Below are 57,671 nucleotides of genomic sequence, written 5' to 3'. Positions count from 1 at the left end.
TTGCCTGACATTGAAAGCCATTGACCTGGCTAAGATAATATTTATTGAGTTCCGCAACCATCGGATCATCATCGACAATTAAAACGTTAATCATAGCGTCAGCTCTTAGCCTGATAGGGAATATGCACATAAAACTGAGTCAGTTCGCCCGGTGTGGAGTCAAAATCAATACCGCCGCCCAGTTTTTCCAAATGATTGCGTATTAGCGCCAAGCCAACTCCCCGTCCTGCTCCCTTAGTGGAAAAGCCGTGTTCAAAAATACGGGCGCTGAGGGCTGAAGCAATTCCGGGGCCGTCGTCACTCACGATACAATGTAATTGATCGCGGTGATGATGGAGGCGTAGCGTAATTTCGTGGCCTTCGTCGCCGTCGATAGCATCAAGGGCATTTTCAATTAAGTTACCCAGCACGCTGATTAACACATGGGTAATGTCTGCATCATCAATTTCTGGCAGTAAGCTGCCTTCTTCTAGGGTCAGTTCAACGCCTGCTTCGCGCGCCCGGTTGATTTTTGCGATGAGGAATCCTGCCACCTCTGGCGATTTAATCATACCTAATAACGTGCCAATCTCTTCCTGATAATTGCTGGCGGTACTAATAACGTAATGCTCCAGGCGCTGATAAGCTTTCATGTGTAACAGCCCGAGGATAACATGCAACTTATTCATAAATTCGTGTGATTGCACCCGTAGCGCATCTGCGTATTGCGCCATACCGTTCAGGCGTTGTAACAAACGGCTGATTTCCGTTTTATCGCGGAACGTGGCAATCGCACCAATCACTTGGCCTTTAACAATGACCGGCACCGTGTTTGTCAGCAGCTCGCTGCCATTAAAGGTAATTTGTCGGTCGCGCTGCGGTTTTCCACTCTCCAATACATCAGCTAGGTGGAGTTGTGCTGGCCAGTGTTTGCTGGCGGAAGATAACAGCAGATTCTCAAATGGTCCGCTTTGCCGCAACAAGCGTTTTGCTTCGTCGTTGATAATGGTAATGCGGGATTGGTCATCAACGGCAATCACGCCTTCTTTGATCGATTGCAGCATCGCGTTGCGTTGTTCGAATAAGTTGGAAATCTCATAAGGTTCGAAGCCGAGCATAATGCGCTTCAATGCTTTCACCAAAAAAAAGGCACCCAGCGTACCGACCAGCGCGGCGAAGGCCAGCGTCCAGTAGATGATCCAACGGCTTTCCGCGACCACGCGCTGCACGGTATCCAGCGCGATACCGAGCGCAACAACGCCAATTTGCTGGTGGTGCGCATTATAAACCGGCACAAACACTCTCAACGCCGGGGCCAGCGTACCCCGATTAATCGCACTGTTAGGCTTACCCAGTAGTGCGGGAGCGAGATCGTCGCCAATAAAATGCTGGCCGATTAACGCCGGTTTGGGGTGCGAATAACGGATGCCAGCCATATCCAGCACCACCACAAACAGTAATTCATTTTTCTGGCGCACGTGTTCGGCAAACTGCTGAATGTGTGCGCTGTGCTGTTGCTGGAGGCCATGGATAACGGTATCCGCTAGCGCCACGGTTTCGGCGATCGCCAGCGCTTTTTGACGCAATTGATCCTGCCCTTGATGATTCATCTGCACGAAAAACAGAGCATAAACCACCAACAGTACCGACGCGATAATGGCCGAAACCATCAGTGTGAGCGTAGTGCTGAGTTTCATCGGCAGCCGTTGTTTAGGCATGACGTTCTCCGAATGGGGATGGCGAAGGATTATTCTAACGAGGAATGCAGATAAGTGCCGCTAGCGGTAACAGAGTATCACAGGCTATTGCCGGGTTTGTGGCTTACTTTAGTTACAAAATGGGCGGCAACTGCGATGGGCAGGTTTTCAGTATGCGTTCGCGATTGAATGATATGTCTTTCTCGTCATGGCAAGCTAGGGCGACGGGGCTAATGGTGGGGCGCCTTTACGTCGCCGTGCGGGCTATCGATCCGCGTCGTGATAATGATAAACAGCGCGTTCAAGATGAATGATAACCGCCGTACATCCTTGTCGGCGGTTTTTACTCTGGTACGTTGATATTGCTCTGTTTTTATTTATTCCCTTCGGAAAGGTTGTTGTGTAGTGCGGTATGCTGTTTATAGCGCACTACATGCATCAGACCTGCGAGGGTAATCAACGCGGCGCCTGCCATGTCGGTCCACAAGCCAGGTTTAATCAGCAAAATAGCGGCAATGATAAACAGAATGCGCTCTAACCAATGGGTTTGATGTAGCCAGAAGTTGGCACTGGCAATTGAGAGCGCATAAATCCCAACCAGAGCGGTCACGATCATGTGAATCATCGAGAGTACGCTCAGGTTGTCACCTTGCATCAGCAGCGCCGGGTTATACACCAAGATAAAGGGGATAATAAAGCCCGGCAGCGCTAAGCGTACTGCATCCCATGAGGTTTGCATCGGATCGGCGCGAGCGATGCTGGCGGCAGTGTAACTGGCTAACGCCACCGGAGGCGTAATGTTGGACAAGGCACCAAACCAGAATACAAAGAAGTGCGCCGCCAGCGGCATGACGCCCGCTTTGATCAAAATAGGTGAGACGGTCACGGCCACCACGATATACAACGCGGTGGAGGGGAGCCCCATACTCAGCACGATGCAGACTGCCATGACGACCAGCAGAATCATCCACAATGTATTATTGGTGAGCGAAACGATGTTGAATGCCAGCGTAGAGCCGATGCCGGTCATGGTGACGACGCAGATGATCACGCCAATCGCCGCGCAGGCGATGGTCACCTGGATCGATCCGCGTGCCGCTTCGTTTAACGCTTCGGCGATTTTTTTTGGGGTCATGCGTACCGAGCTATCTGGTGTGATCCAACTGGCGACAATAATGGCAATAATGCCGAGAAAACCCGCGTAGATTGGTGTTTTCCCTACGAGCAGCGTACCGATGACGATCACCAGCGGCAACAACAATAAACCACGCGCTTTTAGTATCGCTTTGACCTGTGGAATATGCTCTTTGCTGAGCCCTTTCAACCCTTGCTTTTTTGCTTCCAGATCGATGGCGATGATCAAGGCTGCGTAGTACAGCAGTGCGGGCACGATGGCTGCAATCACGATGGTGGTGTACGAAATGCCAAGAAAACCCGCCATGATGAACGCTGCGGCGCCCATGATCGGTGGCATGATCATGCCGCCGGTTGATGCCGTGGCTTCCACCGCGCCAGCAAAGCGTGGTGACAGGCCGATGTTTTTCATCAGCGGAATGGTGAAGGTTCCGGTGGTGGCGACATTGGCAACCGCACTGCCACTGAGCGAGCCGGTCAGTGCTGAGGAAATCACGGCTACCTGCGCAGGGCCACCACGTCGGCGGCCAGCCATGGCTAACGCCAGATCGTTGAATAACTGAGTTGCACCGCTCACGCTGAGGAATGAACCAAACAAAATAAACACAGCAATAGCGGTTGAGGCGGTCGACAGTGTAATGCCAAAGATCCCTTCGCTGGTCATAAACAGGCGATATAGCAAGCGTTCAAGGGAAAAACCGCCGTGACCGAAGATACCCAGGAAATATTGACCGAACAGGGCATAAATAATGGCAAACGTCGCCAAACTGGGAATGAAGTAACCGGTAGTGCGGCGTGCGGCTTCAAACAAAACGGCGATCCCCAAAGCTGCCATCAGATAATCGGTCGTGTTGGGAATACTCTTGCGCACCACATGCAGGTCAAGGTAATTGAAATAGAAATAACCGTAACTTACCAGCGTCAGTACGATGAACAGATAATCCCAGCGGTTAAAGCCCGCGGTGGCATGCTTTTTGGCAAACGGAAACAGAATAAAGCCGAGGATCAAAATGCCGCTGAGAAACGTGGTATTACGGTAGAACTCTTGGGTGTTCGCCAGCGCATTGGCGTAGATGGCATACAGGGAAATGGCAATAGCCAACAGTGTGGCCAATTGTAACGCGATACCCGTTAATGGGCGGTTACCGGCACCCGCCTCTTTATCCAGATCCCCCGCGGATGACGGGGGCAAGTTATTGGTATTCATAATGCCTCCGAGTGGCTAGACACCACGGTATCTGTTGCTTCAGGTGGGATGAGGTAATCGGGGATCTGCACGCCTACTTCGCGAAAATAACGGTAGGCCCCAATATGCAAGGGTACGGATACGCCTTTTAGCGCATTTTCAAGCGAGATATACTTGGCCGCGCTGTGTACCTGATGGACTGCTGGCAGATTTTCGAACAGGGTTTTAGTCAGGTCATAGATAATTTTTTCATCTATCTGACGAATAGAAACCAAGATGTTCGGCTGGGCGATAGTAGCAACCGACTTGGTCTGGCGCGGATAGGTATTCGGCTTAATGTCAAAGCGGAACCAGGCGTTGGCGATGGTGTTGATCTGGGTTAGCTGCTCATCGGTTACGTCTAATATGCGTGATGGAATACCGCTGGCATACATATCGGTCACCGCCGCCGCGGGCACGCCGGCGGGTAGTGCACCTCCGTCAAGGCGGCCATCGCGCATGGCTGAAACAGTGTCGCCGTAACCCAGATATTCTGGTGAGATAGATTTCTTGCTTAGCGCCACGCCTTGCAGAATAACGATCGTCGATTGCTCGGTGCCGCTGGCCTGTGGCCCAACCGAGAAACGTGTTCCCGCGATGTCGTTTAGCGTGCCGTCTTTGACTTTACTCTCCAGCATCACAAAGTGTTCGACGTTGGGCCACAACATCGAGATCGCACGTAAATCTTTATAGGCGCGGTGATCAAAGTTCCGCACGCCTTCAAAGGCTTCGGTTGCAATCAGGCTTTGTAAGATAGCTAGCTGCGCCTCATTTTTTTGCAACAAATCGATATTCTCTATCGAACCGGCAGAAGATTGCCCGGTTACCTGAATACCATCTGGTTTTAATTGGTTGCTCCAGACGTTGGCAAGTCCTACGCCCATGGGGTAAAAGGTGCCCCCCGTGGAGGCCGTGGCGACAGAAAGGAAGGTTTTATGTGCATTTTCGACTTTACCGATGACGGCGAGCGTGACCACGGCGATGGCTGCAGTAACGCCTACGAATAACTTTATTTTTCTATTCTTCATGATGAGCCCAGGTGTTTTGAAACAAACGAGTAACATTACGCTTAACTCGTATACAACATGGTGGATTTGTTGATCTAGTGGGGACGATGTGATTTGCGATCGGGTTACGCAAAAAACGTACTGAATAGGTTCAGGAATGTGATGAAGGTTGAAAGAAATTTGCTGAGCGGTTATCGCCGATAACAGGGCGAGCGGTTAGACAAAAAATCCTCGCGTTGCGGAGTGAATGCATCCAACCGCGTTCCGGCATCAAGGCAAACGCAGCCGTGAACGGTATGGGCGATTTATACAGCGTATAGCCAGTGCTGACATGCTACGTTTCTTCAGCGATGGTAAAGGTAAAGCGACCAGAAAAAACGTAGGCCAATTGCTCAAGCGAGTGATGCTGTCAGGCCCCAACCGCGCCCTGGGTGAAATGCGCTTCAACCGCCATCATCTTCCGCCATGTGCCAGAATACGGCGAGTGACACCGTTGCCTATATCCTCACATAACAGGTAAAAAAACGTTGGTAATAAACGCATAGGGAAGTGAATAACCCTGATTTGTTGGGCGGTATGCATCATCGCCCGTGGGGGAAGCAAAACAGGCTAAGGGTGTTTCAGATCACCGGGCAATGAGTACGATAAAACAGCCTTAGAGTAAAGGGCGGAAAAAATTAAATAATACGGCCGCCGCATACAGCCCACAGCCAAATACCGTATGGGTAAGAACGCTGCGCCAGCGTGCTTGGCGTGGCGAAGGGGTTCGGGCGGCGGCGATTCCGAGGCCGAATGCGGGCTGCATGATCAGCCAAGGGGCGGCTACGCTGATGACACCGGCCATGAGGGCGGGCATGAGAGTCGGTTGCCGTAGCCAAGCGGGGCCGACGATCGCCACCAGTATCATGGTGAATATGATGCCAATGGCATAGTGCGCTAACCACCCGAGCAGACGTTCATAGCGAATAGTGGGGGCAGAAATGATTGATTGATGCTGGAATTGCCCCCGGCGCATCAAACCAAGCCAGCGGCCAACCAATGCATAATCCAGAGTGTGTATACCGACTATCCGGCGTTGAAAAAAGGCCCACAGATCCATCACGCCGGTGGCGATAATGCCAATAAACAGAACTGCGATAATTAATGCGGTTGTCGTCATCGTTTTGTACCCTCATTAAGTGTGGCGGACAGCCGTCGTGAGACAGTGGCGCTATTTTGCAACGTAAAGTTAACTTGAGGTCAAGTATGATTGAGCTGGATATAGCGCAAGTAGTAAAACGTACCGGCCTGAAGCCGTCTACGCTGCGCTTTTATGAGGATAAAGGTTTAATTCGTTCAATCGGGCGCCGAGGTTTAAGAAGACAGTACGGTGAAGAGGTACTGCAAAAATTGGCGTTGATTAATCTGGGGCGTCAGGCGGGGCTGACGCTGGCAGAAATAGGGGCGATGTTTGATGAGCGGGGGGAAATGCACATTGACCGACAACATTTGCTGACCAAAGCCGAAGAGGTGGACAACACCATCAGGCGGTTAAAAGCGGTGCGTGATGGTTTACGCCATGTGGCGCAATGCCCCGCCGACCATCATTTAGCCTGTCCAACATTTCAAAAAATGCTCGATATGTTACTGAAGTAAATGAATATAAGGCTAGTGATGCGGGTATTTATCGTTAAGATATAATTAACTACAGCAACTATATGGATTTGGCCTGCGTCATCTTTTTTCAGTTAGGAATATTCTTCGAAAGAGCTCCGCAACCGCGCCCGGATGTGCTGGGAGAAGGATGAATGGCTATTAATTTGCGTACCTTTTGATACCCAAAATGGCGTATTTCGATGGATTTTATAGTAATGCGCAACATTAAACGAAACACTAATCAGCAATAAGAAAATTAATGCAAACATGCTGAATACCAAACCATTTTTCTTCTCTTTCTGCGCTTTTTTAGTGTGCGCGACACGGGATAAAATGTCGCCATCAGGTGAGATGCTTAGCGCTTCAATCAGAACATCATTAGCAATTTTTAACCCAACTTTTGGAATGGTTTCAATGACATTTTTTTCTACACCCATCGTTTTGATGATGCGGCGTAATATGCTTAGGCATTGGTTGAGGTTATTGTTGCTGGCTTGCAGACCATGATCATCCCAGACTTTTGTCAAAATGGTATCGCGCTCAACGACTTCACCTTTATGTTTAATTAGTAGCGTAAAAAGCCTGGCGGCGGCGGCAGAGATAGCCACGTGCTCGCTGGCAAGACTTTGTTGATAAAAGCCTATGGATTTAGGACAAAAAATGATGCTGTCCTCAATGCGATAAATAACGTGGCTCAAATCAGCGTAGCTCCCGGACGATATAAGATAATTCGTGACAAGAAATATCTTAGCTGAATTTGACTTAAGGTTATTTGATCGAGAACAAGGTAGATTTTATCAATGTGATAATGTTGCGATTGCGTAAGCCGAGTGCTTTGTCATCAAGATTATAAAATGAAACAAATGCAATAATTACACTATTAAACTAAACTTTTATTAGCGGCAGGTAGCGGTAAACGTGGGTAAGAACTGCCGTCTGTTCTTAAGCGCAACGCGGAGGGCAGTGATCATGACATATCAACATATCGTCATTGCAACCGATCTCAGTGAGGACGCTGAAATTCTACTGGATAGAGGCGCCAAATTAGCCGGTGCACTGAACGCCAAACTCTCATTGATTTACATTGATGTCCACCATACCGGTTATTACGCCGAACTGGGGGTGGGATCTTATGATTATACGCATCATACCTTCTCTGAGCGTGCCAAAAAAATCTTGGAAACCATAAAAAATCAGTCTGCTTATCCCGTGGACGAAATCATTATTGGCCGTGGCGAGCTGACCGAAGAGTTGAATATCGCGGTGCAAGAGAAGGGGTTCGATTTGATTATTTTCGGTCATCATCGTGACTTCTGGGGGCGATTGATGTCGTCAACGCGGCAGGCGATTAATAATCTGCATGTTGATTTATTGGTGATACCGATTGAAGAAAAATAACGGGCGATAGCCGAAATGCACAACGAAGGTAACCCTTTAGGGTTATTAAAACGCACGTTTTGACTGGCCGACGGCGTTTAACAGGACTATCCTCGGATAGATTAAATATTTGTATGACATATACAAATTCTATTCACATGGGGGAGGTTCTATGCGTTTTGATAATAAAGTGGTGATCATTACTGGCGCAGGTAACGGAATGGGAGAAGCAGCAGCGCGTCGATTTGCAGCAGAAGGTGCCATTGTGGTGCTAGCAGATTGGGCAAAACAGGCGGTTGATACTGTGGCGGCTTCGTTACCAAAAGATAAAGCCTATGCGGTGGATATCGATGTTTCCGATGCCGTTGCGGTGGAAAAAATGATGAATGACATCGCGCTGAAATATGGTCGTATCGACGTGCTGATCAATAATGCCGGCGTTCATGTCGCAGGCAGCGTGCTGGAAACCAGCATCGAGGATTGGCGTCGTATTGCTGGTGTCGATATTGATGGCGTGGTGTTCTGTTCTAAGTTTGCCTTGCCCCACCTGCTGAAAAGCAAAGGCTGTATTGTAAATACGGCGTCGGTATCGGGGTTAGGCGGTGACTGGGGAGCGGCGTATTACTGCGCGGCAAAAGGCGCGGTCGTCAACCTAACGCGGGCGATGGCGTTGGATCACGGTGGAGATGGCGTGCGCGTCAATTCAGTCTGTCCAAGTTTGGTAAAAACCAACATGACCAACGGCTGGCCGCAGGAGATCCGCGATAAGTTTAACGAACGTATTGCATTAGGCCGCGCCGCCGAGCCAGAAGAAGTGGCTGCGGTGATGGCTTTTCTCGCCAGTGAGGATGCCAGCTTTATTAACGGCGCGAACATTCCGGTCGATGGTGGCGCAACGGCATCAGACGGCCAACCTAAAATAGTTTAAGACCTAAGCTGAGGGCGCAATGGGCTGGTGGCTGCGCCCTCATCATAAGGAGCAAAGAGCCTGTTTATACGCCTATCCGATCGCGGATACTGTAGTACGCCGCTCCGATGGCGGTAAACGGAATGTGCAGATTGCGCCCGCCGCAGAAAGGCAGGTGGGGCAACCTGGCAAAAGCGTCAAACCGTTCCGCATCACCGCGCATCAGTTCACCGATCAATTTCCCCGCCAAATGAGTACAGGTGACGCCATGGCCGCTGTAACCCTGCATATAGTAAATATTATTCTCCAAGCGGCCGAACTGTGGCATACGCGAGAGGGTTAATAAGAAGTTCCCCGTCCAGCGATAGTCAAGACGCACACCTTTTAACTGTGGGAAAGTTTTAAGCAGTTTAGGACGAATTAGATTATCGATATCATCGGGATCGCGTGCGCCGTACACCACGCCACCGCCGTACAGTAAGCGGTTATCGGCGGTCAGGCGATAATAATCCAGTAGATAATTGCAGTCTTCTACGCAATAGTTTTGTGGAATCAGCGAGTGTGCGACCTCGGCCTCCAGCGGTTCGGTAGTGACCACTTGGGTTCCGCAGGGCATACTGATTTTGGCCAACTTGGGTTCCAGTTTGTCACCCAGATACGCGTTACCGGCCACGATCACATAGCGTGCCTTAACTTGGCCGTGGGCGGTGCTGACGAGAGCGGGCTCGCCATGCTCGATATGCGTTACCGCCGATTGTTCGAAGATGCGGCCACCGTGCTGGCGGATAGCTTCAGCTTCGCCCAGCGCTAAATTCAACGGGTGAATGTGCCCGCCGCTGTGATCGAGCAGAGCGCCGACATACCGATCGCTGGCAACCTCTTTACGGACTCTCTCCGCGTCCAGCAACTCCAATTGCGTATTGCCGTAGCGCGCCCAGTTTTCCTTTTGTTCGATCAGAGCGTGGTACTGTTTGTTATTCAACGCGGCAAAAATCCCGCCGGGGCGATAGTCGCACTGGATGGCGTAACGTTCGATACGGCTGCGAATAATATCTGCACCTTCAAACATCATGCTGCCCAGCATGCGCGCGCTATCTGCACCATAACGTTTTTCTATTACATCAATATCGCGGCTGTAGGAGTTCACCAATTGCCCGCCGTTGCGTCCGCTGGCGCCGAAACCTATGCGCGCAGATTCCAGCAACACTACGTCGTAACCGGCCTCGACCAAAAATAGGGCGGAGGATAAACCGGTATAGCCGCCGCCGATGATGCAGACATCACATTCGATCGACTCATTTAACTGCGGATAAGGCTGATGGGGATTGGCGGTTGCCGCATAATAACTTTTCGCGTGTTCAGTCATGTTATCCGTCCTTATTCGAGAGAAATCCAGGTGGTTTTCAGTTCGGTGAATTTATCCAACGCGTGTAATGATTTATCGCGGCCGTTGCCACTTTGCTTATAGCCGCCGAACGGAACGGTCATATCGCCTTCGTTATAATTATTAATGAAGACTGAGCCGGCTTTCAGTTGGCGAGCAAGACGATGGGCACGTGACAAATCTCGTGTCCACAAGGCGGCACCGAGCCCGTATTCGCTATCATTGGCCAGCGCTAAGGCCTGTTGCTCGCCGTTAAACGGCGTCACAACCACTACCGGGCCGAAGATTTCCTCCCGTGCGACGGCCATCTGGTTGTCTACCTGGGTCAAGATGGTGGGGCCGAGATAGCTGTCATGATCGCCCAACGGGTGTTGGCGGCCATCAAGAAATAGCGTTGCCCCTTGCTGTATACCCTGCTCGATAGCCTTGGCGACTTTTTCGCTGTGAGTCGCGTCAATCAGCGTGCCCATCACCGTGGCCGGATCGAGTGGGTTGCCGGGGATGAAGGCGGCCGCGTAGTGGCGCAGTTTCTGTAAGAATGCCTGCTGGATGCTTTCTTCTACCAGCAGGCGGGTACCCGCAATGCAGACCTGGCCTTGATTGTAGAAGATACCAGCGGCCGCATGCTGTGCCGCTTTATCCAGATCCGGGCAGTCTGCGAAAATAATATTGGCGCTTTTACCGCCCGCTTCCAGCCATACGCGTTTCATATTTGACTCGCCAGCATAGACCATGAGCTGCTTGGCGACGGCGGTGGAACCGGTAAAGGCGAGGGCGTCTACGTCGTTATGCAGCGCCAGCGCTTTACCCGCGTCATGGCCGTAACCGGCGACGATATTCAGCACGCCATCGGGCAGACCGGCCTGTTTGGCTAACTGACCAAGATAGAGCGCGCTTAAAGGGGACTTTTCTGAGGGTTTGAGTACCACGCTGTTACCTGCGGCTAGCGCAGGGCCGAGCTTCCAGCAGGCCAGCAACAATGGGAAGTTCCACGGAACAATGGCACCGACCACACCGATGGGTTCACGCGCAATCAGCGCCAGCGCATCACCGCCGGTGGGGGCTATTTCGCCGTATACTTTATCAATGGCTTCGGCATACCAACGAATGCACCGCGCGGCGCCGGGAATATCATCACGCAGGCTGTGGCGAATCGGTTTGCCGGTATCGAGCGTTTCCAGCAGGGCTAACTGTTCTGCATGCTGCTCTATCAGCGCCGCCAATTGCAATAATGTGTTCTTGCGTTGTGTCGGGGTGGCGTGTGACCAGTCGCCGCGCGCAAAAACGTCACGCGCGGCGCTGACTGCCAGATCGATATCAACGCCGGTGCCGCGCGCCGCCTGTGTCAATTCGCATCGTCTGGCGGGATCGTCCACCGCAAAGGTTCCCCCTTCGGCGGCCGACAGATATTGGCCATTAATAAACAGTCGGTTCTCAATAGTCAGGGCTTGCGCCCGTTGCTGCCAGTATTGCAGGTGGTGAAAGTCCATACCTTGCTCCGTTAATCAGAATGTCGTCGGTGTGTGGGCGCTGACAATGCGACAAATACGTGCCGACGTGTTGCTGAAACTGTGGGGAATGCCGGTGTTGATGGCGTAACTTTGGCCTGCTTCCAGGTGGTAAACTTGGCCGTTAACCTGCAATACCACTTCGCCTTCCAATAGGGTGCCGATCTCTTCCCCCTGATGTTTAATGCGTTCGCCGGTGGTGGTGCCCGGCTCATAGGTTTCGATCATCATGGCCAGCGTGCGGTTGGGGTCACCGTTGTGGATCAATTTCATTGAAACGCCTTGGCTGCCAATTTCGATCAAATCTTTATGTTCGATCACAATTTGCGGCTCTGCCGGTTTCTCCGACTCTGCGAAAAATGCCGACAGAGAGAGGCCATACACCGTCAGTAATTTCTGTAACGTACTGATGGCGGGGCTGACTTTGTCCTGCTCAATGGTGCTGATCGCGCTATGGGTTAATCCAGACAGTTCGGCCACGCGGCGCTGCGACAAACCTAATTGCTGACGGATCTGTGACAGACGTTTTCCCGGTGCCAAGCTGACATCGCTCATGGGCGTTTTTCCTTGCGATAGTGTTGACATGCGGTAATGAACCCCTCAAACAGCAGGCGGGAGAGCGCGTATTCATCGCTGTTCCACTCCGGGTGCCATTGCACGCCCAATGCAAATGGCTGATCGCGGAGGCTGATCGCTTCCACCAACCCATCGGCAGCGTGTGCTTCAATCCGAACGTTGGAACCGAGGCTTTTGGCACCTTGTCCGTGCAGTGAGTTGACCCAGAATCGGTTGCAATCAGGAATCAATTGCGAGAGCAGCCCGCCTTCTTCCACGATCACTTCGTGGGCGGGGGCATACTGTTGCTCTAATGGCAGATCGTGATCTTCGCGGTGTTCCAACAAGGTAGGCAATTCATATAAACGGCGATGCAGGGTACCGCCGGTGGCCACCACCATTTCCTGCATGCCGCGGCAAATGGCGAAAAGGGGAATGCGCCTGTCTAGTGCCAGGCGGATCAACGCCAGGCTCAGTTCATCACGCCCTGGATCGGCGTCAGGCTCATCGCCGTTTTCACCATAAAGGTGCGGCTGCACATTGCTGGGGCTACCGGGTAGCATCACGCCGTCAAGATGCGGTAATAAATTTTCTAGCATATCCGGCGTTGCCAGCGCATGCGGCAGCGCGACGGGTAATCCGCCAGCGGCAACGACCCCATGCAGGTACTTTTCTTGCAAGGTCTGTGTTGGGTGTTGGTTTAACCTGTTCCTGCACATTACGATACCGATAATCGGTCTGTTAAATATATTGCCCATGCTATCCCCTTTGTGTGTTCGAAATTATGAACGATATGCCTAATTGTTGTCTCCATTGTTCAATATTTAATAAATCTAGCAGTCAAAAAACCAATATTCAAACCAAATTAACACTTGAAAAACAATTTTGTTGCAACTATGTTTCATTGGTGGGCATTATATCGAGCAGGATAATCGTCAATCACGACGGTGATAACGTGTGAGAACCACTGACCAAACATAACGGCGGGTGAACCATGCAGACCAACATTGTAGAAGTGGAAAACTTTGTTCAAAAAAATGAAGACAGACGAAGTAGTTCCTTCCAGCGTGAAGTGAAGACATTTCTAGAGCGCTATCCGTTAACACAACATATTGATGTTTTGTTGACCGACCTTAACGGCAGCTTCCGGGGTAAACGTATACCAGTCGCTGGGCTGAACAAGTTAGAGAAAGGGTGTTACTTCCCGGCGTCGGTATTCGCGATGGATATTCTGGGTAATGTGGTTGAAGAGGCGGGGCTGGGGCAGGAGTTAGGTGAGCCGGATCATATTTGTGTGCCGGTGCTGGGGACGTTAACGCCATCGGCGGCCGATCCGCAATATATCGGTCAGGTGTTGCTTACTATGTTGGACGAAGATGGCACTCCCTTTGACGTTGAACCACGCAATGTGTTGAACCGCGTATGGCAGCAGTTGCGCCAGCGCGGATTATCGCCTGTGGTAGCGGTAGAGTTGGAGTTCTATCTGATCGATCGTCAGCGTGATGCCGAAGGCGATTTACAGCCGCCATGTGCGCCGGGCACGCAGGAACGTAATACCCAAAGCCAGGTCTATTCGGTGGATAATCTCAACCACTTTGCTGATGTACTCAGTGAGATTGATGAACTAGCGCACTTGCAGGGCATTCCCGCTGATGGTGCGGTGGCGGAAGCCTCGCCCGGTCAGTTCGAAGTCAACCTGCATCATACGCATGATGTGCTACAAGCCTGCGACCACGCGTTAGCGTTAAAGCGCTTGATTCGCATGGTGGCGGAAAAGCATCAAATGCAGGCGACCTTTATGGCTAAGCCGTACGAAGAGCATGCGGGCAGCGGTATGCATGTCCATATCAGTATGCTCGACAATAACGGCAGTAACGTCTTTGCCGATGATGATGGTGAAGACTCTGCGCTGATGCAGCAGGCGTTAGCCGGGATGATCGCGTTGATGCCTGCGTCGATGGCCTTGTTGGCACCGAACGTTAACGCTTATCGCCGCTTTCAGCCGGGCATGTACGTACCGACGCAGGCCTCTTGGGGCCATAACAACCGAACCGTAGCGTTGCGGGTTCCGTGTGGCGATCGCGATAATCACCGAGTGGAGTATCGTGTCGCCGGCGCTGATGCGAACCCTTATTTAGTCATGGCGGCGATATTGGCCGGTATAGTATACGGATTAGAAACGGCGCTGCCGTTGCCGGAACCGGTGACGGGTAACGGTTTAGAGCAAGAAGGCTTGCCGTTTCCGATCCGTCAGAGCGATGCGCTGTATGAATTTGAACATAACCCAGAGCTGACGGCCTTGCTCGGTAAACGATTTAGCCATGTTTATCTCGCCTGCAAAACCGATGAACTGGTACAATTTGAGCGCTTGATCACCGAAACTGAAATTGAATGGATGCTGAAAAACGCCTGATTCATGCAACCAGACTTACCGCTCGCGTAAGGCGTATTTTGTCGGCTATCCTGTGGCCTGGCGAGGCTGCGCGTCGCGGTTGCTTTCTTCCTATTGGGCGTACAGGACGCCGGTGAGGAAACTCCCATGACAATAAGCGCCACCGAAAGTAATGACGCGGACAAACCGCAACTGCGAAAGTCCCTTAAATTGTGGCAAGTGGTCATGATGGGGCTGGCCTATCTGACGCCGATGACGGTATTCGATACTTTTGGTATTGTTTCCGGTGTGACGGATGGTCATGTTCCTGCATCTTATTTATTTGCGTTAGCGGGCGTGCTGTTTACTGCCATCAGTTATGGCAAACTGGTGCGCCAATTTCCTGCCGCAGGCTCCGCCTATACTTACGCACAAAAAGCGATAAATCCCCACGTGGGTTTTTTGGTCGGCTGGTCATCGCTCTTGGACTATTTGTTCTTACCGATGATTAATACCTTACTGGCAAAAATTTATCTCACCGCGTTGTTTCCTGAGGTTCCTCCGTGGGTTTGGGTGGCTAGTTTTGTGTGTATTATGACGGCCATCAACCTGAAAAGCGTTAATGTGGTCGCGAACTTCAATACGCTATTCGTTTTAGTGCAACTGATGATTATCGCGGTATTTATTTTTTTGGTCATCCATGGATTAAATAAGGGGGAAGGGGTTGGCACCGTATGGAGCTTACAACCTTTTGTGAGTGAAAATGCGCACCTGTTACCGATTATCACCGGGGCGACCATTCTGTGCTTTTCATTTCTCGGTTTTGACGCCGTCACCACGTTGAGTGAAGAGACACCCAATGCTGCTAAAGTTATTCCGCGCGCTATCTTCTTGACGGCCTTGTATGGTGGCGTGATTTTCATTAGCGTTTCATTTTTTATTCAGCTGTTTTTTCCTACTATTGAACGCTTTAAACAACCGGATGCCGCGTTGCCGGAAATTGCCCTGTACGTTGGCGGAAAGCTGTTCATGTCTATTTTTCTGTGTACCACGTTCATTAATACGTTGGCCTCCGGTTTGGCGTCGCAGGCCAGCGTTTCTCGCCTGTTGTATGTGATGGGGCGTGATAACGTATTCCCTGAAAAAATATTCGGTTATGTGCACCCGAAATGGCGGACGCCGACGCTTAATGTGGTGATGGTTGGCATCGTGGCACTATCCTCGCTGTGGTTTGATTTGGTCACGGCTACTGCGCTGATCAATTTCGGTGCGCTGGTGGCGTTTACTTTCGTCAATCTGTCGGTAATCAGCCACTTCTTTATTCGTGAAGGGCGCAACAAGACTTGGCGCGATCGCTTTCACTTCCTGATTTTGCCGTTGGTTGGTGCACTCACCGTCGGTGTGCTGTGGCTAAACCTGGAAAAGAGCTCGCTGACGATGGGGCTGACATGGGCTGCGTTGGGCTTTGGCTATCTGGTGTATCTCACCCGGCGTTTTCGTCAACCACCGCCCCAGTTTAAACGTCAAACGCAGCAGTAATGCCGTCGTCGCTTGGGGGGCATATCGACTCCCCAAGCTTGCCGAAGCGACTTACGTGGGGTCTCTACAACACGGCAGCCCCGTGCTGTCTGTCACGCCAAACCCTGAACCTTTTTGTGGCTAAACTTTTATTTTTTCATGCCCCGCGGTACAGTGAAAATCCCGATAAAAATTAAAGTAATGGAACTCTCTTGATGTCCTTATTATCTGCGTCGCAGAAAGCCACATGGATGGGATTATTGGCGATAGTGTTATGGAGTAGCGTCGTGGGTCTGATCCGCAGCGTCAGTGAAGATTTAGGCCCTATCGGCGGTGCGGCGATGATCTACAGCGTGGGGGCGGTTTTCCTATTGGCGGTGATGGGGGTGCCTAAATTGGCGTTGTTCCCGAAAAACTATCTGATCGTCGGTAGCCTGCTGTTTGTAGCGTATGAGATCTGTCTTTCATTATCCTTGGGCTATGCCAGTAATCGGATGCAGGCGATAGAGCTTGGGATGATTAACTATTTGTGGCCGAGCCTGACGGTATTGATGGCGATATTATTTAACGGGCAGAAGGCAAAATGGTGGGTTATGCCGGGATTGGCGTTAGCGCTACTGGGTATTGGTTGGATAATGAGTGGGGAGGGCGGTTGGTCGCTGGCACAAATGCGGGTAAATGTGTACAGCAATCCTCTCAGTTATTCGCTGGCATTTAGCGGAGCGATTATTTGGGCTATTTATTGCAACGTCACCAAACGTATCGCTCAAGGCCATAATGGCGTCGTGCTGTTTATTACGCTGACCGCGTTAGCGCTGTGGTTGAAGTATGCCTTTAGCTCTGAAAGCAGTTTACATTTTACTCTGCCTGTCACGCTGACGGTGCTGTGTGCCGGTATGGCGATGGGGACCGCGTATGCTGCGTGGAACGTCGGTATTCTGCATGGCAATATGACGCTGTTGGCCACGGCGTCTTATTTTACCCCGGTATTGTCATCGGTTTTTGCCGCCGTGGTGCTCAGTACTACGCTGACCATCAATTTTTGGCAGGGTGTGATGATGGTGACTGTTGGCTCTTTGATCTGTTGGCGGGCAACCCGTGCTTGATTGATGGATGATCGTTGATATTTTCCATCTCACAGGGGACTAAATTCTACTAAGCTATGATTACGTCTTCTGTCAAAAGGAACCTGCACTATGAGAAGCGATATTCTGTTTATTCAGCAACCTAGTATTGACGATCAGGTATACTCACGCGGCGATACGGTGCGCTTGACCACCGCTAATCTACGCCATGAATACCAGCTTGATGTCAGTATTCTACGGCGTGAAGGAAAACAAATCGTAGGGGCAGTGATCGCGGCTGCGCCGAAAGTCGACATCCCGCCTAAAGAATGGGAGGTTGCGCGTGGCGATGAGGTGATTTTTCGCGATGAAAACATAGCTAAAGCGTTGCCAGGTGCGCGCTGAACCGCTCCCGACGTGACGCAGCACCTACCGCTTATCGGTGTCTCACTGTCGCTCAGTTAAGCCTGAGCGGCAGGGTAGCCATGTTGTAACGCCAGACATCATAGACAAAGCACTCTACAGCCATGAACGCCTTCGCACCTTGGTGTAGGCAATCGTCACTTCCCCTTGACCGCTCGGTTTGCAACCGCAATAAGTTGCGGCTCGCTGATAGCGACCGAAAACACCGCCCATCACCTACTCTCGTTAGCTAAACGGTACGAGGCCGTGCACCGGTTTTATGCTTAACAAGGCTCGTAACACTAATTTCTAATACTGGTTGAAATGGGCACAAAACCTGCATAAAAAATCTTCGTTCATGACAAAAATCACATCGATTGTGAACTTGCATGAAACATAATTTGACAAATGAGAACGCAATCGATTACTTATTCGCAAAATGGGTAACTGGATCACAGATTATTACACTCAGTGATTTCTATAATGCGCGCGGTGTTCGGTTAATCGTGCGTGACACCCGATGTCGTTCAGACTCATTTGTCATCTTTTCTAACGGGCAGGCAATGGCCCTTTAAGCATGTGGTAATAAAATGAAAAAAATCGCTCTTGCAGCAGGTGTACTTCTGGCAACCTCTTACAGTGCATCATCGATGGCTGATAGCAAAGACGGACAATTTCTTTCGGATTGGTGGCATCAAAGTGTGAACGTAGTCGGGAGTTACCATACCCGCTTCGGACCACAGCTGAATAATGACGTGTACTTGGAGTACGAAGCGTTTGCCAAGCACGAATGGTTCGATTTTTATGGCTATATTGATGTACCGAAATTCTTCGGTGTCGGTAACACGCCAGACCGCGGTATCTGGGACAAAGGTTCGCCGTTGTTTATGGAGATTGAGCCGCGCTTCTCTATCGACAAGTTAACCGGTGCCGATCTGAGCTTTGGCCCGTTCAAAGAATGGTATTTTGCTAACAACATTATCTATGACATGGGCCGCAATGATTTATCGCGCCAGAGCACGTGGTATATGGGGTTGGGTACCGACATTGAAACAGGCCTGCCGATGAGCTTGTCGATGAATATTTACGCCAAATATCAATGGAAGAACTACGACGCAGCGAACCAGAACAGTTGGGATGGTTACCGATTTAAAGTGAAATACTTTGTGCCGCTGACCCAGGTTTGGGGCGGTAACCTGAACTATATCGGTTTCACTAACTTTGATTTCGGTTCCGATCTGGGTAAAGACGATTTTAAAGTCGGTGGTCGCCAGGCGCGTACCAGCAATTCGATCGCTTCCAGCCATGTTTTAGCACTGAATTACGATCACTGGCACTACTCGGTGGTGGCACGTTACTTCCATAATGGTGGGCAATGGCAGGATGGCGTTGATATTGAAGCGCCTCAGGGGCCAATCAAATCTACCGGCTGGGGTTACTATCTGGTGGTCGGCTACAACTTCTGATCATTATCGCCAAAAAAACCCCGCTTTATTCGGCGGGGTTTACAATCTGAACAAGATAATACTCTTGCTGCGGCCGCGCTGTTTGGCTTCACGCCCGGAATTTAATTGGACTGTTGGCGGCTTTCTTCGTTTGTTGTCATGACAACACGTCTTCGCACGGTAAGTGTTTTACCGGCATAAATAATCGTCCTTTGATCACATAGCATTCATTATCGATCCACTTGATAATTTGTTCCCTGCTCACGCCTTCTGATTGCGCATAGCGCTGAAGATCGCCGTTAAAATGCTGCGTGATGTATTCCATTAGGGTCATTTGCATTTCACTTGCTCCTGAACGCCCACCCGTTGCCAGCCTGGCCACCGCGGGAGGTTAAGGTTTGTTTGGCGACAAATTTAAGATATTAGCAACAAAATCTCAACACTAAGCGCCCTTTGGCGTTGTCGCGCTAATTAAATAGGAAAAAGAATCCCGAACGGATTGTCGGGAAACAAGGTTTCTTATCACATTTGGATGACATGAAAAATTTGAGGCGTAAGAAAAAAAAGTAAGCCAACTCTTTCTTTTACCCGACCAAAATACTGAAATCCCTATTAAGCTGCAAGAAAAAACTGACTAAATGAGACGGTAAAACCGAATAATTATGCGTGGTAGGGTGTTTTTGCATCTTTACCGATGAATACAGTAAATCAAGGGCTCTTTGCCGGTTTTTATCCTGTTGTGGGGGGCTAATGGTTATAATCATTCGGCAATATCATTTGATTCAATGGAGTAATAACTTGAAAGCACGGATTTGTATCGCAGCGGCCTTTTTCTTATTAGTGGCCTGCGATCAGCAACCTAAAATTGATGCGTCTACTGACGTCAGCATGAAAGCGTCAATCCAAAAAATTCGCGAGTCGTTGCCGACGGATAAGCAAGACGAATTTGAAAACGCACTGAGAGCGATTGCTTTAAGTCAGGTTAATCTTAAAGACCTGATGGCTGATAATGCCGATCACGTTTTAGGCGAAAAATTGAGAAAAGCACTAGACGGAAAAACGAGCGAGCAAGTGATCGCCGAAGGGCAGAAAACGAGAGAGGCGTTCCAACAGCGGCTATCAGGTAACTAACAATATCGGGTTACGCTTGTGGCCGTCACGCCGGGCAGATATAAGATTTTTCCGCATGCTTTATGGGGTGAATTACACTTATAGTGATTTTCGTTCCCCCATATAGGATGTTGTAACATGAAAAAACGGCATATGCTCCTGTCAACACTGACGCTGGCGCTATCTCTGGGTATCTTCACCGCGCCGGTTTTCGCTGAGCGCGGCGGAAAAGATAACGGGCAGGGGAATGACGCCCATCATGGCAACCACGGTAAAGACAAAGGCCATAGTGATGGCCGTGCAAAGGGGCGGCCTGCGAAAGGGAACCACGGCGAGCTGCTTTCGGTTAGTCTGTCTTACGATCGCGTACGCCCACTGGCGGTAAAACAGGGACTAACCGGCTATCGTCGCCTACCGCCGGGTATCGCTAAGAATCTGGCGCGAGGTAAGCCATTACCCCCCGGCATCGCCAAAAAGGCAGTGCCGTCCTCACTATTAAACCAGTTGCCCCATTATCCAGGATACGAATGGCGTATTGCGGGTAATGATCTGGTATTGGTCGCGCTCAGTACGGCCATTGTTGCTTCCGTGATTAACGGCGTATTCGACTAATCCTGTGGAATCTATTTCAACGTCAATGTGAATCTTGTTTTGATGGTGCTGGTCGGCAGGCACGACGAATAGGTTTCGCTTATCCTTGAACCCCTAAGCGCGATGGTGAGTTTTTATTTCAGGAGAGCGTGAGAATATGCTTAAAATGATGTTGATGACGGGGATATTGTGCAGTTTTTCTGCCTTAGCCAATGATGCTGTGCCCATCGCCGAGGTGGTCAATCAACGACTTTCTTATATGAAAGACGTAGCCGGTTACAAGGCTCAACACCATTTGCCCATTGAAGACCAAAAACAGGAAAGCAAAGTGTTAGCCAGCGCACAAGCCGAGGCCGAACAACTAGGCTTGGACCCGGAGTCGGTAAGGCCGTTTATCGAGGCGCAGATGGATGCCGCGAAAGCGATTCAGTATCGTTATCGAGCCGATTGGTTGTCGCAGCCGGAAACAAACTGGCAGCCCCGGCCATTGGAGCAGGTGCGAACGCAGATTGCCAACCTGAGTAGCGAGATATTACAGCGTCTGGTGCGGCAGGTGACAACCGGCGCGATCGGCGAAAATGAGCGCCAAGCATTCGTGAAGGTCATTCAGCAGGCTAATTTGAGCGAGGCGGATAAGCAGCGGCTCTTTGATACCCTGCTGGCAGTCAAAACCAGCAAGGCGACATAATGGATTGATTAACCATGGATTACGGTGCTGCGCTTGTAGGTCAGTACCCGGCTGCGGTTGGCGATTAGATCGACGTTATAACCCCGGAAATACAGGCAAAAACGTTTAAGCCACGGGCCATCTTGGGATTCAACCAGCATTCTGCCGTGACCCAGCGAGCGCAAGGTTCCCGTTTGCGCTGCAGGACCAACGCCGATATGCACCTTATTGTCGCGAATTTCGAATGCGGTGCGATATTCCGGGTGATACCAGATGCCTTGCACGTTCTTCAGACAGTCATTACTCGGCGTGACGGGCACAAAACAGCGCGGCACGTGGCCAACTTCACCTTCCACCGCCGTACCGGTCCATTTCAGGCGTAGGGGCTGGTGGGCGGATAAGGACACCGCATAACCCTCCTTATCTTGATACAAGGGTTCGTCACGGCCTAAATAGGCCAGATGGCCGTTTTTCACTTCAAGCCAATAGGGGGCGGTGAGCGTCGCGTAAATGCCGTCAGGAATGGCGGTGCTGCGCGGCGGTAGTGTTTCTTCCAGTAATGCGGCCATGACGTGCATTGCGATGCCAAAACTGTCGCAATCTTCGCGGTTAGCGACCACCACCACACCCGCATTGCACGTCGGGGCCAGCAGAAAATGACTTTTATAACCCGCATGCGAGCTGCCGTGGCCGAGTAACCGATGCGCGCCCAGCGGCGTGTGAGCGAGACCCAAACCATAATTGGAATTTATATTGTTGCTCAGTTTACGCGGCGTGCTTAATTGCGCCAGAACCTCCGATGCGGATGGACAATGGGTTAGCAGGCACTGTAACCAGCGGACCAGCGCATTTGCGCTACCGGCTAAACGGCCAGACGCGGAAAGAGGCAAACTGCTGCTGGCCAGTTGCCAGCCCTGCGCTACGCGCCGATATCCGGGTACCAAGCCCGGTACAATATCGCACTCGTTCTCCGGTGCATGCAGTTGAACCCCTAGCGGCTCAGCGATGTGTTGGTGTACCAGTTGATCGAAGCGATATCCTTGCGCTTGCAACGCTATTTCCAACAGCTGATAGCCGGTGTTGGTGTAGCTGATTTCATCGCCCGCCGGGTGATTCAGTTTGCTCAGGCTATGAATGAAGTTCATCACTGGTAACGCATCGCTAACGGTTTGCGCAGAGACTCCCAGCAAGCCAAGCGTTTCCCGTACGTCGGGTAAACCACTGGTCATATCGAGCGCTTGGCCGACGTTGACCTCAGCGAATTCTGCCTGTAACTGTGGCAGTAGGTCACCCAAGCGTTGTTCAAGGTGTAACGCATTATTGGTTGCATTCAGCGCCAACGCGGCGAAGATATGCTTGGTGATGGATGCGTATCGCACCACACTGTCTGCTGTGAACGGCGTGTTATGCGCCAGATCGGCCAAGCCAGCACAGACCACGGCCTGTGTTTGGTGAGCGTCGAACACAATGATAGCCCCACCGGGTTCGCCTTGGCCGTGCCATTCGGCCAGTAACCGTTCAGCGATGGCGTGGGCATCGCGCCAGTTTAGCGGGGTATCGGTCATGATTATCCTCCAGAGTTATGTAAAAAAGACTGATCTGCGCAGTGCGTTAGCGCAATCGCAATAGGGTTAACGGTGCCCTCTGCCGTTCATTTATACCGTCATACTTCACGTTGCATGTGCGTTGGCTGCACTCGTTCACCTGAATCACTTACTAGAGTAAGCGCGTCGGGATTCACTTCCTTGCCGCCTTCCTGCAACGCGAATTATTGAGGGTATATGTCTGCCACGGGCAGCACTTTTTGAGCGATTGTGGCGCAGCCATAGCATCGACAGCCGCCGTTTTGTGCGCTGCTTGGAGAGGAAAAGATCGTTTCATTTAAATTTGCGATGCAGTACGCAAAATATCGACGAGCAGCGTTGCCAAGCGGAAAACTGCTGATAAGCGCGAATGGCGAAGGTGGGGGCAATGAGCGCTCAGGCCGGTGTTAACATGCCTGAACGCGGGAATAAAACGTGGGGATCAGCGCTGCTGCGCGCCCCAATCGATCATGCTTTCGAGCAATTGCTGCAACAGTTGTTGTAATGGTGCAGCGCGCGCGGCATCAAAGGCGAAAGGAGACTGTTCCGACATATAGTTCACCTGCGCCAGCTCTAACTGTACCGCATGCTGGTGCTCAGACGGTTTCCCATAGGCACGAGTAATGTACCCACCTTTGAAACGGCCATTAAGCACATGACTAAAGCGTTGCTGAGTGTCGCAGCACTCCACCAGCCGTTTACTGAGGCTGTCGGCACAACTCGCTCCGGCATTAGTACCCAAATTTAAATCTGGCAGTTGGCCGTCAAACAAACGCGGGATCACCGAGGCGATGGAGTGAGCATCAAACAACAATGCGTAGCCGTGTTGGGCTTTCAGCCGAGCCAGCTCGCTCTGCAATTGCTGATGATAAGGTTGCCAAATATGTTGGAGATAACCGTCGCGCTCTTGATCCGACGGCGCTTTACCCGGCAGGAAGCTCGGCCGGCCGTCGAATAACACATCAGGAAACAGGCCGGTGGTGGCGGTGGTATACAGCGGCTTATTGTCGGATGGGCGGTTAAGATCGATCACAAAACGCGAATAGTTGCCCACCAATATACTGGCGCCGAGAGTACGAGCGAATTCATATAACTGCGGGATATGCCAATCAGTATCAGGCAATGGGCGGGCGTCGTCGGTTAGCCCGGCTTCTACGGCGGGCGTTAACTGGGTACCGGCGTGTGGAATACTGATCAACAGCGGCAGGCTACCGGTGTGGAATAGAAAGGGATCGGGCAGAGTCATTGACGTACTTCTCCTCGGAAAATCACCGTACAGGGCAGTTGCCCACCTAACCAATACGCCAACTCTGCCGGTCGCGACAGCGGCCAGTGAACAAAATCGGCGACTTTACCGTTTTCCAGTGAGCCGTGGCTCGCTTGCAGGCCAAGCGCGGTGGCGGCATTCAGTGTCACCCCTGCCAACGCTTCTTCTGGCGTGAGGCGAAAGAGGGTACAGGCCATATTGATCATCAGGCGCAGCGAGAGCGCGGGCGAAGTGCCGGGGTTCGCATCGCTGGCAATCGCCATGGCAACCTGGTGTTTACGGAACAGGTCGATCGGCGGGCATTGGGTTTCGCGCAGTAGATAGTAAGCCCCCGGCAGCAATACTGCCACGGTGCCGGCAGCGGCCATTGCTTGCGCGTCTTGTTCGGTGGCATATTCAAGATGATCCGCGGAAAGCGCCTGATGCCGGGCTGCCAATGCGCTCCCACCGAGAGCTGAAAGCTGCTCCGCGTGTAATTTGACCGGTAACCCGGCACGTTTGGCTGACTTAAACACCTTCTCCACCTGTTGCGGCGAAAAGGCCAAATGCTCGCAAAACGCATCAACGGCGTCAGCCAACCCGGCGGCGGCCGTCTCAGGAATGATGACGTCGCACACCAGATCGAGGTAATCGTCCGCGCGTCCGGCGTATTCTGGCGGCAGGGCATGGGCGGCCAAACAGGTGGTTTTCACCTCGATCGGCAGTATTTCAGCCAATCGCCGTGCGACGCGTAACATTTTCAATTCACTTTGTGGTGTCAGGCCATAACCGGATTTGATTTCAATACAGGTTATGCCCTCCTCTAGTAGTGGTTTCAGCCGAAATAGCGCCTGTTCCAGCAATTGCTCTTCGTCTGCGTCGCGCGTGGCGTTCACGGTTGAGAGGATACCACCGCCTTGCGCAGCGATTTCAGCATAGCTCACACCGTTAAGACGTTGTTCGAATTCGGCGCTGCGGTTGCCACCAAAAACCAGATGGGTATGACAATCAATCAGGCCGGGCGTCACAATGCCACCGTCGAATTTCACCGTTTTAGCGGCGATGATGGACGGTAGCGCGGCCAGTTCACCAATCCAGACGATCTTGCCGTGACGTACCGCAATCGCGCCGTCATGGAGGATGTGATATTTACCGCCACGCATAGTGACGATGTCTGCCCCATACCACAGACTGTCGCAGTGAATCTCGGAGGTCATCTTTACCGCTCCCACAGAGTTGTATATACAATCAAATACAACCTAGCGCATTCGCTTGAAAGCGGCAAGGGGGGATGAACAATTTGTTATCAAGATGTGATCACGCAAGCCGGACGGCATGGAACCGCCCGGTATCGCATTAAACCTCGTGGGCGAAACGGCCAAAAAGCTGATAGCGGCTGCCGGGATACAGCAGGCGCGCAGACGTGACCACCGTTTTATCCGACCAGGTTCGGCGATGAATCAGCAGGCAGGGTTCACTCTCATCCAACTGTAATAACTCACGTTCTTGGCGAGTAGGCGCTACCGCTTCAACGATGTGTTCGCCGGCGGTGAGCGGGGCGGCTTGGGTCAGATAGGTATGCGGCGTGACGTGCTCGAAATTTTGCGTCAGATAATCGGGGGCGATAGGTGGATTGACGCAGCGGTTTTCTAATTGTACAGGCATCTCGTTTTCGTAATGCACGATTTGCGAGTAAAACAGTTGTTGCCCCGGCGAAATACCTAATGCGCGGGCTTCTTCGGCGTTGGCAGCTCGCGCGTTGAGTGCTAACACTTTGCTGCTGTGGCGATGGCCGCGCGCGGCGATTTCATCAGCAATGTTATGCACTTCCAACAGCGCGGTGTGCGCCTTCGCCTCTGCGACAAAGGTGCCGACGCCTTGCATGCGGATTAGAAAACCCTCGCTGGTTAATTCACGCAGTGCGCGGTTGATCGTCATGCGGCTGACGCCGAGTTCTGCGACCAGTTCGCTTTCTGAGGGCACGCGTTGATGCGGTTGCCAGTGGCCCGCACGGATTTGATTCATGATGGCCTGCTTTACCCGCTGATAAATGGGGGCAGGAGTATCGTTCATTGCAGCAGCCAGTTGTAACACGGTCTGTTGATCCACCACGACGTTAACCTCGTCAAATAAAAAAATAATAACACCAGTTTACTGTTGCTGTCGGCGTATGTATATGTATATACAAGTAAGCGCTAATTAACCAGAATTCTACAATTAGCCTACAAAACGCGCGTGCTGCGCGCCTTATGCTGTTACACCAACCTTGGAATATTGCTATGCCTGCTTATTTCGCCACACGCGCACTGTTGCCCACGGGCTGGGCTCATCGGGTTCGGCTGGATGTCGATAGCCACGGTTTTCTTGTTAATGTCACCCCAGAGTCTAGCCCAGAAAATTGTGTACGCCTAAATGGCGATGTGGTGCCAGGGATGCCGAATTTGCACTCCCATGCCTTTCAACGCGCCATGGCCGGTCTGGCGGAAGTCGCCGGTAATCCTCAGGATAGTTTCTGGACGTGGCGCGATTTGATGTATCGGCTGGTGCAGCGTCTGACACCAGAACAGGTAGAAATTATTGCCCGTCAACTGTATATCGAAATGCTTAAGGGTGGTTATACCCAGGTAGCGGAGTTCCATTACCTGCATCATGCGGCGGACGGTAAACCTTATAGCGAGAGTGGTGAAATGACTGGTCGGCTGAGCCAGGCGGCACAGCAGGCTGGCATTGGTATGACGCTGTTACCGGTGTTATACAGCTACGCCGGGTTTGGTGCGCAGCCGCCGCAGGACGGGCAACGGCGCTTCATTCAGACGACCGACAGCTACTTGGCTCAGCAGCAGGTGATTGCACGTCAATTGGCCGGGGTGCCGTTGCAGAATCACGGCCTGTGTTTTCACTCGCTGCGGGCGGTTGAACTGCGGCAAATGACGCAAGTTTTGGCCAGTTCGGACCACGCGTTGCCGGTACATATTCATATCGCCGAACAGCAAAAGGAAGTGGACGACTGTGTGGCATGGAGCGGTCAGCGCCCGGTGGCTTGGCTGTATGAACATTTGCCGGTCGATCGGCGCTGGTGTCTGGTGCATGCCACCCATTTGGACAGCGTTGAACTGACGCTGTTGGCGCGCAGTCAGGCTGTCGCGGGATTGTGCCTGACAACCGAAGCCAATCTTGGCGACGGTATCTTCCCCGGCGATCGCTATTTGCAGCATCACGGCCGTTGGGGCATAGGTTCAGACAGCCATGTTTCCCTCAATGTGGTGGAGGAGTTACGCTGGTTCGAATATGGTCAGCGGCTGCGCGATCGTCGCCGTAACCGATTGACGATGCCCGAACAACCGGTGGTAGGAGACGTCTTGTATCAGCAGGCGTTACAAGGAGGTGCCCAGGCCTGCGGGGTGGCGATAGGGCAATTGCGTAGCGGTTATCGCGCTGACTGGTTGGTATTGGATGGTGACGATCCGTATCTTGCCGCCGCCCCGGATGCATCCATCCTTAACCGTTGGCTGTTTGCCGGCGGCAAAGAGCAAATACGTGATGTGTTCGTGGCGGGTCAACAGGTGATTGCGCAGGGGCAGCACGCATTACAACAGCAAAGCAGCGCGGCGTTCTTGCAGGTATTAAAAACCTTTCAGCGGGAGGTGTGATGCAAGTCACTTATTTTGATTTTGAACGGTTACCGGTTAGTCCTTGGCGTAATGGTGGCGGGGAAACTCGGGAGATTGTTTGCCAGCCGCTACAGGGTGAAGCGTTTGACTGGCGCGCCAGCATTGCCACCATCGCGCAGGCGGGGCCTTTTTCTGCCTTCAGCGGTATCGATCGTTCAATTACCTTGCTTGAGGGCGACGGTGTTCATCTTTACGCCGCAGGCCACATCGATCACCGTTTGACGACCCGTGGCGAACCGTTTTCTTTTTCCGGTGATGTTGCGTTGCATGCGGAACTGCTTGGTGGCAGCAGCCAGGATTTTAATATTATGACGCGGCGCGGGCGCTGGCGGGCAAATGTACAGCCAATCACCACCGCGACTACGCTGCCGGTCGGCCATGCGGGGGTGTTCTATGTGTTGTGCGGTGATTGGCAACTGCAACAATCACCGCCGGTTACGCTGACGGCGCGGCAGGGGGGCTGGTGGCCTGTAGCGACCCGCTGCGGCGGCGTTCGGCCATTGACGCAGGATGCACTCGCGCTCTGGGCCGATCTCACCCCACAAGAAAGCGGCTAGAGTCCGTGGCTCAGTTATGGGATTATCCCCTCTTTATCACTGAATTTGAGAAGGGTGCATGGCGTCGCTGAAAGATGTCGCAAAACTTGCTGGCGTATCGTTAATGACGGTATCGCGCGCGATCAACGAGCCAGGCAAACTGCGCGAAGACACCTATCGCCGGGTAAAGCAGGCCATCGATCGGCTGGAGTACGTTCCCGATCTGTCCGCACGGCGCATTCGCGGGGATGGTGGCCGGATACAGACGATCGGTGTGCTGGCATTAGACACCGCGACCACGCCGTTTTCGGTAGAAATGATCCTGTCGATTGAGAAAACCGCCCGTGAGCACGGTTGGCATAGTTTTGTGGTCAATTTGTTCGCTGATGAGTCGGCAGATAAAACCGTTGATTTATTATTGGCACACCGTCCTGATGGGGTGATATTCACCACCATGGGGCTGCGAGAGGTGACGATACCAGCCAAGCTGTTGGATAAACGTCTGGTGTTGGCGAACTGCGTTAGTGCCGATCAACCGGTTGCCAGCTATATTCCTGACGACGAACAGGGGCAATATGATGCGATGCGTGCGTTGATCGCTAAAGGCTACCGCGCGCCGTTGTGTATTCATTTGCCGGAGAATACGCTGGCGTCGGGCCTGCGACGGCGCGGATTGGAGCGCGCCTGGCAAGAGGCGGGGGGGAGTCTGTCGCAATTAAAACAATATCATCTGGATTTAACCGGCGGCGACGCGCATTACCGTGACTGCATGGCATGGCTGACGCGGCATTTCGCGCCGGGGCGAGCGGAGTGTGATGTGGTGATTTGCGGTAATGATCGCGTGGCATTTCTGGTGTATCAAATGCTATTGGCTCAGGGCTGGAATATTCCGCAACAGGTGGCGGTATTAGGGTATGACAATATGGTGGGCATTAACCAACTGTTCCAACCGCCGCTCACCACCGTGCAGTTACCGCATTATGAGTTAGGGCGACAGGCGGCGTTGCATCTGATCGAACAGCGCGAGCACCGCGATCCGGTGAAGGTGCCATGCCCGCTGCTGTTGCGTGAATCGCTATGACATCATGACCAGATACTGTTCAATGCCCAACCGGTTATCTCGCTAAACGAGGCATGGCCACTTTCGGCAAACAGGCTAATGCGCCGGTCGCCGTCTGCCGGATAAATGCGACTAGTCAGGCAAGCTTCGCCGTGGTTAACGAACACCTCTAATGAGGAACGGTCAACAAAAATGCGCAATTGCAGTGAATCGCCAATGGGTAACGGAATACTGCGACAGCCGCACAGCGCGGGTTCATCGCTAAAACGCTCTAATACCAGTCGGTGCGCTTGATTGTCCACGTACAGCCGCGCCGCCGACCCCACGCTTAAGCCATAGCGTTCGGCATCGCTGTCGTGAAGATGCAAGGTGACGACGAGTTCTTGCAACGCCTCTTCAAGCACGAAGTGCTGATTGTTCAATGGTGTTGCGTTAAATGCGTGTGTTTTCTGCCGTAGCGCCGTCAATTCGCGCGCAGGGCACATCAATACCTTATCGTCTGCGGTTATCGACAGCTCACGCGGTACCGTCAATGCCCCCGCCCAACCCTGCGCTTTGCTGGGCATGGGGGAGTCCCACATATCCATCCAACCGAACAGCATACGGCGGCCATCGGCGGCGACAAAGGTCTGCGGCGCGTAGAAATCGTGTCCGGCATCTAACTCAACGAACGGCTGGATAAGCTCGAATTCAGCCCCTGGCTGCCAGTTGCCAAGGAAATAGCCACTTTGGAAGCGATTACGGTAGCGGTATCCCTGAGCGGTTAAGCCTTGCGGTGAGTACAGTAGCAGGTGGCGTTCGCCAAGAGCGAAGAAGTCCGGGCATTCCCACATATACCCCTGATGTGGGCTTGCAGCGCTGGCGAGTACCCGATCGAAGCACCAATCGCGTAAGTCGTGCGAATGGTACAGACGTACCTGACCGAGATCGTGCTGTTTGGCGCCGACCACCATCCACCACAGGCCATCTTGCTGCCATACCTTCGGATCGCGAAAATGCTGGATGCCATCGGGTGGCGTGAGAACTGCCCCGTGTTTGGTGAAATGTACGCCGTCCTCGCTGGTGGCCAGGCATTGTACTTCGCGCAGTTGGCTGTCGTCACCCGGTTCACCGAGCCAGACGTGACCGGTATACAGCAGCGTCAGTATGCCGTGGTCATTGACCGCGCAACCGGAAAAACAACCGTCACGATCCTCACTGTCGCCGGGGGCGAGTGCAATCGGTAAATGTTGCCAATTTACCAGATCGTGGCTGATGGCGTGCCCCCAGTGCATTGGCCCCCAGTTTTCGTCATAGGGATGGTGCTGGTAAAACACGTGGTAAACGCCATCAAGACAAATTAAGCCGTTAGGATCGTTGATCCAGCCTGCTGCGGCCGCCAGATGAAAGCGCGGGTAATAGTCGTCTTTGCGCTGCGCTTGCAGCGTTTCCAACGCGTGATTGGCTTGAGCTAAAGTATTTTTCATGGAGTTGGCTCACTTACGGAATGAATGAGTGGTTTGCCCGCGGGATCACCCCCGCGCAGCAGGAAACAGGAAAGCAGGGTGGTACAGGCAACGGCACAACCCATCAGCAGATAAGTATCGGCAAAGCCAATATGGTCATAGCCGTAACCGGCTAACGGCGACAAGATACTGGCCATGACCTGAGTGATAAATTGAAAACCGACCAGATACAACGTCGAGGAGAGTCGGCTGTCAAAACGGCTAGCGATATATTTAAAGATCGCAATTAACAAAATGGGTAATTCGACGGCGTGTAGCAGTTTCATGGCGGAGATTAACAACGCACCGTTGACTAGGCCGGAGCCGAACATACGTAGCGCCATCACGCTGCCTGCCAGCAACAAGCCGCGTTTGGCACCGATACGGTTGATCAATAACGGAGCCAGGAACATGCCGCCTGCCTCGAGAAACACCTGTAATGAATTGAGAAAGCCGTACATCTCATTACCTTGCTGAGGCGTTGAGAATTGTGCGGCGAAATACACGGAAAATTGCTGGTCGAACACGTTGTAAACACTGATACCGATCACAAACACCACCAGAGCCCAAAAGCCGGGTAACTGCAGCAGATCGACCGCGTCTTTTAAGGTGAGATTTTCCGGTTTGCCATAGGCCAGGCACGACATCGCATTGGGTTTCAATTCACGAATCTGACTGAGCAACAGAATGAATATGATTGCTGAAGCTGATGCCAGCCAAAAGTTGATATTGGGATTAACGTTGAACATGAATCCGGCGAAAAAGGTGGCGCTGGCCCAGCCAAGCGAGCCCCACATGCGAGCACGACCAAATTCGAAATCCACGATACGGCTGACGCGTTCCGTATACGATTCCAACGCACCGATACCGGCAAAGAAGGTGGCACCTATAAATAACCCACCGACCAGTGCACCGCCTATCAGGTTATAGGCCAGCAGGGGGGCGTAGACATAGATAAAGAATGGCCCGGTTAATAACAACATCACGCCAAGAAACTGCAGCAGGTGTTTGCGCAGGCCAAGCTTATCTTGAATGAAACCGTAAAGCGGTTGCATGCATAACGCCACCAGCGAAATGGCGGAAAAGATCAGTCCGGTTTCTGCTCCTTTCAGCCCGATCTGTTGATTTAGCCATAGAGAAATCAATGAAAAACTGGCTGACCAGGTAAAGAAAAAGAAAAACAACAGGCCGCTTAGGAGGACGTAATATTTTTTTGTTTCGCGGTTCATGATGAAGTCCTGGTGAGGAAAGAGTGCATCAATTGTTAACGTTAACTTTGTGGCTTGGGAAGTTGTCATCCAGCGTGGTTGCGATGTTAATCACAAAAGTTAACGTTAACACTTGTGCTTTGTGATCGTTATCACGCTCGTTGAATTAACGGGGGTAGCGAGGAAACACTGTTAATGAATGTGATAACCCGCAGTGCGGATCGCCGAGTATTAACCTACTGGAGGGGCGGGCGGCATAACGCTGGGTTTCTCAGCTTACAGAGCTAGTGGCAGCAAAGCTGCTAAATGGGACATCGAGCTTTTTTGAACTGGATCTGAGTAAAAGTCACTCACCTGTAAAATGGTTGACATAGCGATTACCCATTGATGATTCAGAGAGTGGGAATGTTGTCACAGGAGCAGACTTTTGATGACAGGGATGTGTGGTTTTTGCTTGCTGACGAGTTTTCTTTGGTTCTTAGGTATGACCGATAAAAGCCGTTGAGGATTTGCCATTCAACTGAAATTCTGACAAGTACAAGGTATTACCCTGAATCAATAAATGCATTCCCCTCAGGTATTCTCTACGTTGAAGGATGAACAGAAACAATCCGTCCTAGTATGCCTCAGTGCGGGGAGCCGTTGCCCGAGAATTCAATGCTACCCTCAGATTAAAACAATACAATTCAGCAGGTTAAGTTACCATGCCTGACAAAATATTGCTTTTTTATCTCCCGCCCACGACGGTAAAATGTCATTTGGGTTATGATGGATGCTATTTCCCATTTAAAGTGCAAGGGATTAGCATGGAAATTATTGGCGACAATACCAGCAGAACCAGCCTGATACCCACATGTAAAGTCGTTCAGTGTCGTGGAAAACAGCATAAATACTGGCTTGAACTCCAGTTTGTGGATGAGGACAATAATCCGCTCTCCGGGCTGAATGTGCGGCTGGAATACCATCCGCTGGCCTCTGCAGAAGAGGTGACAATGTGGAAAAAATACAAGGACTATGATTTTAATCCCACACCTCCGCCCAATCCGCCTGCCGGTGTCACCGATAGCCAAGGGTTTGTCCGGTTCGACGATCTGTACTGGATAGCGGTTGACGTGAAAACTGATGCCCAGCCGCTGGCCGACGAGATGGAAAAACGGCCGCTGGGACTTCGACGCAACCCGAACAGCCAGCCGGTGAGCAACAACATGTTCCGGCCAGAAACCCGCGATCCCAAATGGCGCTCAGACGTGCAGGAAAAATCCGAGACTGCTGGGTATATCCATCACTATGTGACTATTGGCGAGCTTTGCGACCGGCTACCGGAGATAGGGGGCTGGACCGACCCGGAGCCACCACGGTTTCATTTTCCACCGGGGCGATCGCTGAAAGGGACGGAGATAGCGAGAGAGGCGCTGGATCAGCGGCATGTTATTGAAATCTGTCCGTTCCGGGCGTGGGTGTTGGATCTACATGATACGAAAGACTATGACCTCGCCAACGGGCTGAATCTCGGCATTATGGCCGATCTTGTTTATGCTGCTGAGGCGAAGAACCCGACCATCGATTATTTTTTCCGTCAGAAGTGCTTGGATCTATCCTGTGTTCCGCAGTTTGCAGAGTACCCGGCTTACTTTCACACGCTGGCGGTGGATGTCCCGTTCCGCGACCGCTACCAGCCACCGGTCTACCTGAACACCGGTGAGGGGCCAGGCGGAGAAGGCGATACCCGCCTGTTTACAGTGGAATGCGGTACGCACGTGCTGGTTGCCTGGTGCGGCACAGACAGTTTGCTGAACATTCTGACCGATTTCTCCTTCGGGCCGAAGCGGTGCCAGCCGGAACTGGCCGGAGCGGGAAATGTTCACGGTGGTTTTCTGGAGGCCTATCAGTTGGCGAAACAGAAGTTTGGCCGCGAAATGAATGCGGTTAGTCAAGTGTTAGAAGATGGAATAAAGACTTTGTTTATTTGCGGCCATAGTCTGGGCGGCGCGCTGGCACTGCTGTACGCCGCCGAGATGAAAGCCAGCTTACCGGTACTGTACACCTATGGAATGCCGCGTACCTTCACCCGCACAGCGATAACATCACTGAGCGGCATCACGCATTACCGTCACGTCAACGACAATGACACGATCACACAGATCCCTCCGGATGCGGACCTTGATAATGCGTTCTACAAGACATGGGGGACGCTGGGAGACAAGCTGGGGTTCGACTGGTCGGTGACCACAGCAGTTGGACTCGGTGTGGCAGTACGGGATCTGACGTATCAGTCGCTGGGCTTTATGGAGAAAAAAGATCCGTACTGGCATCACGGTAAGACGGTAATATTTTTCCGGGCGCAGCAGTGCTCAATGCGTGCGGTCAGTCCGTACCGGAAACCCCTGATCGATGGTCAGATGTACACCCGGCATTTTGTGGACGTTAAGCTGTTTCTGGTGCCATCCCTGAATGATGAATGCCTGAAATCCACTGGAGAGCATCAGGCGGCGTTTATCCAGTGTCTGAATCCGGCCAGCCTGGCAAAGACCTTTCCGCAGAACACCAATCCGACGCTGAACGGCATCGGTACAGACCCTCGCAGCCATTCGATGGCGCACCGCTATCTGCCCTATATCCATAATCAGGTGCTAGAATTGGCCGATCCGTCACTGGATATGAGCAGAAAATCGATGCGGGAAAGGTTCCGGGAGGCGGTAGAGAGGGACGCATCCGGTAGTCATCCAGATGAGGTTGAGCGTAACCGCGAGTTCCTGGCGCTTCAGGATATGCTACCAGTGACGCTAAATCGAACGCAGACACATAAAACTGGTAAAAAAGCGCTGCTCCGCTTTGTCGCGGTAACGGAGGAAGATATTGAATTTTCTAATTAAAATAACTGCCTTCGCGTCCGCCGTTATATTTCTCGGTGGGTGTGATAACCGACCCAATCGCACGCTTTCGCCTCCTCCGGAGGCGAAATGGGTAAACGTGACTTTTCGGGGGCAGGAGGGGATAACGCTCCAGCCTGCAGAACTGCTGTACCGTTCAGAACGGTGCAAGTCTGTCCGCTATAACTCCAGCAATGAACCTCACGATATTCCCGGCTATAACGATATTGAGCAGCCATTCAGTTCGCCTGAAGGAAACGATATCTGGCAATTGCGTGTGGTCGTGGACGGCGGTGGCTCTTGCCAGTGGCGACTGAACTCGTTGATGGTGAGCTTCAAGATTGCTGATAATCACCCTCTGGCGAAAGGGAAAAAGATTATCGATACCAGCTATATCTTTGATTTCGGCGATTACGGACTCAGTGACGGCTATGGGACCGGACGGGCTAAGGTGATGAGCGGGGATCTAGATTTAAAAACAGATCTATTTCCTGAGATATTCATTAGCCATTTGTTTAAGGAGGAAACGTTGGAATTATTCGGGGGTGATACCCGTTATGAACAATTCACTCGCCGTTACCGGCTTAATGATACTCAGAATATAGTTATAGATCCTTCTGTACACCTTAATCAGGTTGTTATTCTTGAGGGACCCAATCCCAGGCCAGGTAAAATAAGTGCAACATATCCAGATGGAAGTAGTGAGGAAATAACTGGCACTAAGCCAGATTATGAAAAATTACTGACGATGAAATAATAAAGGTATGTTACCGGACACAGGCAAATAAAACCGGGAAAAATGCGCTGCTCCGCTTTGTGGCGGTAACGGAGGAAGAGATTGAAGATAACCCTTTGGTGAAGGGAAAAGAGGCGATCAATATCATTTATATCTTCGATTTCGGCGATTACGGAATCAGTGACGGCTACGGGACCAGGCGGGCTAAAGCGTTCAACGGTTGGATCTGAACACAGACTTTTTCCCTATGACATACATTAGTCTTATGTTTAACAAGACAACGTTGAAACTTTTTGGGGGAGATATGGATTCCAAAAAGTGGAGCTGGCGTTATCAACTGAAAAACATGAGATTAATCACTATAGAACCGATCTTTCATGCGGAAAAAAGTGCCACTTGAGGCGGATAAGCAACGAGGATTTGGGATGGTTATAACCTATGCGAGCGGGGATGAAGGGCATGTCTGTCAGATTAGTCCTGATTTTCAAAGAGTATTGTTGTTGTTAAAATAAACAGTCAGATGAAAGGATCTCCTTAAGATCTTTTTTATGCCTTCATCACCGACCCGCTCGTTTTGTAAAATGTCGCATTTTGCAGCTTTACACCCACTCAGCCGACTTACGATTCGTGCCGGAATGGGGGGAAGCCAGTGTATCGCGGAGCGTGATGATAGTTAACCCATATCGACGCGTAAATTGGGCGCAGCACGCGCCCAAGGCTGAGTGATGGGAATTACCGCTGCGGCCCGGCCGCCACCAGCGCTTTACCCGCCGCGGTGACGGTGTATTTGGCGAAGTTATCGATAAAGCGTTGGGCTAAATCCTTAGCCTTTTCTTGCCAGAGGGATTCGTCTGCGTAGGTTTTACGCGGATCAAGTATTGCGGGATCGACGCCCGGCAGCGCGGTTGGCACCGCCAGACCAAAAATGGGCAGCGTGAAGGTTTCCGCCTGTTCGATTTCGCCACTCAAAATAGCGTCGATAATACCGCGAGTGTCTTTGATCGAGATGCGTTTGCCGCTGCCGTTCCAGCCGGTATTGACCAAGTAGGCTTGCGCGCCAGCGGCCTCCATGCGTTTTACCAACACCTTGGCGTAATGCGTCGGATGTAATGTTAAAAAGGCGGCGCCAAAGCAGGCAGAGAAGGTGGGGGTTGGCGTGGTAATACCGCGTTCCGTCCCGGCTAATTTAGCGGTAAAGCCAGACAAAAAGTGATACTGGGTTTGTTCTGGCGTCAGGCGAGAAACCGGCGGCAGTACGCCAAAGGCGTCAGCGGTCAGGAAGATGATCTTCTGCGCATGGCCTGCTTTTGATACCGGCGTGACGATGTTGTCGATATGGTCAATCGGATAGGAAACGCGGGTGTTTTCCGTCTTGCTGGCGTCATCAAAATCGACAGTGCCGTTGTCGCGCACGACGACGTTTTCTAACAGCGCATTACGGCGGATGGCCTGATAAATCTCGGGTTCTGCCTGTGGTGAAAGCTTGATGGTCTTGGCATAGCAGCCGCCTTCGAAGTTGAACACCCCATCGTCATCCCAACCGTGCTCATCATCCCCGATCAATTGGCGCTTGGGATCGGTGGACAGGGTGGTTTTGCCGGTGCCGGACAGCCCAAAGAATATCGCCACATCGCCCTGTTGACCGACGTTAGCAGAACAGTGCATTGAGGCAATGCCCTTCAGCGGTAACAGGTAGTTCATGACCGAGAACAACCCCTTTTTCATTTCGCCGCCGTACCACGTGCCACCAATCAATTGCATCCGTTCGGTCAGGTTGAAAGCGACAAAGTTTTCGGAATGCAGCTCTTGTTGTTGCCAATCCGGATTGGTGCATTTTGCGCCGTTCATGACGACAAAATCGGGTTCAAAATTTTGCAGTTCGTCATCACTGGGGCGAATGAACATGTTTTTAACGAAATGCGCCTGCCAGGCGACCTCAGTGATAAAACGCACTTTCAGCCGGGTATCCGCATTGGCGCCGCAAAAGGCGTCGATAACGAACAGACGTTTACCGGACAACTGTTCGCTCACTCGCGTTTTCAACTGCTGCCAGGTTTCAGGTGACAGCGGTTGATTATCGTTTTTACCCGTACCACTGTCTGACCACCAGACGGTGTCGCGTGTGGTGTCGTCACGTACGATGTACTTGTCTTTCGGTGAGCGGCCCGTAAATTCACCGGTATCAACATTGACGGCTCCCAGACTGGTGAGCGTCGCGCGTTCCAAAGGCGGTAGATCGGGATGCGTTTCTTCGTTGAACAGTCGCTCATAGCTTGGGTTATAGACGATATCGGTTGTGTGGTGAATACCATAACGAGCGAGAGTTTGTAGGGTTACAGCGCGTGAAGACATATTCTACTTCCTTATTAGCGATATTATGCCGTATTTTCAATACGGTGTTACATATTGAAACTTGGCGTCAGTTCAGGCTGACCGGATTCAGCTTTTGCCGTTCCAGTTCTTATTTAAGAAACACGGTTGTTCCGTTTCTCTCATATAGCATAGCAGCGAAAAATACGCCGGTTAATTTAGTTACAAAACGCTGACGCTAATTAATTAACGCTAACCTTAGTACCGGTTCACACTATTTCATTCAGATGAGTTAATTGGGTTCTACTTTTTTATTTTTTATCATATCGTCAGGTTTATCTAGTACGTCCCCGCATCAATGCGAGAGGTTTTCACTGGCGTTGATTAATGTGTAATTTATTGTTTTTATATAAATATATTTCTTTATGACTGGTTGTCTCATGTCTATTACTTGTCAGCAGGGTGAATAATGAAACAGAACAATGCGGCGCTGGTCGATGAAAAAATGACGGCACAATCTGCCTCATCAGGAATAATGAATCAGATTCGTCAAATGAACATCGGTGCGGTACCGTTGGCATTATTTATCACTATTTGCGCGATCGTTACCCTCTCCGCCTATGCCAACTTTTTACCCAAGAATATGATCGGTGGATTGGCAGTGATTATGACGTTGGGTTTTGCATTAGCGCATTTAGGCAAAAGCATACCGGTGTTACGTGATATTGGTGGCCCGGCGATTTTGTGCCTGATGGTGCCGTCGATACTGGTGTATTTTAATTTCTTCCAGCCAAACGTGATGGCTACCGTTCATCTGTTAATGAAAGACGCTAACCTATTGTATTTTGTCATTGCCAGCTTGGTAGTCGGCAGCATTCTCGGTATGAACAGAGTGATTCTGATCCAGGGCATGGTGCGAATGTTTGTACCGTTGGTCGTGGGAACGGCGACGGCGGTAGCAACAGGCTTGCTGGTTGGTCAGTTGTTTGGTTACAGCGCCTATCACACCTTTTTCTTTATTATTGTGCCGATTATTGGCGGCGGCATTGGTGAGGGCATTTTGCCGCTGTCGCTGGCTTATTCCGCGATTCTTGGTGCGACGCCAGACGTCTATGTTGCGCAGTTGGCACCGGCGGCAGTGCTGGGTAACATTTTCGCCATTGTGAGCGCCGGGATGCTGGCGCGCATCGGCATGAAACGCAAGGCGCTAAGCGGTGACGGTATGCTGATTCGGACCGCACAAGAGAATGCGATCTTCGCGATAAAAGAACAGGGCGGACACGTGGATTTCCAACTCATGGGGGGCGGTTTGTTAGTGATTTGCGCCTTTTTCATTGTTGGTGGTCTGTTCGAGCATATTGTATCTATTCCCGGACCGGTGCTCATGATCTTGTTTGCCGTTTTATGTAAATACTGCCGGGTGATACCGGGCAGCATGGAAAGCGGTGCCCACAGCTTTTATAAGTTTGTTTCAACTGCGCTGGTGTGGCCGCTAATGATAGGTTTGGGGATGTTATATGTGCCGTTGGAAAGCGTCGTCGCGGTATTTTCTGTCGGTTATGTCATCGTCTGCGGATCGGTGGTGCTGTCAATGGGGGTAGTCAGTTTTCTGATCGCGCCATGGTTGAAAATGTACCCGGTGGAAGCGGCGATCGTTACCTGCTGTCACAGCGGGCTGGGGGGAACGGGCGATGTTGCGATACTCTCGGCGTCGAACCGTATGGGCTTGATGCCGTTTGCCCAAATCGCTACGCGCATCGGCGGTGCCTCTACGGTCATTGGCGCGACTCTGTTGCTCAGTTGGGTGATGGCAGTGTGAAAAATTAAATCATAGCCGCATGGGGTTAAATGCCGATAATTCTTATTAATATCGCCGGATTAGCGTGAGAGGATGCCAACAGATACTTGGGCTTGCATACCTTAAGTCTCTGCCGAGTCGCCAACCATCAGGTTGGCGATTCACTTTTTCGGTTTTAACATCGTGATGGCGGCACTGATCAAGATCCGCCGTTCGATATCTCGGCTGGCCGCCAGTTGTTGAGAGAGATGTTTGGCCAGCGTCTCGACCGATAGCACTTCGCCGCGATGGCGCAGTTGCATTACGCTATCGCCAATCAGACGGGCAACTTCGTCCCAGACGGGTTTGATCTCCTGCTCCGAGAACATCATCGCTTACCTCGGCTTGGGTGATTTTTGCTCAATGTAGCAGTTGAAAAGCCTGTTTGCCACCGATGTGGCCGCGAGGAGAGATAACCGGGCTAGATGAGTCACCGGGGTGACGGCGACGGAGGCGATGTTTTGCGTTGTCGTTATCCAAACACTATCGCTGCCCAGCGCAGTAGCAGCAATGCTAGACAGATCAGCAGCAGGATCAGGAACATTTTCCCGTGTTTGCCACGCATACGTTTGGTTACCACTTTCCCCCCTTGCGCTTTACGCGTTGAAATACCAGACGCCTAAAGCAACGATAACAATCACCACCAGCACAATGACTTTTAATAAATCACTGAAGGTATCGTCGGGGTCTTTGTCGCCGTCTTTCATTTTACCGCCTGGCCATTGGCCATAGAATGTACCGATGTTCAGTATGCCTGTTGCGGTGGCCTAGGCACAGTGGTTTAGGGTAAAAATCTGATAAAGAGGGCCATGACTGCGGCTGACAAGCAAGTCGCTGATGCAGGCGTGGCCGGTTCCAGTGTACTATTCTGTCTGTTAAATGACAGAGATAAGGCAAAACAATGGCTAAAGCGCTACCCAAACAATATGAGAATGCTGAACGTTGGGCATTTGCGGATACGGAACAGCAAGCGAATGAGCTGGCAATGCGGATTGTTAACGGAACCAAAACCGCAACCTGCGCTAACCTGGATAACGAGGGTATTCCGCAAAAAGGCGACGTCTTTGTAGTGGTGGACGGTAAGGGTGAGCCGGTTTGCGCGGTGGAGCTGACCCGCGTGGAGTTGACAACGTTTGATCAGGTTGATGAAGCACACGCCTATGCTGAAGGGGAAGGCGATCGTACGCTGGCCTATTGGCGCCAAGAGCATCAACGATTCTTCGAAGGTTACGATCTTTTTTCCCCAACCATGTCGCTGATTTTGATGAATTTTGTGGTCATTGAAAAATTCTGAACGGTTAAACTCGGTGCCTTATTGCTGCCAGTGGGCGACGCCTGAACTGGCGGCGGCATTGATCTCCGGCCGCGCTCGACTGGCGGACGATCCCCATTGGGCACGCAGCGGGGCGTTAAATCAGGCAGAGTACATCGAATGGGCTAACCATGTTTGCGGTATGGCCTGCCTGAAGATGGTGTTGTGCCATCGTGACGGCCAGGCGCCACCGGTGTTAGAACTGGCCCGCCGCAGTCTGCCGTATGGTGCTTATCAACGCGCAGGCGATAGTATTAATGGGCTGATTTACGCACCGTTTACACGTTTTGTCAGTGAGCAGTTTGCGCTAAGTGCGCAGGTGCGGGTGGGGATAACCGTTCAACAGTTGCCGCAGTTATTAAACGAACAGCGTTATTTCATCGCCTCTGTGCATCCGTCGATCCGCCAGCCGCATCAGACGCCGCCGCGTAAGGGTGGCCATTTGGTATTAGTGACCGCCGCAAGTCAAGAGGCGTTAACTTTCCATAACCCTTCGGGCGACAGCGTCGCGACGCGTGAGAATGTCGCGATGTCACCGGCGGTGTTCAATCACTTTTTTGCCGGTCGCGGTATCTCGTTGACATAAAAATACGCGCTATGCACTTGTAAACATAGCGCGTATTCCCTTTGTACCATCATGCTACACGCATCACCCAGGCATCAGCCTGACGATCGTAATGCTGCTTATACAAGAGCAATTGCTTGCCGTTGAGCACGGCGGGAATGCTGGTGTGCTCATCCCATCCATCTAACTGCATGCATAAGTCAGGATCGGATTTACACGGGATGGTCAAAATACTGCTCTCTTCAGCCTGCTCGGAGCCAGCCGACCAATACGCATCATCAACCTCAAAGCTGCCTATTCTCACTACGGATACACTCATAAAGACTCCTTGCTAGATGGACTGGTAGGAGGTAAGACCAGTTAGGTCATTATGAGCATAGCCGAACGGGCTAAAAATGCCACTTAACGTTCATCATTTAGTCATTATCTGAGCCAGTGGCGGAGCGGATTAATACTCCACCACAAAACTGACGTTGTCTTGATAAGTGCCTATCGGGCGTTCGCTTTGCGCGGTATTGACCGCCGCTTTGTAGCTGATGCTTTGGCTAAGCCCGGTTCCGGCGCCGCTTTGTTTATTATTACTGTCCCAGACGGTGGTCGAGTTAGGAAGATAGATTTGATATTGCAGAAAATTTGCCGTGCCGCTTTTCATTTGTCGCCAGCCGCTGACCGGGTTGTTGCCATGGGTAAAGTAGGTGTTGTAACCCTCGGTTTTGGTGCAGGTGAGGGTGATGCTTTGGGTGATTGCATTAAACTGACCGACCATTGCCATGCTGCCAAAATTGACGTTCGGCGCGTTGCCGATTAAACAATCCTTAGTTACGACGGCGGTGAGCGATACGGTTCCGGGGACATTGTTGCCGGTCCACGCCAGGCAGAGACCTAAAATACCGATGCCGCAAATACGATAAGTCCAGCTTAAATTGATGGTATCGGTATAGGTGCCCGCCCGGACGTTAGCGCCGGCTGTCGTTTGGATATACAGCGGAATGGAGATACTGGAGGAAACGAATATCAACGAAATCAGATTCAGCGCGCTGTAATCAATGGTTTGCCCGACAGAGAACGGGTATTGATAGTTCGCATCGGGATAGATTTGATAGGGGATTTTATCGCCAGAGCCATCCGTATTTGCCAGGAACATGTTATTGCTGGTCGATAGAATATTGACCGACACGGTATTTTGCGTGAGCAGCGTCAAGCCCAGCCCAGAACAGCTCAACCCGCCGGTGCCTTGCGCCCGTATTGGGGTATTGTAGACTGAAAAGGAGCTATTTGTTCCCATATTGACCGTACCATTACTGACCGCGCAGTCGGCAAAAGCGTGTTGGCCAGCAAGCAGCAAGAGCGCGGATAGCCCTGTTTTAAGCGCATAATTCATTAACGACTCCGTTAGTTAAGGCTATCGACAGATAACAGGGCCAAGGTTGTGCAACCCTTCCGTCGTAGGCAGATTCAATTGTGCTTCGCAACGGCTGCCGTCATCGGCGGAGATAACCTGTAATCGCATGTTTTTGTCTATCGGCGAAAGGTAGACTCTCCCGTCCCAGCCGACGTAGCTGTGTTGCTGAGTACCTCTTACGTTCACTGTGCTGCCGTTAGCCAACGGTTTGCCGTCGCCGTCGACCAATTGCACATCCGCCGCTGACATTTTTTCGATCGGGAAATCGACTAAATAACCGCTGCGTTCGCGAATCGCCACGGTTTTATTCACGTCTGGAACGCTGACGTCGGCCGGTAACGTCAGAGGATCAATCTGGAATTTCGCATGGTAGTAGGAGGTGACGGTAGGCACCAAGAGATAGCCATCGCGATTGGTGACGCCGATGAGTTGGTTCTCATATCTCACCGGAATATCGGCATAACCCTGTGTGGAAACCAGCGCGAAGGCATCATTGATCGTATTGGTGGCATACAGTGCGCCATCCATGGCGACCAGTGAGCCACTGGCTTCGCCCCAGCGAGTATAATCTTGATGATTACCGTACAGCCCTGCGCGCAACTCCGCCCGCTGAGCACGCCAAGTGATATCGGCCTGACGATAATCGCCCTCATGATGTTGCCCGTTAGCATAGGAAAGGTTCCAGCCTAAACCTCCGTCAGTCGGTGCCGTACGGCTGTAACTGACCCGCTGATTCCAACGCTGACGATTATCACGGCTGGCGGTGAGGCTGGTGGTGCCCCAACTGTCGAAGGGGACGGTCAGTTGCAGTTGCGCACTGTAGCCTTGTTGGCCTATTTCACGATTGACTGAGGCATATAAGCTGACGTTGCGCCAAAATGCCACGCTGTAAGAGACGTTGACCAGTCGCGTGCGCTGACCAATGGCATCACGCACGTCAAAGTAACCCGCACCGATGCTGCCAAGCCGATCCAAGCCAATGCTACCGGTTAATTGATCGGTACGACGGCTGAGCCGGTAATCACTTTTATATGCCGCCAGATCGCTATAACCCGCGCTGCGCAAAAGGCGCTGGGCATTGAGGCTAAAGCGCGCATTGCTGTAGGTGTAACTGATGCTGGATTGATCGCCATTAGCGCGATGCTTGTCAGCGGTATGGCTGCGGCTGTACGAGGTGTTTAACACTCCCCATCGACCCAGTCGCATGCCACTGCCGACCCCGCTTACTGCCAGCTCAGCCGCGCCCTCAGCACGTCCCTCTAATGTCAACCAGTCAGTGACACCGTAACGCCCATTGGCACTGCCGACCCACTGACCATAATCCGCCGAGCGGGTGCCATAACTGCGACGTAACGCGCCAGTGGCAATGCTAAAGTCACTCATGCCGGTTTTGAGCAATGTGCTGGCGACGTAAAACGGGACGACGGTACTGACCTGACGGCCGAGCGCATCGGTAGTGACCACCGTAGCCTGGCCGGCACCGTTAATATAAGGGATCGCATCCAAGGTAAAGGGGCCAGGATTGACCGTCACCGAGCTGTTTTTATAGCTGTTAATGTACAAATCAACGCTGGTTGGCACGGCAGCCTGCCCGGAGAATTGCGGCAAGGGGTAGGTAATTAAATCGGGGCGGGTGGCGAAGTTACGCGCTAATTGCATCCCCCCGATGCGCACCGCACTGGTCCAAGGCAGCGCGCCGGTGGCAAGATCGCCGGCGGTATAGCTCAACATGCGGCGATCGTCGGTATAACGCCATTGACTATCGTAACGGATATAACGGCTCCCCGGCGTGTCGTTATGCCCGTTAAAACGGCGGCGGACAATACCGGTATTAGCGATGACACCGAAGCCATCAAACAACCGTTGCTCGCTCCAGGCAGAAACATACCCTGGCTGTCCTGCACCACTATTTTGGCTGGCGTAGACATCATAATTAAACAGGAATCCCAAACTGCTTTGTGCCGAGATCTGTCGTTCAGTATTTTTTGCCTGAATGTTCTGCTGTGGTAACCAACTGTTTGGTACATCAATCAGCAATTGCTGACTTTCTCCACTGTAGGTGACATTGACCTCGGCGAGGCGGTCGACGGCGATCTCTTTATTTTGGCGCTGCGGCACCGGCAGCCCGATATCGGCCAACTGTTGAGCTGTCAGATAATAATGACCGCCACGGTAATTAACCGGCATGACATGGCCGGTCGAGCGGCCATTGACGACCGGCTCCAGATAGAGCGTAGCATCAGGCATCGCCATGCTACGGGGGGCCGGTGGCAGGTTGTCTGCAACGGTGTCGGTTAACCACAACGTAGCCAACGCGCAACCAAGCCAAGCGCCAAGCGTCTGAGGAGTAAACATGCGCAATAACGTGTCACTCAGTAACGTGAAAGTGTGACAGGCCGTTTGTTATCGTTGATCTGTGCTTGCAGCGCGCCAGCGGATAAATTGGCCGTGGGGGGCAGAGCGAAGCGCATCTGCGCACCGGGCAATACATACCCCATTAAGCCCGCATTCAGCGTTTGCCCCTGCAGTGTGACTTTCGACAAACGGGCATGAACCACCCCCTGATTACGTACCTCAAGCCAGCGTTTGCCACCTTGTTGTAACAAGCGATAACTCAGCTTAGGTTGTGTGGCTTCGGCATAATCGCGCGGCCGTTCATAATCCTGTTTGGTCCAAATGCCGCTACCGCTGACAAACAGCGGCACCGAGTAGCGCATTTGGAAATTCAACCCTAACTGTGGGCTGGCTGATGCCTGTTGCTTGATGGGGACTTCATCGATCAAAACGCGATAGGCGCGTTCTTGTCCTGCTGGAACCGGCGTTTGGCGAATGAGCCGAATCAGTTGACGTTTCCCGGGGGCGATGGTGGCGACAGGGGGGCTGGCGACCACCTCGCTTTGTGCATGGTAATCATCTTCACCGGCTTGTTGTTGCCAGCCTAACACGCGAATTTGCATATAGACCGGTTTATTATCGCGATTTTCCAGCCACAGCGCGCTGGCCGATTGTTGGCTTTCAATCACGGGATCGATCGGCCAAATCAAGATTGAAGCCGCCGCCCACGACGACGATGGGAGGGAAAATAATAAGCCGACGAGCAGCGGCAAGCGAATAATAAAACGCATAATAGTTATCCTTTGCAAAAACTAGTAAATCACAGTGAGTAAGACCGTATCTCTGTATGTGCCACTGCTGGGCAAGATACTGGTCGCAAAGAGTCGTGCGTAGACATTAATCTGTTGGGTATCGCCAGTGGCAGTGAGCCATTGTGCTGCACCACCGTTGCTGTCATCGCCCCACACCGTGCTGTAATTGCTGTCTTGATAAAGTTGATAAACCAGCGTTTCGCTGCTGGCATCGTTTTGTAATTTACGCCCGCTGGCTATTGAGCCCGTGACGTGATTGCCGGTACTCAATGCGAGTGTCACGCTCAACCCCGGGTTGCATTTCAGCACCACTGAACCGGCGTTCACGCTGGAAACGATACTGACGTTTTCAGCCAGCGAAGCCACTTGACCGAAGTTCAACTCCCCCAAGGTGCTGACATCACTGCTGCCACTGCCTAGCAGGCAACCTTTAACCACGGACGCATTGACGGTAAATGCCTGGCTTTTGGTCATGTCATTAACGCCGGTATCGGCGCATGCTGCCTGGACGCTCAAACATAAGATGATAGCCGTTGCATATTTGCCTACCAATTGATGGTTACCTGTACGGTGTCGGTGTAATTACCGACAGCGGGAGTGGGTTGCGCGGGAATGAGGCCGTATACCGCGAGCCACTGGTCTTGTCCGTTGGCAGTTTGCGACTGGCCGGTTTGGTCGTCCCAAATAACGCTGTAAGAAGCTGAGGTATACAGGTTGTAACTCACGCGTTGGCCGCCGGTATTTTGCAAATAACGGGCGGCAGCCGTGCCACTTTGTCCACCGCCAAGTAATACGGTATAGCTCGCGCCGCTATTACATTTGACTCTGATCGCACCGGCATGTAGTTGGCCGGTAACGGTAACCGCGCTATTGAGAAAATAGGCGGTGCCAAAGTCGAGGGCGCCAAAGCTAATGTTGCCGCCAGCGTTGCTGCCGGCTTCACAGGCATTGACCAATGTGGCGCTGACGCCAAGACTGGCGCTTTTGCTATCGGCCAATACGCTGAAGCTGAGCGCCAACAGGCTGCCGCCGGCAAGCTTCGCCCAACGCACTTACCAGCTCACCGTCATCGTCACTGTGTCGGTGTAAGCGCCCTCCGCAGGGGTTACCGCAGCTGCCGGAACGCGGCCGTAAACAATCAAGGGTTCAGCCGTACCGCTGCCGGTTGCCGTCAGGACGCCGTCGGTATCATTCCATGGCTGGCTGTGGGCAGCGTCACGGTACAGGTTATAACTGATAAATGCGCCTTCAGTGCTTGCCATGCGGCGCTGTGTGCCGGTTGCGTTTAAACCGTCATTGAGCGCAACGGTGTAGTTGGTGCCGTCGGTACACTCCAGCGCCAGCGTCCCCACGCCGCCGCTGCCGCTCGAGCTGGCATCAATAATATTATTGAGTGAAGAGTAGGTGCCGAAGTTAATGGCGCCAAAATCATTCACTGAGCCACTGCTGTCGCCACCATTAACCACGCAGCCTGCACCGATAGTTAATGTCACGCCGAGGTTGCCTTGAATGGTCCCTGCTTGTGATAGTGGTACACCGGTTACAGCAGCTACGGAAAAGAGTGCTACCCAGAGTTTTTTCATAGATTGCCCTTGCTGTATAGAATCGTAAAAGCGAAAAAGCGACGGCTGATTTGCAGTCGATGCATTAATTTTTTTACCCACTATTAATTAATAGATGAAGAAAAGAAAAAAAGCGCTGAGAAGCGAAAATATCTTTCTGAGTTGCCGATAAATTTCTATTTTTTGTGATGCATCCCAATCAACACGCTCAAACCTTGACGCGCAGGTGCTTTGTACGCGCGGTGTGATGCAAGGAGAGTGATAGGTTATCCCTTTGGCGTGCTCGTAATGCGCATGGTGTGGAATAGGTGATTCGATGTGAGTGAAATAATAAAAAAGAGAATGTTTTCTTTGGGGAGTATTATTTGGCGATGGTGAAATGCTCATCATCGCCGTGAATAAATAAAATATTACTGATGGAAATCTAATATACCATCGCGGACTAATTCACGCGGAAGGTTGTTTTTTATTCTACTGCCGATACGCTTGGCAATACCTAACGGTTGCTGTTGGTAGGTAACGATGCATTCGTCACTTTGCGGCGGCGGGTCGGGATACAAGTCGCGGCCGTGAAACCATTCCTGTGCCAACGCGGCATCCAGTTCGAAAGCGAGCTTGCCTTGACCATCGGCCAGTGCCAGCACGGCTTCATGTTGCCAACGAAATCCCTTTGGAAAGCGTTCCGCCAGTTTCAGGCCAATACGGGAAAAACGTACTTTACCGATCATCGCCTCCAATGCGGCAGGGAACAGCCAAATTTCTTTATCGCGGGCCCAAAGCGTGTTGCTATCAGGATGCCATGCTAATCCAACGGCGGCGGCGGCTTGCCGCACCAGCGCACTGTCTTTGGCTGAGAGCGGCGAAAAGGGGAATTTGCCGAGTTTATAACTCGGTTTTGGCAACTGCGGAACCGCATGATGTTTACGTAGGCGAGCGACAAAGAACCCCTCGCTATCGTAAATTTGCGGGAACACATGCAGGAACCCTTCGGCAGTGAGTGCTTTTTCCGCACCGGGGAACAGAGTGCCCAGTGGTTCAACGCTCACCGCATCACCGTAGGTCGCCAACAGGCTGTTGACCACCTGCTGATTTTCATGTGCATTGAGGGTGCAGGTGGAGTACACCATTACGCCGCCGGGGGCCAGCGCATGAAAAGCACTGTCGATCAATTCGCGCTGTGTTTCGGCAATGCTCTGTACGCTTTCCGGCGACCAGTTGCTCATCGCCTCCGGATCTTTACGCACGACGCCTTCACCGGAGCAGGGCGCATCCAGCAAAACGGCATCGAAGGCTGCCGGTAAGGCGGCACCGAATACGCGACCATCAAAGTGGGTTAATGCGGTGTTTTTTACCCCGCAGCGGCTGATATTGGCATGCAGCACTTTGACGCGGCTGGCGGAATACTCATTCGCGACGATGCCGCCGTCATTATTCATCAGCGCCGCAATTTGTGTGGTTTTAGAACCGGGGGCGGCGGCGACATCTAGCACGTGCTCAGGCATCTGATTGCCATGAAACAGCGCGCTCACCGGCAACATCGAGCTGGCTTCCTGAATGTAGAACAGGCCGCTAAGGTGTTCGGCCGCGCTGCCCAACCGCAACGCATCGTCGTCTCGCGTGATCCAAAAGCCTTCTGCACACCAGGGAATCGGTTCCAGTTGCCAGTCGTAATTCTTGACCAGCGCTAAAAAGCCTTCAACGCTTATTTTCAAGGTATTGACGCGTAAACTGCGGCGTAACGGCCGCTGACATGCCGCAATGAAATCATCCATTGACAGTTGAGCGGGCATGATGTCGCGCGTAGCGTCGAGAAAAGCGGGGGGTAACAACACGGATACGGGTTTGGCCACGAGGGAACTCTTACGGATGGTCAAAAATTGAAGCACAAGTATAGCACAGGGCGCGTGCGTGGCCTATTGGCAGGAGCAGCAATCTGCATAGGCTCCTGCCAAGGTTTAGCGGTTAATTACGTGGGATCGCGGTTCCCCATTCCTTCCAATCTTTTGGCTCTTCCGCGTTCAGCATAAAATGTTTGCCTGCGTTGGCTTTGGGAGCCAACGGAATGGTTGGCGGCGTCGCGAAAGCGATACCGCCACGGATGAATTGCTGGAAGGTGCCGCTCTTGATCACGCCGCCGGTCAAACCAAACTGGAGGTTATAACCGGATGCCTGCCAGAACACGCTATTGTTACGCACCAGGTGTTGGTATTTTTTACTGATTCGCAACGAAACGTGAACGCGATCGGACATGGCTCCCAAATAGAAGCCGGTGATAGTGCCGACTTCGATGCCCCGAAACAGCACTGGCGTACCCATCTGTAGTGAACCGGTGTCGGCGGCATCGAGCACGATGCTTAGGCCGTCGAGGTAGCGCGAATCGGTAATACTGGCTTCTTGCAACTCGAAAGTGCGCATAGCGCGACTGCTGCGGCCCGGTTCGACATTAATATACGGTTGCAGCAGAGTATCAAGATTGCTCACACCAGCGGCGGAAATTTCCGGTGAAACGATGGAGAAGCGACTGCCTAAGCGGGCGAAAGTGTCCACATACTCAGGGTATAGCACTGCTTTTGCCAACACTTCATTACGCTTCGGTGCTAGCTTCAATGATTCAACTTGGCCGATATCGATGCCCAGATAGCGGATCGGCATGCCCGATGAGAGCTTGCTGGCATCGTAGGTGCGCAAGGTAATTTGGCTGCCGACGGCGCGGGCGGCGGTTTCATTGCTGTACAATACCCGCTTAGCGCCTTTGCTGACTGTGACGCCCTGTAGGTTATCGAAGCTGATGGCACCTTTCAGGGCACGATTAAGCGGCGATGCCTGCACGGTCAGGCCACTGCCGTTAAGCTGAACTTTCGCGCCGCCTTCCGCCCAAAAAATGGTTTGGTTGGTCAGCAGATCGCGATATTCCGGGCTGATATAAATATCGACGTCAAACTCGTTGGCTTTTGGCCGCACGTCGACAATTTCACCCACTTGGAATTTGCGATACAGCACGACTGAACCGGCTTGGACATCTGGTAAGCTGGTGGCCGTGAGCGTCAGCGTAGGTTTGGGTTTATTGCCGATAATCCCTGCGTTGGCTTTCTCTGCGTTGCTATAGAGTGGATATTGGGTAGCCGGTTCTCCTTTGCTGCCGGGAATGATTCGTATACCACCGTCAAGCCACTCTTGCGCACTGGCGCCGAGCACTTCCATACCGCCCAGTCCGAATTTGACATCAACCCGGCTGTTGACCACAAATTTGCTGTCTTTATGCACCAAGGCGCGATACTGCGCTTCAATTGCGGCACGGAAACTGACGCCGTTATCGGTGAGGGTACGGCTCAAAACTTGCCCCACTTTGATGCCGTGAATGATCAGCGGTTGGCCCACATCGATACCGTAGCTTTGCGGCGCATTGAGCGAAACGGTGAGCACACCCGGCTGTTGCAGTAGCGTTTCACTGCTGTCCAACACGTTAAAGTGCTGCTGGGGTTCGCCGTCACCGGGAATCAGCTCCAGCGTATTCCCGGTGAGTAACTGGCTGAGTTTGGCGTCGTTGAGGCTGATGCGCGGGCTGCGCATAGCAATGCGCGTATTGCTGCGCATCAAATCCACGACTGAGGGATCGATCGTCAGTTCGCCAGTGACTTTATTATCATCGTGTAACCTGAGCTTGGTGAGCGTACCGACCTGCAATCCTTGATAAATGAGGGGCGTGTGGTTTTCACTCAGGTTGCTGCCGCTAGGGAGATCCAAGGTGATGTTGACGCCACGCTGGCTGCGCGCCAGATCGGGATAAAGCGCATAGCTTTGGTCGGCCTTGGCTTGTTGACCGTCCGGCGGTGAGTCAAAGGCAATCGCCCCGTTGACCAGGGCCGCCAGGCTTTCCATCTGCACCGATGCGCCAGAAAGACTAAAGTCACCCTTAAAACCAGAGACGTTCCAGAAACGGCTATTACCTTTTACCAACTGCGTGAAACGACGTTCAATCAACACGTCGATGGTGACACCTTTATTACCCTCCGCGATAGTGTAGTCATATACCTTGCCGACCGGGATCTTGCGGTAATAGACCAGTGAACCCGTGGTCAGCGAACCGAGATCGTCAGCATGGAGATGAATCATCAATTCGCCGGTATTAAGCCGATATTTAGGTTGAGTATCGAGTGCCGAAAAGTGCGTCTGCGGCTTGCCGTCACCGGGCATCATGCCGATATAATTACCGCCAACTAAGGCATCAAGTCCTGATACCCCTGCCAGCGAGGCTTTAGGTGTGACCAGCCAGAATTGAGTGCCGTCGCGCAGCGAATCTTCAAGATCGCGTTTGATGCTGGCTTCGACCACGATTTTATTGAGATCTTTGCTCAAACGGATCGATTGTACGGTGCCGACTTCAACCCCCTGATAGCGCACGGGCGTCCGCCCTGCGACGATGCCGGCGGCAGATTGAAAATCAATGGTGACGGTCGTACCGCGTTCCTGAACGTTGTTATACACCAACCACCCGGCGATCAGCAGGGCGATAAACGGCAGTAACCAGAACGGAGAAATGCGGCGCTTGTTTTTAACGCGCGCTTCAGTCGGCGTATTCGGCGTTTCCTGTTGCATGTGCATCCCAAATCAATCGGCTATCCAGCCACTCAACGGCAAGAATAGTTAAAATGACCGCAGCGCCAAAGAAAAAGGCTGCTGGCCCCATAGTAAATGATAACAATTGGTCGCGATTTACCAACGACATCATCAGTGCGATAACAAAAAGGTCGAGCATTGACCAGCGGCCGATCCAAGTCACTAACCGCAACAGTCGGATGCGTGTTTTCAGGCTGTGTGACGTTTTAAGATGGATGCTTAGTAACAGCGTGATCAGCACGATAACCTTGGTAAAGGGCACCAGAACACTGGCGATAAAGACAATTGCGGCGATCGGAATATTACCGGAAGTCGCTAACGATACTACCCCGGAGAAGATAGTATCTTCCATGCGAGAGCCGTTAACATAGATAATTGATATCGGCATCAAATTGGCCGGAATCAATAAAATCATGGCAGCGATCAGCGCCGCCCAGGTTTTTTGCATGCTATACGGCTGGCGATGACACATCGGAATATGGCAGCGTGGGCAGCGGCCCCGTTGATCAGGATAACCGGTGTAATGGCAGGATAAGCAGACATGCAACGCTGTCGATGCTCCTGCAGGTTGCTCCTGCGGATAGTAACGCTGCCACAGTTGCTCCACATTCAGGTGAATCAAGGTCAAAATGCTGAGTAACGTCAGGCAAAGGTAGGCGATAAGGGCGCTGCCCATCTCGATATCGGCGTACTCTTTTACTTTAATCGCGGCCACCGCCATACCTACCAGATAAATATCCAGCATCACCCACTCTTTTAACCGTTCTAGCATCAGGAGTACGGGGCGTAAATTCATCCCCAAATGGTGACCGATACGCAGATACAGCAGTGAAAGCACTAAAGTGAGCGGTGCACCCATGGTGCAAAATGCCACCATACTGGCGGTGATAGGATCGCCCTGTCGGCTCATCTGCCAGACGCCTTCCAGCAAACTGGCATTGATGTGGACACCCAGTAATCTGATAGCGATCAGCGGCTCGGTAAATGCAAACGGCATCAGCAACAGCATGGTCACGGCCATGGCAGTCAACCGCGTCATTGACCAGTCACGGCCGTGTACCACCTTGGCGTTACAGCGTGGGCAATAGGCCGCCTGGTTGTCGGCCAGTTGCGGTAGTATGAACAACAGATCGCATTCGCAGCAGCGCTGATGGCGTGCTTGAGAGAGGGGACCGGTGATCGCGTGTATCTTCATTATCAAAGCTGCTCTATAGCCCGCAGGTGTTCATTTAGCGTAGCTGGAAAATAATGCCGTCTTTGCCACTGAGTGATAGCAAAGCTGGAGAATCAACGATTCTGCGAGGCAAACATACCCTGTTAAGCAGGGTTTTGTGAAGTAACAGATGATTAACCTTGTGGCTATACGCATTTAATGCTTATTTTATAGGGGCTAAGCTCTGGGCTTGAAGTTATCTTTACGAGCGTTAATGGTTACTACATGACAAAAGAACAATTCTACGCGGAATTCAAACGCGATCTTTGTGCGCTGCTTGAGGGCGAAACTCACTTTATCGCTGCGCTTGCCAACGCCAGTGCGTTGATTAATGAGCGGTTGGATGATGTTAACTGGGCGGGCTTTTATCTGATAGACGGTAAGCAATTGGTGCTCGGTCCGTTCCAGGGGAAAATCGCCTGTGTGCGGATTCCGTTGGGTAAAGGGGTGTGTGGCACTGCCGCCGCGGAAAATTGCATTCAGCGCGTCGGTGACGTCCATGCATTCCCGGGGCATATCGCCTGTGATGCGGCCAGTAATGCCGAAATTGTGTTGCCGCTAGAAGTTAGTGGTCAAGTTATCGGCGTTCTTGATATTGACAGCACAGTTTATCAACGGTTCGATGAACAGGATGAAATAGGCCTGAAGGCAGTGGTGGCGGGGCTTTGTGCGCAGTTAGAGCAGTGTAATTGTGCGAAATACGTCACTGTGGCGGCAAGTTGATCTACGGTTAACGTGGCATTTACCGATGGCGTCATTATAATGACGCCTGTTCATGCCTGCGGCTTGTTGGCAACACCGTTGTAATCAGGAAATTTCATGGAAAATCAACCTAAGTTGAACTCTAGTAAAGAAGTTATTGCTTTTCTTGCAGAGCGTTTTCCGCTCTGCTTTAGCGCCGAGGGCGAAGCACGTCCGCTAAAAATCGGTATTTTTCAGGATCTGGTGGAACGTGTGCAGGGGGAAGAGAATCTGAGCAAGACGCAATTGCGTTCTGCCCTTCGCCTGTACACCTCAAGCTGGCGTTATCTGTACGGCGTGAAAGTCGGCGCACAGCGTGTTGACCTCGACGGTAATCCGTGCGGCGAGCTGGAGCAACAGCATGTCGATCATGCGCGCCAGCAGCTTGAGGAGGCTAAAGCGCGCGTTCAGGCACAACGTGCCGAACAAAACGCCAAAAAACGTGAAGCCGCCGGTGAGTCAGCCTCTGCTGAGCCTCGTCGCCCGCGTCCAGCCGCTAAGAAGCCTGCTGCGCGGCGTGAAGGGGGAGCGGCAACGGAAAATCGCAAGCCGCGTCCACAGTCTCGCCCACAGCAAGCTCGTCAACCTCGTGCAGCAAAAGAGGAAAACCAGCCGCGGCCTGTACCCGTCACCGATATCTCTGCACTGCAAATTGGTCAAGAAATCAAAGTCAGAGCAGGTAAGAGCGCGATGGATGCTACCGTACTCGAAATCGCCAAAGATGGCGTACGTGTGCAGCTCTCTTCCGGTCTGGCGATGATTGTGCGCGCAGAACACTTGCAGTTCTGATACGGAGGCCAACTAAGGCATGAACAAATTTGTCAGATTAACGGCAGTCGCTGCGTTGATGTGGGCTGGCGTCAGTTACGGTGCGGATACCGCCAACATCCGCATCGTTCAACTGCCACAGCTACATCAGGAACCGCAGCATGCTACGGTGAGTGAGCGCGTGACCTCGCGCTTCACTCGCTCTCACTACCGCCAGTTTGCGTTGGATGCCGACTTCTCAGGTAAGATCTTCGATCGCTACCTGAATATGCTGGATTACAACCATAATGTCTTACTGGCATCCGATGTCGCGCAGTTTGCCGATAAACGCCAGTCGTTTGGTGAAGAGCTTAAGACCGGTAAACTGAATACGTCTTACGCGCTGTTTAATCTGGCGCAAAAACGCCGCTTTGAGCGTTTTACCTATGCACTGTCATTGCTGGATAAACCGATGAGTTTTACCGGCAATGACACTATCGATCTAGACCGCAGCAAAGCGCCGTGGCCAAAAGACACGGCTGAGCTGGATCGTTTGTGGGACGCAAAGGTCAAATATGATCGGTTAAACCTCAAACTGACCGGCAAAACCGATAAAGAAATTCGTGAAACGTTAACCAAGCGTTATCAGTTCGCCATCAAGCGTTTGACGCAAAGTAATAGCGAAGACGTATTCCAGTTGGCGATGAATGCCTTTGCGCGTGAAATCGATCCGCATACTAATTACCTTTCCCCGCGCAATACCGAACAGTTCAACACCGAGATGAGCCTATCGCTGGAGGGGATTGGTGCGGTATTGCAAATGGATGATGATTACACGCTGATAAACTCTATGGTGCCCGGTGGTCCGGCGGCGAAGAGTAAACTGATCACCGTCGGCGATCGGATTGTCGGTGTTGGCCAGGCGGGCAAAGGGATGGTCGATGTCATCGGCTGGCGTCTGGATGATGTGGTGTCACTGATCAAGGGCCCGAAAGGCAGCAAAGTGCGTTTGGAAATCCTGCCAGCTGGCAAGGGAACCAAAACGCGAACGGTGACCTTGACCCGTGAACGTATTCGTTTGGAAGACCGCGCAGTAAAAATGACCATTAAGACCGTCGGCAAAGAGAAAGTGGCGGTGCTGGATATTCCTGGCTTCTACGTCGGTTTGACCGATGATGTAAAAGTTCAGTTGCAGAAGATGGCTAAACATCATGTGCAAAGCGTGATCATCGATTTGCGCTCGAACGGTGGCGGTGCACTAACTGAAGCGGTATCGCTTTCCGGCTTGTTTATTCCAAGCGGCCCTGTCGTTCAGGTTCGTGATAACAATGGCAAAATCCGTGAGGACGCGGACACCGATGGCGTAACCTATTATAAAGGTCCGTTAGTGGTGCTGGTTGACCGCTTTAGCGCCTCAGCGTCTGAGATTTTTGCCGCAGCGATGCAAGATTATGGCCGTGCGTTGATCGTCGGTGAACCCACCTTTGGTAAAGGAACCGTGCAGCAATACCGTTCATTGAACCGTATTTACGATCAAATGCTGCGTCCGGATTGGCCTGCGCTGGGTTCTGTCCAATACACCATTCAAAAATTTTATCGTGTCGATGGCGGCAGTACGCAGCGTAAAGGTGTGACACCCGACATTCTGATGCCTACAGGTATCGATCCGGCGGAAACCGGTGAGAGCTTCGAAGATAACGCGATGCCGTGGGACAGTATCAACGCTGCGATCTATGACAAAGTTGGTGATATAAAGCGGTTCGTCCCGGCGTTGTTAAAGGACCACGAACAGCGTATCGCCAAAAATCCAGAGTTCCAGTATATCGCGCAGGACATCGCGCATTACAAAGCGTTAAAAGATAAACGTAACAACGTGTCGCTTAACTTTGCTCAACGAGAGAAAGAGAACCACGATGACGATGCTACGCGCTTACAACGGATAAACGATCGTTTACAGCGGGCAGGTAAGAAGCCATTGAAATCGCTGGATGCGTTGCCGAAAGATTATCAGCAACCGGATCCGTATCTGGATGAAACCGTAAAAATCGCGTTAGAATTAGATCGTTTGGAAAAAAGCTAGCGGGCTTAACATGCCGCAGCGATAACGTTGCAGTTATACGACCGAGATAATCACTAAACGCACCTTCAGGTGCGTTTTTTGTGCGCAGAAAACCCCCAGCTAGGCTGGGGGTTCAGTAAAGCTTTCAGCTTTGAGCCAGTTATAAAAACCCCTTTTGATTTGTTAAAAC

Annotated in this window: 52 protein-coding genes and 2 pseudogenes (1 of these 54 running past the window's edge); 23 read left to right on the top strand and 31 right to left on the bottom strand. The window is 51.9% G+C overall.

Annotation, left to right across the window (positions count from 1 at the left end; all coding sequences use genetic code 11):
* From dcuR to ACQKDS_RS17085, 6 genes and pseudogenes are all read right to left on the bottom strand, one after another.
* Nucleotides 1–94: the beginning of a two-component system response regulator DcuR gene (gene dcuR, locus ACQKDS_RS17110; protein ID WP_399672894.1), read on the bottom strand. It extends 623 nt beyond the left edge of the window; the window shows 94 of its 717 coding nt (coding positions 1–94); the start codon lies at nt 92–94; its stop codon lies off the left edge, out of view.
* A gap of 4 nt (nt 95–98) precedes the next feature.
* On the bottom strand, nt 99–1,697 hold the full coding sequence (locus tag ACQKDS_RS17105) for a sensor histidine kinase (protein WP_399672896.1): 1,599 nt from the start codon (nt 1,695–1,697) through the stop codon (nt 99–101).
* Between the two features lie 352 nt (nt 1,698–2,049).
* Nucleotides 2,050–4,017: a TRAP transporter permease gene (locus ACQKDS_RS17100; protein ID WP_399672898.1), complete on the bottom strand. Its 1,968-nt coding sequence runs from the start codon at nt 4,015–4,017 to the stop codon at nt 2,050–2,052.
* Nucleotides 4,014–5,063 (bottom strand): TAXI family TRAP transporter solute-binding subunit, encoded by a 1,050-nt coding sequence (locus ACQKDS_RS17095; protein ID WP_399672900.1) that lies wholly within the window; start codon nt 5,061–5,063, stop codon nt 4,014–4,016. Before ACQKDS_RS17095 ends, ACQKDS_RS17100 begins: the two co-directional genes overlap by 4 nt.
* A gap of 170 nt (nt 5,064–5,233) precedes the next feature.
* A pseudogene (locus ACQKDS_RS17090) lies at nt 5,234–5,585 on the bottom strand (cupin domain-containing protein).
* A 112-nt stretch (nt 5,586–5,697) separates the two neighbouring features.
* A complete protein-coding gene (locus ACQKDS_RS17085; RefSeq protein ID WP_399672902.1) occupies nt 5,698–6,201 on the bottom strand; it encodes a DUF2938 domain-containing protein in 504 nt (167 codons plus the stop codon).
* A gap of 86 nt (nt 6,202–6,287) precedes the next feature.
* Here ACQKDS_RS17085 and ACQKDS_RS17080 point away from each other — a divergent pair, with 86 nt between their 5' ends.
* The gene (locus ACQKDS_RS17080) at nt 6,288–6,677 is read left to right on the top strand and encodes a helix-turn-helix domain-containing protein (protein WP_399672904.1); all 390 of its coding nucleotides are present in this window, start codon (nt 6,288–6,290) and stop codon (nt 6,675–6,677) included.
* A gap of 92 nt (nt 6,678–6,769) precedes the next feature.
* On the opposite strand, the gene ACQKDS_RS17075 is transcribed toward ACQKDS_RS17080, so the two are convergent.
* Entirely contained in the window at nt 6,770–7,375 is a 606-nt protein-coding gene (locus ACQKDS_RS17075; RefSeq protein WP_399672906.1) for a transcriptional regulator, read from the bottom strand.
* Nucleotides 7,376–7,646: 271 nt separating this feature from the next.
* Between ACQKDS_RS17075 and ACQKDS_RS17070 the strand changes: the two genes are divergently transcribed.
* Both ACQKDS_RS17070 and ACQKDS_RS17065 read left to right on the top strand, forming a co-directional pair.
* Nucleotides 7,647–8,075 (top strand): universal stress protein, encoded by a 429-nt coding sequence (locus ACQKDS_RS17070; RefSeq protein WP_399672908.1) that lies wholly within the window; start codon nt 7,647–7,649, stop codon nt 8,073–8,075.
* Between the two features lie 151 nt (nt 8,076–8,226).
* On the top strand, nt 8,227–8,982 hold the full coding sequence (locus ACQKDS_RS17065) for an SDR family NAD(P)-dependent oxidoreductase (RefSeq protein ID WP_399672910.1): 756 nt from the start codon (nt 8,227–8,229) through the stop codon (nt 8,980–8,982).
* 64 nt (nt 8,983–9,046) lie between these two features.
* On the opposite strand, the gene ACQKDS_RS17060 is transcribed toward ACQKDS_RS17065, so the two are convergent.
* Genes ACQKDS_RS17060 through puuD form a run of 4 tightly spaced genes read right to left on the bottom strand, consistent with a single transcriptional unit; the run spans nt 9,047 to nt 13,166 of the window.
* Nucleotides 9,047–10,327, bottom strand: a complete 1,281-nt coding sequence (locus tag ACQKDS_RS17060) for an NAD(P)/FAD-dependent oxidoreductase (protein WP_399672912.1) — start codon at nt 10,325–10,327, stop codon at nt 9,047–9,049.
* A gap of 11 nt (nt 10,328–10,338) precedes the next feature.
* Nucleotides 10,339–11,835, bottom strand: a complete 1,497-nt coding sequence (puuC, locus tag ACQKDS_RS17055; RefSeq protein ID WP_399672914.1) for an aldehyde dehydrogenase PuuC — start codon at nt 11,833–11,835, stop codon at nt 10,339–10,341.
* 15 nt (nt 11,836–11,850) lie between these two features.
* Entirely contained in the window at nt 11,851–12,408 is a 558-nt protein-coding gene (gene puuR / locus ACQKDS_RS17050) for an HTH-type transcriptional regulator PuuR (protein ID WP_399672916.1), read from the bottom strand.
* Nucleotides 12,405–13,166 (bottom strand): gamma-glutamyl-gamma-aminobutyrate hydrolase, encoded by a 762-nt coding sequence (puuD, locus tag ACQKDS_RS17045; protein WP_399672918.1) that lies wholly within the window; start codon nt 13,164–13,166, stop codon nt 12,405–12,407. The genes puuR and puuD overlap by 4 nt, the downstream gene beginning before the upstream one ends.
* A 236-nt stretch (nt 13,167–13,402) precedes the next feature.
* On the opposite strand from puuD, the gene ACQKDS_RS17040 reads away from it, so the two are divergent.
* The 5 genes from ACQKDS_RS17040 (at nt 13,403) to ACQKDS_RS17020 (ending at nt 19,229) form a co-directional block, all read left to right on the top strand.
* Nucleotides 13,403–14,821, top strand: coding sequence for a glutamine synthetase family protein (locus ACQKDS_RS17040; protein ID WP_399672920.1), 1,419 nt, complete (start codon nt 13,403–13,405; stop codon nt 14,819–14,821).
* A gap of 126 nt (nt 14,822–14,947) precedes the next feature.
* Nucleotides 14,948–16,318 carry an APC family permease gene (locus tag ACQKDS_RS17035; RefSeq protein WP_399672922.1) on the top strand — a complete coding sequence of 457 codons (1,371 nt, stop codon included), beginning with the start codon at nt 14,948–14,950 and terminating at the stop codon, nt 16,316–16,318.
* A gap of 194 nt (nt 16,319–16,512) precedes the next feature.
* Complete coding sequence (gene yddG, locus ACQKDS_RS17030) at nt 16,513–17,403, top strand: aromatic amino acid DMT transporter YddG (RefSeq protein ID WP_399672924.1); 891 nt, start codon at nt 16,513–16,515, stop codon at nt 17,401–17,403.
* Between the two features lie 90 nt (nt 17,404–17,493).
* Nucleotides 17,494–17,766 carry a hypothetical protein gene (locus tag ACQKDS_RS17025; RefSeq protein ID WP_399672926.1) on the top strand — a complete coding sequence of 91 codons (273 nt, stop codon included), beginning with the start codon at nt 17,494–17,496 and terminating at the stop codon, nt 17,764–17,766.
* Between the two features lie 587 nt (nt 17,767–18,353).
* A complete protein-coding gene (locus tag ACQKDS_RS17020) occupies nt 18,354–19,229 on the top strand; it encodes a nucleoside-specific channel-forming protein Tsx (RefSeq protein ID WP_399672928.1) in 876 nt (291 codons plus the stop codon).
* Nucleotides 19,230–19,365: 136 nt separating this feature from the next.
* On the opposite strand, the gene ACQKDS_RS17015 is transcribed toward ACQKDS_RS17020, so the two are convergent.
* Nucleotides 19,366–19,548, bottom strand: coding sequence for a hypothetical protein (locus tag ACQKDS_RS17015; protein WP_399672930.1), 183 nt, complete (start codon nt 19,546–19,548; stop codon nt 19,366–19,368).
* Nucleotides 19,549–19,958: 410 nt separating this feature from the next.
* Here ACQKDS_RS17015 and ACQKDS_RS17010 point away from each other — a divergent pair, with 410 nt between their 5' ends.
* The 3 genes from ACQKDS_RS17010 to ACQKDS_RS17000 all read left to right on the top strand — a co-directional run bounded on the left by ACQKDS_RS17010 (nt 19,959) and on the right by ACQKDS_RS17000 (nt 21,597).
* Nucleotides 19,959–20,339 (top strand): DUF6694 family lipoprotein, encoded by a 381-nt coding sequence (locus ACQKDS_RS17010; RefSeq protein WP_399672932.1) that lies wholly within the window; start codon nt 19,959–19,961, stop codon nt 20,337–20,339.
* Between the two features lie 117 nt (nt 20,340–20,456).
* Entirely contained in the window at nt 20,457–20,930 is a 474-nt protein-coding gene (locus ACQKDS_RS17005; protein WP_399672934.1) for an anti-virulence regulator CigR family protein, read from the top strand.
* Nucleotides 20,931–21,066: 136 nt separating this feature from the next.
* Nucleotides 21,067–21,597: a chorismate mutase gene (locus tag ACQKDS_RS17000; RefSeq protein ID WP_399672936.1), complete on the top strand. Its 531-nt coding sequence runs from the start codon at nt 21,067–21,069 to the stop codon at nt 21,595–21,597.
* Nucleotides 21,598–21,605: 8 nt separating this feature from the next.
* Here the strand turns inward: ACQKDS_RS17000 and ACQKDS_RS16995 are convergent, their stop codons facing one another.
* From ACQKDS_RS16995 to hutC, 4 genes are all read right to left on the bottom strand, one after another.
* Nucleotides 21,606–23,141, bottom strand: coding sequence for a serine hydrolase domain-containing protein (locus tag ACQKDS_RS16995; protein ID WP_399672938.1), 1,536 nt, complete (start codon nt 23,139–23,141; stop codon nt 21,606–21,608).
* A 460-nt stretch (nt 23,142–23,601) separates the two neighbouring features.
* Nucleotides 23,602–24,405 (bottom strand): N-formylglutamate deformylase, encoded by an 804-nt coding sequence (gene hutG, locus ACQKDS_RS16990; protein ID WP_399672940.1) that lies wholly within the window; start codon nt 24,403–24,405, stop codon nt 23,602–23,604.
* Entirely contained in the window at nt 24,402–25,622 is a 1,221-nt protein-coding gene (hutI, locus tag ACQKDS_RS16985) for an imidazolonepropionase (RefSeq protein WP_399672942.1), read from the bottom strand. The genes hutG and hutI overlap by 4 nt, the downstream gene beginning before the upstream one ends.
* A 139-nt stretch (nt 25,623–25,761) precedes the next feature.
* On the bottom strand, nt 25,762–26,517 hold the full coding sequence (gene hutC, locus ACQKDS_RS16980) for a histidine utilization repressor (RefSeq protein WP_399672944.1): 756 nt from the start codon (nt 26,515–26,517) through the stop codon (nt 25,762–25,764).
* A 167-nt stretch (nt 26,518–26,684) separates the two neighbouring features.
* On the opposite strand from hutC, the gene ACQKDS_RS16975 reads away from it, so the two are divergent.
* Genes ACQKDS_RS16975 through ACQKDS_RS16965 form a run of 3 tightly spaced genes read left to right on the top strand, consistent with a single transcriptional unit; the run spans nt 26,685 to nt 29,693 of the window.
* Nucleotides 26,685–28,055, top strand: a complete 1,371-nt coding sequence (locus ACQKDS_RS16975; protein WP_399672946.1) for a formimidoylglutamate deiminase — start codon at nt 26,685–26,687, stop codon at nt 28,053–28,055.
* Complete coding sequence (locus ACQKDS_RS16970; protein WP_399672948.1) at nt 28,055–28,633, top strand: HutD family protein; 579 nt, start codon at nt 28,055–28,057, stop codon at nt 28,631–28,633. The genes ACQKDS_RS16975 and ACQKDS_RS16970 overlap by 1 nt, the downstream gene beginning before the upstream one ends.
* A gap of 58 nt (nt 28,634–28,691) precedes the next feature.
* Nucleotides 28,692–29,693: a LacI family DNA-binding transcriptional regulator gene (locus ACQKDS_RS16965; RefSeq protein WP_399672950.1), complete on the top strand. Its 1,002-nt coding sequence runs from the start codon at nt 28,692–28,694 to the stop codon at nt 29,691–29,693.
* Nucleotides 29,694–29,695: 2 nt separating this feature from the next.
* Here ACQKDS_RS16965 and ACQKDS_RS16960 read toward each other — a convergent pair whose 3' ends face one another.
* Nucleotides 29,696–31,138, bottom strand: a complete 1,443-nt coding sequence (locus tag ACQKDS_RS16960; RefSeq protein WP_399672952.1) for a glycoside hydrolase family 32 protein — start codon at nt 31,136–31,138, stop codon at nt 29,696–29,698.
* Nucleotides 31,135–32,385 (bottom strand): MFS transporter, encoded by a 1,251-nt coding sequence (locus ACQKDS_RS16955; protein ID WP_399672954.1) that lies wholly within the window; start codon nt 32,383–32,385, stop codon nt 31,135–31,137. Before ACQKDS_RS16955 ends, ACQKDS_RS16960 begins: the two co-directional genes overlap by 4 nt.
* A gap of 366 nt (nt 32,386–32,751) precedes the next feature.
* Here ACQKDS_RS16955 and ACQKDS_RS16950 point away from each other — a divergent pair.
* The 3 genes and pseudogenes from ACQKDS_RS16950 to ACQKDS_RS16940 form a co-directional block, all read left to right on the top strand.
* A pseudogene (locus tag ACQKDS_RS16950) lies at nt 32,752–32,955 on the top strand (hypothetical protein); the annotation flags it as partial.
* A 215-nt stretch (nt 32,956–33,170) separates the two neighbouring features.
* Nucleotides 33,171–35,237 (top strand): lipase family protein, encoded by a 2,067-nt coding sequence (locus ACQKDS_RS16945; protein ID WP_399672956.1) that lies wholly within the window; start codon nt 33,171–33,173, stop codon nt 35,235–35,237.
* Nucleotides 35,221–35,991 (top strand): hypothetical protein, encoded by a 771-nt coding sequence (locus ACQKDS_RS16940; protein ID WP_399672958.1) that lies wholly within the window; start codon nt 35,221–35,223, stop codon nt 35,989–35,991. The genes ACQKDS_RS16945 and ACQKDS_RS16940 overlap by 17 nt, the downstream gene beginning before the upstream one ends.
* 711 nt (nt 35,992–36,702) lie before the next feature.
* On the opposite strand, the gene pckA is transcribed toward ACQKDS_RS16940, so the two are convergent.
* Complete coding sequence (gene pckA / locus ACQKDS_RS16935) at nt 36,703–38,322, bottom strand: phosphoenolpyruvate carboxykinase (ATP) (protein WP_399672960.1); 1,620 nt, start codon at nt 38,320–38,322, stop codon at nt 36,703–36,705.
* A 427-nt stretch (nt 38,323–38,749) separates the two neighbouring features.
* Between pckA and ACQKDS_RS16930 the strand changes: the two genes are divergently transcribed.
* Entirely contained in the window at nt 38,750–40,099 is a 1,350-nt protein-coding gene (locus ACQKDS_RS16930) for a 2-hydroxycarboxylate transporter family protein (protein WP_399672962.1), read from the top strand.
* Nucleotides 40,100–40,239: 140 nt separating this feature from the next.
* On the opposite strand, the gene ACQKDS_RS16925 is transcribed toward ACQKDS_RS16930, so the two are convergent.
* Both ACQKDS_RS16925 and yniD read right to left on the bottom strand, forming a co-directional pair.
* On the bottom strand, nt 40,240–40,449 hold the full coding sequence (locus ACQKDS_RS16925; RefSeq protein WP_399672964.1) for a hypothetical protein: 210 nt from the start codon (nt 40,447–40,449) through the stop codon (nt 40,240–40,242).
* Nucleotides 40,450–40,589: 140 nt separating this feature from the next.
* Nucleotides 40,590–40,697, bottom strand: a complete 108-nt coding sequence (gene yniD, locus ACQKDS_RS16920; RefSeq protein ID WP_399672966.1) for a small membrane protein YniD — start codon at nt 40,695–40,697, stop codon at nt 40,590–40,592.
* Between the two features lie 321 nt (nt 40,698–41,018).
* Here yniD and ACQKDS_RS16915 point away from each other — a divergent pair, with 321 nt between their 5' ends.
* Nucleotides 41,019–41,411 carry an ASCH domain-containing protein gene (locus ACQKDS_RS16915; protein ID WP_399672968.1) on the top strand — a complete coding sequence of 131 codons (393 nt, stop codon included), beginning with the start codon at nt 41,019–41,021 and terminating at the stop codon, nt 41,409–41,411.
* A complete protein-coding gene (locus ACQKDS_RS16910; RefSeq protein ID WP_399672970.1) occupies nt 41,398–42,015 on the top strand; it encodes a C39 family peptidase in 618 nt (205 codons plus the stop codon). Before ACQKDS_RS16915 ends, ACQKDS_RS16910 begins: the two co-directional genes overlap by 14 nt.
* A 49-nt stretch (nt 42,016–42,064) precedes the next feature.
* Here the strand turns inward: ACQKDS_RS16910 and ACQKDS_RS16905 are convergent, their stop codons facing one another.
* From ACQKDS_RS16905 to yebS, 10 genes are all read right to left on the bottom strand, one after another.
* A complete protein-coding gene (locus ACQKDS_RS16905) occupies nt 42,065–42,313 on the bottom strand; it encodes a DUF1480 family protein (protein ID WP_399672972.1) in 249 nt (82 codons plus the stop codon).
* Nucleotides 42,314–42,442: 129 nt separating this feature from the next.
* Nucleotides 42,443–43,375, bottom strand: a complete 933-nt coding sequence (locus ACQKDS_RS16900) for a spore coat protein U domain-containing protein (RefSeq protein ID WP_399672974.1) — start codon at nt 43,373–43,375, stop codon at nt 42,443–42,445.
* A gap of 21 nt (nt 43,376–43,396) precedes the next feature.
* Nucleotides 43,397–45,643: a fimbria/pilus outer membrane usher protein gene (locus tag ACQKDS_RS16895; protein ID WP_399672998.1), complete on the bottom strand. Its 2,247-nt coding sequence runs from the start codon at nt 45,641–45,643 to the stop codon at nt 43,397–43,399.
* A 125-nt stretch (nt 45,644–45,768) separates the two neighbouring features.
* Entirely contained in the window at nt 45,769–46,521 is a 753-nt protein-coding gene (locus ACQKDS_RS16890) for a molecular chaperone (RefSeq protein ID WP_399672976.1), read from the bottom strand.
* A gap of 21 nt (nt 46,522–46,542) precedes the next feature.
* Complete coding sequence (locus ACQKDS_RS16885; RefSeq protein ID WP_399672978.1) at nt 46,543–47,016, bottom strand: spore coat U domain-containing protein; 474 nt, start codon at nt 47,014–47,016, stop codon at nt 46,543–46,545.
* 71 nt (nt 47,017–47,087) lie between these two features.
* Complete coding sequence (locus ACQKDS_RS16880; protein ID WP_399672980.1) at nt 47,088–47,594, bottom strand: spore coat U domain-containing protein; 507 nt, start codon at nt 47,592–47,594, stop codon at nt 47,088–47,090.
* Nucleotides 47,595–48,125: a spore coat U domain-containing protein gene (locus tag ACQKDS_RS16875; protein WP_399672982.1), complete on the bottom strand. Its 531-nt coding sequence runs from the start codon at nt 48,123–48,125 to the stop codon at nt 47,595–47,597.
* Between the two features lie 389 nt (nt 48,126–48,514).
* Nucleotides 48,515–49,954, bottom strand: a complete 1,440-nt coding sequence (gene rsmF, locus ACQKDS_RS16870; RefSeq protein ID WP_399672984.1) for a 16S rRNA (cytosine(1407)-C(5))-methyltransferase RsmF — start codon at nt 49,952–49,954, stop codon at nt 48,515–48,517.
* 112 nt (nt 49,955–50,066) lie between these two features.
* Nucleotides 50,067–52,700 carry a PqiB family protein gene (locus ACQKDS_RS16865; RefSeq protein ID WP_399672986.1) on the bottom strand — a complete coding sequence of 878 codons (2,634 nt, stop codon included), beginning with the start codon at nt 52,698–52,700 and terminating at the stop codon, nt 50,067–50,069.
* Complete coding sequence (gene yebS / locus ACQKDS_RS16860) at nt 52,669–53,916, bottom strand: membrane integrity lipid transport subunit YebS (RefSeq protein ID WP_399672988.1); 1,248 nt, start codon at nt 53,914–53,916, stop codon at nt 52,669–52,671. The genes ACQKDS_RS16865 and yebS overlap by 32 nt, the downstream gene beginning before the upstream one ends.
* A 243-nt stretch (nt 53,917–54,159) precedes the next feature.
* Here yebS and ACQKDS_RS16855 point away from each other — a divergent pair, with 243 nt between their 5' ends.
* The 3 genes from ACQKDS_RS16855 (at nt 54,160) to prc (ending at nt 57,502) form a co-directional block, all read left to right on the top strand.
* Entirely contained in the window at nt 54,160–54,657 is a 498-nt protein-coding gene (locus tag ACQKDS_RS16855) for a GAF domain-containing protein (protein ID WP_399672990.1), read from the top strand.
* 96 nt (nt 54,658–54,753) lie between these two features.
* Complete coding sequence (gene proQ, locus ACQKDS_RS16850; protein ID WP_399672992.1) at nt 54,754–55,464, top strand: RNA chaperone ProQ; 711 nt, start codon at nt 54,754–54,756, stop codon at nt 55,462–55,464.
* 19 nt (nt 55,465–55,483) lie between these two features.
* Nucleotides 55,484–57,502 (top strand): carboxy terminal-processing peptidase, encoded by a 2,019-nt coding sequence (gene prc / locus ACQKDS_RS16845; RefSeq protein WP_399672994.1) that lies wholly within the window; start codon nt 55,484–55,486, stop codon nt 57,500–57,502.
* The last annotated feature ends 169 nt before the right edge of the window (nt 57,503–57,671 follow it).

The organism is Serratia sp. NPDC078593 (assembly GCF_050268245.1).
In the GTDB taxonomy this organism is placed as follows: Bacteria; Pseudomonadota; Gammaproteobacteria; order Enterobacterales; family Enterobacteriaceae; genus JBNNGK01.
This window is presented reverse-complemented; position numbering and strand designations above follow the sequence as displayed.

What these genes read in the sequence shown, in the direction of transcription:
- ACQKDS_RS17105 (WP_399672896.1), bottom strand. Translation starts at nt 1,697, where the DNA reads ATGCCTAAACAACGGCTGCCGATGAAACTCAGCACTACGCTCACACTG.
- ACQKDS_RS17100 (WP_399672898.1), bottom strand. Translation starts at nt 4,017, where the DNA reads ATGAATACCAATAACTTGCCCCCGTCATCCGCGGGGGATCTGGATAAA.
- ACQKDS_RS17095 (WP_399672900.1), bottom strand. Translation starts at nt 5,063, where the DNA reads ATGAAGAATAGAAAAATAAAGTTATTCGTAGGCGTTACTGCAGCCATC.
- ACQKDS_RS17085 (WP_399672902.1), bottom strand. Translation starts at nt 6,201, where the DNA reads ATGACGACAACCGCATTAATTATCGCAGTTCTGTTTATTGGCATTATC.
- ACQKDS_RS17080 (WP_399672904.1), top strand. Translation starts at nt 6,288, where the DNA reads ATGATTGAGCTGGATATAGCGCAAGTAGTAAAACGTACCGGCCTGAAG.
- ACQKDS_RS17070 (WP_399672908.1), top strand. Translation starts at nt 7,647, where the DNA reads ATGACATATCAACATATCGTCATTGCAACCGATCTCAGTGAGGACGCT.
- ACQKDS_RS17065 (WP_399672910.1), top strand. Translation starts at nt 8,227, where the DNA reads ATGCGTTTTGATAATAAAGTGGTGATCATTACTGGCGCAGGTAACGGA.
- ACQKDS_RS17060 (WP_399672912.1), bottom strand. Translation starts at nt 10,327, where the DNA reads ATGACTGAACACGCGAAAAGTTATTATGCGGCAACCGCCAATCCCCAT.
- puuC (WP_399672914.1), bottom strand. Translation starts at nt 11,835, where the DNA reads ATGGACTTTCACCACCTGCAATACTGGCAGCAACGGGCGCAAGCCCTG.
- puuR (WP_399672916.1), bottom strand. Translation starts at nt 12,408, where the DNA reads ATGAGCGATGTCAGCTTGGCACCGGGAAAACGTCTGTCACAGATCCGT.
- puuD (WP_399672918.1), bottom strand. Translation starts at nt 13,166, where the DNA reads ATGGGCAATATATTTAACAGACCGATTATCGGTATCGTAATGTGCAGG.
- ACQKDS_RS17040 (WP_399672920.1), top strand. Translation starts at nt 13,403, where the DNA reads ATGCAGACCAACATTGTAGAAGTGGAAAACTTTGTTCAAAAAAATGAA.
- ACQKDS_RS17035 (WP_399672922.1), top strand. Translation starts at nt 14,948, where the DNA reads ATGACAATAAGCGCCACCGAAAGTAATGACGCGGACAAACCGCAACTG.
- yddG (WP_399672924.1), top strand. Translation starts at nt 16,513, where the DNA reads ATGTCCTTATTATCTGCGTCGCAGAAAGCCACATGGATGGGATTATTG.
- ACQKDS_RS17025 (WP_399672926.1), top strand. Translation starts at nt 17,494, where the DNA reads ATGAGAAGCGATATTCTGTTTATTCAGCAACCTAGTATTGACGATCAG.
- ACQKDS_RS17020 (WP_399672928.1), top strand. Translation starts at nt 18,354, where the DNA reads ATGAAAAAAATCGCTCTTGCAGCAGGTGTACTTCTGGCAACCTCTTAC.
- ACQKDS_RS17015 (WP_399672930.1), bottom strand. Translation starts at nt 19,548, where the DNA reads ATGCAAATGACCCTAATGGAATACATCACGCAGCATTTTAACGGCGAT.
- ACQKDS_RS17010 (WP_399672932.1), top strand. Translation starts at nt 19,959, where the DNA reads ATGGTTATAATCATTCGGCAATATCATTTGATTCAATGGAGTAATAAC.
- ACQKDS_RS17005 (WP_399672934.1), top strand. Translation starts at nt 20,457, where the DNA reads ATGAAAAAACGGCATATGCTCCTGTCAACACTGACGCTGGCGCTATCT.
- ACQKDS_RS17000 (WP_399672936.1), top strand. Translation starts at nt 21,067, where the DNA reads ATGCTTAAAATGATGTTGATGACGGGGATATTGTGCAGTTTTTCTGCC.
- ACQKDS_RS16995 (WP_399672938.1), bottom strand. Translation starts at nt 23,141, where the DNA reads ATGACCGATACCCCGCTAAACTGGCGCGATGCCCACGCCATCGCTGAA.
- hutG (WP_399672940.1), bottom strand. Translation starts at nt 24,405, where the DNA reads ATGACTCTGCCCGATCCCTTTCTATTCCACACCGGTAGCCTGCCGCTG.
- hutI (WP_399672942.1), bottom strand. Translation starts at nt 25,622, where the DNA reads ATGACCTCCGAGATTCACTGCGACAGTCTGTGGTATGGGGCAGACATC.
- ACQKDS_RS16975 (WP_399672946.1), top strand. Translation starts at nt 26,685, where the DNA reads ATGCCTGCTTATTTCGCCACACGCGCACTGTTGCCCACGGGCTGGGCT.
- ACQKDS_RS16970 (WP_399672948.1), top strand. Translation starts at nt 28,055, where the DNA reads ATGCAAGTCACTTATTTTGATTTTGAACGGTTACCGGTTAGTCCTTGG.
- ACQKDS_RS16965 (WP_399672950.1), top strand. Translation starts at nt 28,692, where the DNA reads ATGGCGTCGCTGAAAGATGTCGCAAAACTTGCTGGCGTATCGTTAATG.
- ACQKDS_RS16960 (WP_399672952.1), bottom strand. Translation starts at nt 31,138, where the DNA reads ATGAAAAATACTTTAGCTCAAGCCAATCACGCGTTGGAAACGCTGCAA.
- ACQKDS_RS16955 (WP_399672954.1), bottom strand. Translation starts at nt 32,385, where the DNA reads ATGAACCGCGAAACAAAAAAATATTACGTCCTCCTAAGCGGCCTGTTG.
- ACQKDS_RS16945 (WP_399672956.1), top strand. Translation starts at nt 33,171, where the DNA reads ATGGAAATTATTGGCGACAATACCAGCAGAACCAGCCTGATACCCACA.
- pckA (WP_399672960.1), bottom strand. Translation starts at nt 38,322, where the DNA reads ATGTCTTCACGCGCTGTAACCCTACAAACTCTCGCTCGTTATGGTATT.
- ACQKDS_RS16930 (WP_399672962.1), top strand. Translation starts at nt 38,750, where the DNA reads ATGAAACAGAACAATGCGGCGCTGGTCGATGAAAAAATGACGGCACAA.
- ACQKDS_RS16925 (WP_399672964.1), bottom strand. Translation starts at nt 40,449, where the DNA reads ATGATGTTCTCGGAGCAGGAGATCAAACCCGTCTGGGACGAAGTTGCC.
- ACQKDS_RS16915 (WP_399672968.1), top strand. Translation starts at nt 41,019, where the DNA reads ATGGCTAAAGCGCTACCCAAACAATATGAGAATGCTGAACGTTGGGCA.
- ACQKDS_RS16905 (WP_399672972.1), bottom strand. Translation starts at nt 42,313, where the DNA reads ATGAGTGTATCCGTAGTGAGAATAGGCAGCTTTGAGGTTGATGATGCG.
- ACQKDS_RS16900 (WP_399672974.1), bottom strand. Translation starts at nt 43,375, where the DNA reads ATGAATTATGCGCTTAAAACAGGGCTATCCGCGCTCTTGCTGCTTGCT.
- ACQKDS_RS16895 (WP_399672998.1), bottom strand. Translation starts at nt 45,643, where the DNA reads ATGCCTGATGCTACGCTCTATCTGGAGCCGGTCGTCAATGGCCGCTCG.
- ACQKDS_RS16890 (WP_399672976.1), bottom strand. Translation starts at nt 46,521, where the DNA reads ATGCGTTTTATTATTCGCTTGCCGCTGCTCGTCGGCTTATTATTTTCC.
- ACQKDS_RS16885 (WP_399672978.1), bottom strand. Translation starts at nt 47,016, where the DNA reads ATGACCAAAAGCCAGGCATTTACCGTCAATGCGTCCGTGGTTAAAGGT.
- ACQKDS_RS16875 (WP_399672982.1), bottom strand. Translation starts at nt 48,125, where the DNA reads ATGAAAAAACTCTGGGTAGCACTCTTTTCCGTAGCTGCTGTAACCGGT.
- ACQKDS_RS16865 (WP_399672986.1), bottom strand. Translation starts at nt 52,700, where the DNA reads ATGCAACAGGAAACGCCGAATACGCCGACTGAAGCGCGCGTTAAAAAC.
- yebS (WP_399672988.1), bottom strand. Translation starts at nt 53,916, where the DNA reads ATGAAGATACACGCGATCACCGGTCCCCTCTCTCAAGCACGCCATCAG.
- ACQKDS_RS16855 (WP_399672990.1), top strand. Translation starts at nt 54,160, where the DNA reads ATGACAAAAGAACAATTCTACGCGGAATTCAAACGCGATCTTTGTGCG.
- proQ (WP_399672992.1), top strand. Translation starts at nt 54,754, where the DNA reads ATGGAAAATCAACCTAAGTTGAACTCTAGTAAAGAAGTTATTGCTTTT.
- prc (WP_399672994.1), top strand. Translation starts at nt 55,484, where the DNA reads ATGAACAAATTTGTCAGATTAACGGCAGTCGCTGCGTTGATGTGGGCT.